The organism is Streptomyces sp. NPDC050211, from assembly GCF_040656035.1.
In the GTDB taxonomy this organism is placed as follows: Bacteria; Actinomycetota; Actinomycetes; order Streptomycetales; family Streptomycetaceae; genus Streptomyces.
The window spans coordinates 1-56,232 of the sequence record NZ_JBFALC010000045.1 but is presented as its reverse complement, the minus strand read 5'-3'; the positions used below and the strand labels follow the sequence as shown (position 1 = coordinate 56,232).

51 protein-coding genes and 4 pseudogenes (1 of these 55 only partly in view) are annotated in these 56,232 nt (G+C 70.0%); 21 read left to right on the top strand and 34 right to left on the bottom strand.

Features of this window, described 5'->3' with window-relative positions; all coding sequences use genetic code 11:
* Positions 1 to 325, bottom strand: partial view of a 3' terminal RNA ribose 2'-O-methyltransferase Hen1 gene (locus AB0I98_RS34040; protein ID WP_362948654.1) — the 5' portion only. 1,157 nt of this gene lie to the left of the window's left edge; the window shows 325 of its 1,482 coding nt (coding positions 1-325); the start codon lies at positions 323 to 325; the stop codon falls past the left edge of the window.
* Between the two features lie 218 nt (positions 326 to 543).
* On the opposite strand from AB0I98_RS34040, the gene AB0I98_RS34035 reads away from it, so the two are divergent.
* Positions 544 to 1,284 (top strand): SAM-dependent methyltransferase, encoded by a 741-nt coding sequence (locus AB0I98_RS34035; protein ID WP_362948702.1) that lies wholly within the window; start codon positions 544 to 546, stop codon positions 1,282 to 1,284.
* Positions 1,285 to 1,349: 65 nt separating this feature from the next.
* Here the strand turns inward: AB0I98_RS34035 and AB0I98_RS34030 are convergent, their stop codons facing one another.
* The 5 genes from AB0I98_RS34030 to AB0I98_RS34010 form a co-directional block, all read right to left on the bottom strand.
* Positions 1,350 to 2,273: an LLM class F420-dependent oxidoreductase gene (locus AB0I98_RS34030; protein WP_362948652.1), complete on the bottom strand. Its 924-nt coding sequence runs from the start codon at positions 2,271 to 2,273 to the stop codon at positions 1,350 to 1,352.
* A 146-nt stretch (positions 2,274 to 2,419) separates the two neighbouring features.
* Positions 2,420 to 2,896: a DUF6099 family protein gene (locus AB0I98_RS34025; RefSeq protein ID WP_362948650.1), complete on the bottom strand. Its 477-nt coding sequence runs from the start codon at positions 2,894 to 2,896 to the stop codon at positions 2,420 to 2,422.
* Between the two features lie 175 nt (positions 2,897 to 3,071).
* The gene (locus tag AB0I98_RS34020) at positions 3,072 to 3,413 is read right to left on the bottom strand and encodes a nucleotide pyrophosphohydrolase (protein ID WP_362948648.1); all 342 of its coding nucleotides are present in this window, start codon (positions 3,411 to 3,413) and stop codon (positions 3,072 to 3,074) included.
* A complete protein-coding gene (locus tag AB0I98_RS34015) occupies positions 3,410 to 4,615 on the bottom strand; it encodes an ATP-binding protein (RefSeq protein WP_362948646.1) in 1,206 nt (401 codons plus the stop codon). Before AB0I98_RS34015 ends, AB0I98_RS34020 begins: the two co-directional genes overlap by 4 nt.
* Positions 4,616 to 4,695: 80 nt before the next feature.
* Positions 4,696 to 5,079, bottom strand: coding sequence for a cell division protein SepF (locus AB0I98_RS34010; protein WP_362948644.1), 384 nt, complete (start codon positions 5,077 to 5,079; stop codon positions 4,696 to 4,698).
* A 235-nt stretch (positions 5,080 to 5,314) separates the two neighbouring features.
* Here AB0I98_RS34010 and AB0I98_RS34005 point away from each other — a divergent pair, with 235 nt between their 5' ends.
* Positions 5,315 to 7,009 (top strand): hypothetical protein, encoded by a 1,695-nt coding sequence (locus tag AB0I98_RS34005; protein WP_362948701.1) that lies wholly within the window; start codon positions 5,315 to 5,317, stop codon positions 7,007 to 7,009.
* A 7-nt stretch (positions 7,010 to 7,016) separates the two neighbouring features.
* Here AB0I98_RS34005 and AB0I98_RS34000 read toward each other — a convergent pair whose 3' ends face one another.
* Complete coding sequence (locus tag AB0I98_RS34000) at positions 7,017 to 7,532, bottom strand: YceI family protein (protein ID WP_362948642.1); 516 nt, start codon at positions 7,530 to 7,532, stop codon at positions 7,017 to 7,019.
* Positions 7,533 to 7,665: 133 nt separating this feature from the next.
* Between AB0I98_RS34000 and AB0I98_RS33995 the strand changes: the two genes are divergently transcribed.
* Complete coding sequence (locus AB0I98_RS33995) at positions 7,666 to 8,169, top strand: MarR family transcriptional regulator (RefSeq protein WP_362948641.1); 504 nt, start codon at positions 7,666 to 7,668, stop codon at positions 8,167 to 8,169.
* A gap of 63 nt (positions 8,170 to 8,232) precedes the next feature.
* Positions 8,233 to 11,205 carry an FAD-binding and (Fe-S)-binding domain-containing protein gene (locus AB0I98_RS33990; protein WP_362948637.1) on the top strand — a complete coding sequence of 991 codons (2,973 nt, stop codon included), beginning with the start codon at positions 8,233 to 8,235 and terminating at the stop codon, positions 11,203 to 11,205.
* Between the two features lie 50 nt (positions 11,206 to 11,255).
* Here AB0I98_RS33990 and AB0I98_RS33985 read toward each other — a convergent pair whose 3' ends face one another.
* The 3 genes from AB0I98_RS33985 to AB0I98_RS33975 form a co-directional block, all read right to left on the bottom strand.
* Positions 11,256 to 11,870, bottom strand: coding sequence for a sigma-70 family RNA polymerase sigma factor (locus AB0I98_RS33985; protein ID WP_362948699.1), 615 nt, complete (start codon positions 11,868 to 11,870; stop codon positions 11,256 to 11,258).
* Positions 11,871 to 12,079: 209 nt separating this feature from the next.
* Positions 12,080 to 12,709 (bottom strand): hypothetical protein, encoded by a 630-nt coding sequence (locus tag AB0I98_RS33980; RefSeq protein WP_362948636.1) that lies wholly within the window; start codon positions 12,707 to 12,709, stop codon positions 12,080 to 12,082.
* A gap of 66 nt (positions 12,710 to 12,775) precedes the next feature.
* Positions 12,776 to 13,171 carry a nuclear transport factor 2 family protein gene (locus AB0I98_RS33975; protein ID WP_362948635.1) on the bottom strand — a complete coding sequence of 132 codons (396 nt, stop codon included), beginning with the start codon at positions 13,169 to 13,171 and terminating at the stop codon, positions 12,776 to 12,778.
* 148 nt (positions 13,172 to 13,319) lie between these two features.
* On the opposite strand from AB0I98_RS33975, the gene AB0I98_RS33970 reads away from it, so the two are divergent.
* Positions 13,320 to 14,015 carry a type 1 glutamine amidotransferase domain-containing protein gene (locus tag AB0I98_RS33970; protein ID WP_362948633.1) on the top strand — a complete coding sequence of 232 codons (696 nt, stop codon included), beginning with the start codon at positions 13,320 to 13,322 and terminating at the stop codon, positions 14,013 to 14,015.
* Between the two features lie 47 nt (positions 14,016 to 14,062).
* Positions 14,063 to 15,049 carry a LysR family transcriptional regulator gene (locus tag AB0I98_RS33965; protein WP_362948697.1) on the top strand — a complete coding sequence of 329 codons (987 nt, stop codon included), beginning with the start codon at positions 14,063 to 14,065 and terminating at the stop codon, positions 15,047 to 15,049.
* A 10-nt stretch (positions 15,050 to 15,059) separates the two neighbouring features.
* Here the strand turns inward: AB0I98_RS33965 and AB0I98_RS33960 are convergent.
* Positions 15,060 to 15,402: pseudogene (locus AB0I98_RS33960) on the bottom strand (amidohydrolase family protein); the annotation flags it as partial.
* Between the two features lie 145 nt (positions 15,403 to 15,547).
* Positions 15,548 to 15,721, bottom strand: coding sequence for a hypothetical protein (locus AB0I98_RS33955; protein ID WP_362948632.1), 174 nt, complete (start codon positions 15,719 to 15,721; stop codon positions 15,548 to 15,550).
* A 77-nt stretch (positions 15,722 to 15,798) separates the two neighbouring features.
* On the opposite strand from AB0I98_RS33955, the gene AB0I98_RS33950 reads away from it, so the two are divergent.
* Positions 15,799 to 16,377 (top strand): MarR family transcriptional regulator, encoded by a 579-nt coding sequence (locus AB0I98_RS33950; protein ID WP_362948630.1) that lies wholly within the window; start codon positions 15,799 to 15,801, stop codon positions 16,375 to 16,377.
* Positions 16,378 to 16,474: 97 nt separating this feature from the next.
* Here the strand turns inward: AB0I98_RS33950 and AB0I98_RS33945 are convergent, their stop codons facing one another.
* The 10 genes from AB0I98_RS33945 to AB0I98_RS33900 form a co-directional block, all read right to left on the bottom strand.
* Entirely contained in the window at positions 16,475 to 17,185 is a 711-nt protein-coding gene (locus AB0I98_RS33945; protein ID WP_362948628.1) for a gamma-glutamyl-gamma-aminobutyrate hydrolase family protein, read from the bottom strand.
* A complete protein-coding gene (locus AB0I98_RS33940; protein WP_362948627.1) occupies positions 17,182 to 18,672 on the bottom strand; it encodes an aldehyde dehydrogenase in 1,491 nt (496 codons plus the stop codon). The genes AB0I98_RS33945 and AB0I98_RS33940 overlap by 4 nt, the downstream gene beginning before the upstream one ends.
* A gap of 66 nt (positions 18,673 to 18,738) precedes the next feature.
* Positions 18,739 to 20,199: an APC family permease gene (locus AB0I98_RS33935; RefSeq protein WP_362948626.1), complete on the bottom strand. Its 1,461-nt coding sequence runs from the start codon at positions 20,197 to 20,199 to the stop codon at positions 18,739 to 18,741.
* A 130-nt stretch (positions 20,200 to 20,329) separates the two neighbouring features.
* A complete protein-coding gene (locus tag AB0I98_RS33930) occupies positions 20,330 to 20,947 on the bottom strand; it encodes a TetR family transcriptional regulator (RefSeq protein WP_362948624.1) in 618 nt (205 codons plus the stop codon).
* A 26-nt stretch (positions 20,948 to 20,973) separates the two neighbouring features.
* Positions 20,974 to 21,819, bottom strand: a complete 846-nt coding sequence (locus AB0I98_RS33925) for a fumarylacetoacetate hydrolase family protein (RefSeq protein WP_362948623.1) — start codon at positions 21,817 to 21,819, stop codon at positions 20,974 to 20,976.
* The gene (locus AB0I98_RS33920; protein WP_362948621.1) at positions 21,812 to 22,732 is read right to left on the bottom strand and encodes a 3,4-dihydroxyphenylacetate 2,3-dioxygenase; all 921 of its coding nucleotides are present in this window, start codon (positions 22,730 to 22,732) and stop codon (positions 21,812 to 21,814) included. The genes AB0I98_RS33925 and AB0I98_RS33920 overlap by 8 nt, the downstream gene beginning before the upstream one ends.
* On the bottom strand, positions 22,725 to 24,188 hold the full coding sequence (locus AB0I98_RS33915) for an aldehyde dehydrogenase (protein WP_362948620.1): 1,464 nt from the start codon (positions 24,186 to 24,188) through the stop codon (positions 22,725 to 22,727). The genes AB0I98_RS33920 and AB0I98_RS33915 overlap by 8 nt, the downstream gene beginning before the upstream one ends.
* Positions 24,181 to 25,047: an acetoacetate decarboxylase family protein gene (locus AB0I98_RS33910; RefSeq protein WP_362948618.1), complete on the bottom strand. Its 867-nt coding sequence runs from the start codon at positions 25,045 to 25,047 to the stop codon at positions 24,181 to 24,183. The genes AB0I98_RS33915 and AB0I98_RS33910 overlap by 8 nt, the downstream gene beginning before the upstream one ends.
* The gene (locus tag AB0I98_RS33905; RefSeq protein ID WP_362948616.1) at positions 25,044 to 26,261 is read right to left on the bottom strand and encodes an FAD-dependent oxidoreductase; all 1,218 of its coding nucleotides are present in this window, start codon (positions 26,259 to 26,261) and stop codon (positions 25,044 to 25,046) included. Before AB0I98_RS33905 ends, AB0I98_RS33910 begins: the two co-directional genes overlap by 4 nt.
* A 1-nt stretch (position 26,262) precedes the next feature.
* Positions 26,263 to 26,451 (bottom strand): ferredoxin, encoded by a 189-nt coding sequence (locus AB0I98_RS33900; RefSeq protein WP_362948615.1) that lies wholly within the window; start codon positions 26,449 to 26,451, stop codon positions 26,263 to 26,265.
* A 338-nt stretch (positions 26,452 to 26,789) separates the two neighbouring features.
* Between AB0I98_RS33900 and AB0I98_RS33895 the strand changes: the two genes are divergently transcribed.
* Positions 26,790 to 28,139 carry a glutamine synthetase family protein gene (locus AB0I98_RS33895; protein ID WP_362948613.1) on the top strand — a complete coding sequence of 450 codons (1,350 nt, stop codon included), beginning with the start codon at positions 26,790 to 26,792 and terminating at the stop codon, positions 28,137 to 28,139.
* 16 nt (positions 28,140 to 28,155) lie between these two features.
* A complete protein-coding gene (locus AB0I98_RS33890; protein ID WP_362948611.1) occupies positions 28,156 to 29,424 on the top strand; it encodes a cytochrome P450 in 1,269 nt (422 codons plus the stop codon).
* Here AB0I98_RS33890 and AB0I98_RS33885 read toward each other — a convergent pair.
* Both AB0I98_RS33885 and AB0I98_RS33880 read right to left on the bottom strand, forming a co-directional pair.
* Positions 29,390 to 32,557 carry a family 78 glycoside hydrolase catalytic domain gene (locus AB0I98_RS33885; protein WP_362948609.1) on the bottom strand — a complete coding sequence of 1,056 codons (3,168 nt, stop codon included), beginning with the start codon at positions 32,555 to 32,557 and terminating at the stop codon, positions 29,390 to 29,392. The two genes, AB0I98_RS33890 and AB0I98_RS33885, sit on opposite strands and share 35 nt — an antisense overlap.
* A 153-nt stretch (positions 32,558 to 32,710) precedes the next feature.
* Positions 32,711 to 33,313, bottom strand: coding sequence for a DUF998 domain-containing protein (locus tag AB0I98_RS33880; RefSeq protein ID WP_362948608.1), 603 nt, complete (start codon positions 33,311 to 33,313; stop codon positions 32,711 to 32,713).
* A gap of 153 nt (positions 33,314 to 33,466) precedes the next feature.
* On the opposite strand from AB0I98_RS33880, the gene AB0I98_RS33875 reads away from it, so the two are divergent.
* Together AB0I98_RS33875 and AB0I98_RS33870 are read left to right on the top strand one after the other, a co-directional pair.
* On the top strand, positions 33,467 to 34,519 hold the full coding sequence (locus AB0I98_RS33875; protein WP_362948607.1) for a zinc-binding dehydrogenase: 1,053 nt from the start codon (positions 33,467 to 33,469) through the stop codon (positions 34,517 to 34,519).
* Between the two features lie 85 nt (positions 34,520 to 34,604).
* Positions 34,605 to 35,216 carry a glyoxalase gene (locus tag AB0I98_RS33870; RefSeq protein ID WP_362948605.1) on the top strand — a complete coding sequence of 204 codons (612 nt, stop codon included), beginning with the start codon at positions 34,605 to 34,607 and terminating at the stop codon, positions 35,214 to 35,216.
* Between the two features lie 70 nt (positions 35,217 to 35,286).
* Here the strand turns inward: AB0I98_RS33870 and AB0I98_RS33865 are convergent, their stop codons facing one another.
* A complete protein-coding gene (locus tag AB0I98_RS33865; protein ID WP_362948604.1) occupies positions 35,287 to 36,990 on the bottom strand; it encodes a VanW family protein in 1,704 nt (567 codons plus the stop codon).
* A 395-nt stretch (positions 36,991 to 37,385) separates the two neighbouring features.
* Here AB0I98_RS33865 and AB0I98_RS33860 point away from each other — a divergent pair, with 395 nt between their 5' ends.
* Positions 37,386 to 38,669, top strand: a complete 1,284-nt coding sequence (locus AB0I98_RS33860; protein WP_362948603.1) for a protein kinase — start codon at positions 37,386 to 37,388, stop codon at positions 38,667 to 38,669.
* Positions 38,670 to 38,693: 24 nt separating this feature from the next.
* On the opposite strand, the gene AB0I98_RS33855 is transcribed toward AB0I98_RS33860, so the two are convergent.
* Positions 38,694 to 39,131 (bottom strand): VOC family protein, encoded by a 438-nt coding sequence (locus tag AB0I98_RS33855; RefSeq protein WP_362948601.1) that lies wholly within the window; start codon positions 39,129 to 39,131, stop codon positions 38,694 to 38,696.
* Between the two features lie 33 nt (positions 39,132 to 39,164).
* Entirely contained in the window at positions 39,165 to 39,599 is a 435-nt protein-coding gene (locus tag AB0I98_RS33850) for an AraC family transcriptional regulator (RefSeq protein WP_362948599.1), read from the bottom strand.
* A 194-nt stretch (positions 39,600 to 39,793) separates the two neighbouring features.
* Between AB0I98_RS33850 and AB0I98_RS33845 the strand changes: the two genes are divergently transcribed.
* The 4 genes and pseudogenes from AB0I98_RS33845 to AB0I98_RS33830 all read left to right on the top strand — a co-directional run bounded on the left by AB0I98_RS33845 (position 39,794) and on the right by AB0I98_RS33830 (position 44,002).
* Positions 39,794 to 40,996, top strand: a complete 1,203-nt coding sequence (locus tag AB0I98_RS33845) for a DUF1611 domain-containing protein (RefSeq protein ID WP_362948598.1) — start codon at positions 39,794 to 39,796, stop codon at positions 40,994 to 40,996.
* The gene (locus AB0I98_RS33840) at positions 40,993 to 42,690 is read left to right on the top strand and encodes an ABC transporter ATP-binding protein (RefSeq protein ID WP_362948597.1); all 1,698 of its coding nucleotides are present in this window, start codon (positions 40,993 to 40,995) and stop codon (positions 42,688 to 42,690) included. The genes AB0I98_RS33845 and AB0I98_RS33840 overlap by 4 nt, the downstream gene beginning before the upstream one ends.
* A 266-nt stretch (positions 42,691 to 42,956) precedes the next feature.
* Positions 42,957 to 43,046: pseudogene (locus tag AB0I98_RS33835) on the top strand (cysteine hydrolase); the annotation flags it as partial.
* Positions 43,047 to 43,168: 122 nt separating this feature from the next.
* Positions 43,169 to 44,002, top strand: a complete 834-nt coding sequence (locus tag AB0I98_RS33830) for a PIG-L family deacetylase (protein WP_362948595.1) — start codon at positions 43,169 to 43,171, stop codon at positions 44,000 to 44,002.
* Positions 44,003 to 44,662: 660 nt separating this feature from the next.
* Here the strand turns inward: AB0I98_RS33830 and AB0I98_RS33825 are convergent.
* Positions 44,663 to 45,400: an NAD(P)-binding domain-containing protein gene (locus AB0I98_RS33825; protein WP_362948593.1), complete on the bottom strand. Its 738-nt coding sequence runs from the start codon at positions 45,398 to 45,400 to the stop codon at positions 44,663 to 44,665.
* Between the two features lie 121 nt (positions 45,401 to 45,521).
* Here AB0I98_RS33825 and AB0I98_RS33820 point away from each other — a divergent pair, with 121 nt between their 5' ends.
* The 3 genes and pseudogenes from AB0I98_RS33820 to AB0I98_RS33810 form a co-directional block, all read left to right on the top strand.
* Entirely contained in the window at positions 45,522 to 46,175 is a 654-nt protein-coding gene (locus AB0I98_RS33820) for a helix-turn-helix domain-containing protein (RefSeq protein WP_362948592.1), read from the top strand.
* Between the two features lie 274 nt (positions 46,176 to 46,449).
* Positions 46,450 to 46,842 (top strand): nuclear transport factor 2 family protein, encoded by a 393-nt coding sequence (locus tag AB0I98_RS33815; RefSeq protein ID WP_362948696.1) that lies wholly within the window; start codon positions 46,450 to 46,452, stop codon positions 46,840 to 46,842.
* Between the two features lie 363 nt (positions 46,843 to 47,205).
* Positions 47,206 to 47,445, top strand: a pseudogene (locus AB0I98_RS33810) (DUF4158 domain-containing protein); the annotation flags it as partial.
* A gap of 59 nt (positions 47,446 to 47,504) precedes the next feature.
* Here the strand turns inward: AB0I98_RS33810 and AB0I98_RS33805 are convergent.
* The 6 genes and pseudogenes from AB0I98_RS33805 to AB0I98_RS33780 form a co-directional block, all read right to left on the bottom strand.
* Positions 47,505 to 48,248, bottom strand: coding sequence for an NADPH-dependent F420 reductase (locus AB0I98_RS33805; RefSeq protein WP_362948591.1), 744 nt, complete (start codon positions 48,246 to 48,248; stop codon positions 47,505 to 47,507).
* A gap of 228 nt (positions 48,249 to 48,476) precedes the next feature.
* On the bottom strand, positions 48,477 to 49,217 hold the full coding sequence (locus tag AB0I98_RS33800; RefSeq protein ID WP_362948589.1) for an NAD(P)-binding domain-containing protein: 741 nt from the start codon (positions 49,215 to 49,217) through the stop codon (positions 48,477 to 48,479).
* A 104-nt stretch (positions 49,218 to 49,321) separates the two neighbouring features.
* A complete protein-coding gene (locus AB0I98_RS33795; protein WP_362948587.1) occupies positions 49,322 to 49,915 on the bottom strand; it encodes a TetR/AcrR family transcriptional regulator in 594 nt (197 codons plus the stop codon).
* 249 nt (positions 49,916 to 50,164) lie between these two features.
* Positions 50,165 to 50,434: pseudogene (locus tag AB0I98_RS33790) on the bottom strand (transcriptional regulator); the annotation flags it as partial.
* Between the two features lie 420 nt (positions 50,435 to 50,854).
* Positions 50,855 to 52,186 (bottom strand): TRAM domain-containing protein, encoded by a 1,332-nt coding sequence (locus tag AB0I98_RS33785; RefSeq protein ID WP_362948585.1) that lies wholly within the window; start codon positions 52,184 to 52,186, stop codon positions 50,855 to 50,857.
* Between the two features lie 104 nt (positions 52,187 to 52,290).
* Complete coding sequence (locus tag AB0I98_RS33780) at positions 52,291 to 54,354, bottom strand: APC family permease (protein ID WP_362948583.1); 2,064 nt, start codon at positions 54,352 to 54,354, stop codon at positions 52,291 to 52,293.
* A gap of 407 nt (positions 54,355 to 54,761) precedes the next feature.
* On the opposite strand from AB0I98_RS33780, the gene AB0I98_RS33775 reads away from it, so the two are divergent.
* Both AB0I98_RS33775 and AB0I98_RS33770 read left to right on the top strand, forming a co-directional pair.
* Complete coding sequence (locus AB0I98_RS33775; RefSeq protein WP_362948581.1) at positions 54,762 to 55,433, top strand: TrkA family potassium uptake protein; 672 nt, start codon at positions 54,762 to 54,764, stop codon at positions 55,431 to 55,433.
* Complete coding sequence (locus AB0I98_RS33770; protein WP_362948579.1) at positions 55,433 to 56,110, top strand: TrkA family potassium uptake protein; 678 nt, start codon at positions 55,433 to 55,435, stop codon at positions 56,108 to 56,110. The genes AB0I98_RS33775 and AB0I98_RS33770 overlap by 1 nt, the downstream gene beginning before the upstream one ends.
* Positions 56,111 to 56,232: the final 122 nt, after the last annotated feature.

Sequence of the window (56,232 nt, the reverse complement as noted above, 5' to 3'; positions counted from 1 at the left end):
TCATCGCGCTGGAGAACACGCCGCTCAGGGCCACCGCGAGCAGTGAGGAGGCCGCGTACGGGCGGTCGTTCACGTACTGCGCGAGCGCCGCGTCGGGGGCGCCGCCCCGTCCCTTGCCCTTGCCGCGCCGGACCAGCGCCACCGCGTCGACCTCCAGCAGCAGCGCCGCCGTGCAGCGCTCGGCGTCCGCCTCGGGGTAGAGGACGTGCGCCGTGCCGTAGGACGTGGAGAACGCCTGCGCCTTCTCGGGATGCTTGTGCAGCAGGAAACCGAGGTCGGTGGCGGGGCGTTCTTCGGTGCCGGTGGTACTGATCGTCAGGAACACAGGGGCTCAGCCTTGGAATAGTGGTCTGAACTGCGGATACGCCCACCGTACAGAGCGGGCGTCGGCAGCACCCGGCGTTTTTCGCTAACCTCCCAGTCGCCCGGGCGTTCGAGGGGGTACGACGATCGCCCACGCAGGTCCACAAGCGGAGGCATCACGTGACAGACGCCGGATTACGCGCGACCCCCATCGACACCAGCAAGCCCCACTCGGCCCGCATGTACGACTACTTCCTCGGCGGGAAGGACAACTACCCGGTCGACGCGGAGGCGGGCGAGCAGGTGATCTCCCTGTTCCCCGCCGTGCGGGAGATGGCGCGGACCAACCGCTGGTTCATGCACCGCGCCTCGCGGCTGCTGGCCGAGCGGGGTGTCCGCCAGTTCCTCGACATCGGGACCGGAATCCCGACCGAGCCGAACCTCCACCAGATCGTGCAGGGGATCGTTCCGGGCGCCCGTGTGGTGTACGCGGACAATGACCCGATCGTCCTGCGGCACGCCGAGGCCCTGCTGCACAGCACACCCGAGGGCAGGACCGCCTACGTCCACGGCGACGTACGGGAACCGGGAAGAATCCTCGCGGCGGCACGCGAGACCCTCGACTTCACGGAGCCGATCGCCCTGTCCCTCGTGGCGCTGCTGCACCTGGTGGTGGACGAGGACGAACCCGGCCGGATCGTGCGCGAGTTGCTCGAACCCCTCGCACCCGGAAGCTACTTGACGCTGTCGCACGCCACGGGGGACTTCGACCCGGAGACCTGGCAGCGTGTCGTCGAGGTCTACCGCAAGGGCGGCACCCCCGCGCAGGTGCGGTCGCGCGACGAATTCGCCGCCTTCTTCGCGGGCCTCGACCTGCTGGACCCCGGCCTGACGCTCGCCGCGCACTGGCACCCCGAACTCGGCGAGGAACACGGAGGCGAGGAGATACCCCTGTACGTGGGGGTGGCCCGCAAGCCATGAGGGCTCGTCCGGCGGATCGGGCTCCACACTCTCCGAACCGCCGGACGACCGTTGCCCGGGACGTCCTACGGCAGCTGCGACTGGACCTCGGAGGAGATCAGGTCCAGGTGGTCCAGGTCGCCGAGATCGAGGATCTGGAGGTAGAGGCGCTGGGAGCCGATCTCCGCGTAGCGGCCGATCTTGTCGACGATCTCGGCCGGGGAGCCGGCCAGGCCGTTGGTCTTCAGGTCGTCCACCTCACGGCCGATCGCGGCGGCGCGGCGGGCGACCTCCGCGTCGTCCTTGCCGGCGCAGACGACGAGCGCATTGGAGTAGACCAGGTCGTCGCCCTTGCGCCCGGCCTTCTCCGCCGCCGCCCGAACGCGGCCGAACTGACGCTCGGCGTCCTCGGCCGACGCCCACGGCATGTTGAACTCGTCGGCATACTGGCCGGCGAGACGCGGCGTACGGGTCGCGCCCTGGCCGCCGATGAGTACCGGGATCTTGGCCTGTGCAGGCTTGGGCAGCGCGGGCGAATCGGTCAGGTCGTAGTACGTGCCATGGTGGCTGAAGGTCTGGCCGACCTCCGTCGCCCACAGGCCCGTGACGATCGCCAGCTGTTCTTCCAGGCGGGCGAACTTCTCCTTCGGGAACGGAATGCCGTACGCCTTGTGCTCCTCCTCGAACCAGCCCGCGCCCAGGCCCAGTTCAACACGGCCACCCGACATCTGGTCGACCTGCGCGACCTGAATGGCGAGCACACCGGGCAGCCGGAAGGTACCGGCGGTCATCAACGTGCCGAGCCGGATACGCCGCGTCTCCCGTGCCAGACCGGCGAGCGTGATCCAGGCGTCCGTGGGGCCGGGGAGCCCGTCGCCGGAGCCCATCTTGAGGTAATGGTCGGAGCGGAAAAGGGCATCGAACCCAAGATCCTCCGTGGCCTTGGCAACGGCGAGGAGGGTGTCATAGGTGGCGCCCTGCTGGGGCTCGGTAAAGATACGCAGATCCATACACCCATCCTGCACGCTCCAAGCCGCGTCGCCTGCAGCGCCCCAAAGGGGCGCGGGGCTGCATCTATATGCGGCTCCGCCGCGTGGGCGCGACCAGCCACAACGAACCCGCAGACAACCGACGGCCATAGGCACGTTCCGTGGAACTACCCCGCCTCCCTCTCCGGTAAGGCCTCCCCCATATCCCGATCCGTCAGCCGCCGCAGCATCTCCAGTACCCGGTCACGGGATTCGTCCGCCGCGTCGATCGCCTCCATGCACTGCCAGTACGTCCCTTCGTCACCCGCGGAGGAGGCGATACCGACCAGCGCGATACCCACCTCGCCGAGCAGACCGCCGAGATACATCAACGCCTGCCGGGCGTCGCCCAGTTCGGTGAGCTGGGCGGCACGCAGGTCGGCGTCGGGGACGTCCGGGCGGTCCAGGACACCGCAGCCTCTGCCCGCGAGCTCGGTCAACCCCAGTGCCTCGCCCCGTAGTTCGGGTGGACCGGCGACCGCGAGGCGGCTGCCTATCGCCTGCGCGAGGGCCTGTGCCTGCCACGCTTCCGCCATGGTCTGTGGCGCCTCGCCGCTCCCCGCGAGCGCGCGCCTGCTCGTCACGATGAGCCGCACCGCGTCCATGCGCTGCCCCAGTCTGTCCCGACGCGCTCGTCGCGCGTTCGCCCGAACTCCGCTGTCCACTACCCAGAGTGAGGTCCGACGGGACGAAAAGCCAGAGGAAGACGGAAATCTTCGGACAACGAATCGGATTCGGGCGGGCTTTTGACTACGGACAGTAAAAATGGAGTCGGGTCTCCTACTCGTCCCGCTCCCCCGCCGCCGGAAACCTCCGCTCGTTCCGGTCGATCTTCGCGTCCAGCGCGGCCAGCGGGTCGATGCCGAGGACCTCGCAGAGCTGCAGGAGATAGGCGAGCACATCGGCGACCTCGTCGGTGACCCGGTGCGCGGTGTCGGGGTCGTCCATGACGCGGGCCGACTCCTCGGGCGTCAACCACTGGAAGATCTCGACGAGTTCGGAGGCCTCCACGCTGAGCGCGGCGACGAGGTTCTTGGGGGTGTGGTACGGCTGCCAGTTCCGCGCGGCGGCGAACTCGGCCAGCCTGCGCTGCAGTTTCGCCAGGTCCAGGTCGTCAGTCACGCGTCAAGGTGTACCACCGTGACGCCGTCCGTCTCCGCGGCCCAGTACGCGTCGCTCACCGCGCCGACGAGGCGGATGTGCCCGCGCTCGCACATCCGCGTCGCCAGCCGCAGCAGGCCGTCGCGCTGCCGTGGGTCCAGGCAGTGGTCGAGCCCGTCGGCGAGGACGGTGAGCGTCTGCAATGCCGCGGGCACCTCTCCGGCGGGGTCGACCTCGAGGACACCGGGCCCGGTGAGCAGGACCAGCGTCAGCGCGAGGTGCCTCAACTCGCCGTCGCCGAGCCGTTCGAGGGCCGTGCGCGGGCCGTCGCCCCGGTCGAGTACGGCGCGGACCGTGCCGTCGCCGAGGGGTTCGGCGAGGACGTCCGCGACGGGTCCCGCGCATCCGGCGCGCACGGCCGCGACGAGTTGCGCGTGCCGTCGGCCGCATTCGGTGCGGGTGCGCCACAGTACGTCGGCGAGGTTGTCGCAGCCGCCGAGGAGCCGGCCGGAGCCGAGCGGCACGGGCCCGCGCATACGGTCGGGCCGTGGGTCGCAGGCGAAGACGGAGCGCAGGGCGACGACCATCTGCTCGGCGGCGGCGAGGACGCGGCGCTGTCCGTCCGTCTTGCCGGCCACCCGCAGCGGCAGCAGCGCGGTGCCGAGCCGGTCGTCCGGCAGCGGGGCGCGGGTGACGGGCGCCGACCCGGCGGTGTGCCAGGCGGCCTGTACGGCACGGCGCCCGGGGTCGCGCAGGGCGGTCTCCAGGAGGACGAGTCCCTCGGCGCTCAACCGCTCGCCCACGATGCGCAGTTCGGGCTCGGCCTGGACGGCGACATCGAGCCGGACCGGTCCCTCGGGACCGTCGGCCGTGCAGCCGATCCGGAAGCCGCGGCGGCGCTGCGCGTCCGGCCGGGCCCGCTCGGGAACGCAGGCGACCGGATCCGGGAACACCTCACCGAGCTCGGCCCCTCCACCGAGCCGCGCCAGCGCCTCGTACGCCCTGAGCGCAGTCGTCTTCCCGCAGCCGCTCCGGCCGGCGAACAGGGTGAGCGGTCCGAGCGGAAACCCGGCCCGCCGGTGCCCGGCGAACGCCGACAGCCGCAACTCGGTGACACAGGGCCGGTCGGGTCGGTTCCCGCCGGTCGCGGGCGCACAGGAAGGCGAGGACGAAGAGGACGCCGAAGACCTGGGAGTCCCCGGCGACACGGATGACGCGGGCATATCCGGACCGTAGGGCTCCGTCCGTCAGCCGAACCGTTCCGCCCCGTCCCGCTTCCTACGATCGAGGGATTGGCGCGGCGTCACGGGCCCGCCACGCCTTCCATCAGGCCGCTCACCTCGGTGCCCGGCGGCGTCAGCAGGAACACATTGCGGTCGACGCGATGCATTCCGCTCGCCAGGCCGAAGACGACGCCGGTGCTGAAGTCCAGGACACGCTTGGCGACTTCGGTCTCCGCTCCGGTCAGGTCGAGCAGCACCGGGATGCCCGCCATCAGCGTCTCGGCGACCTCGCGGGCGTCGCCGAAGACACTCACCCTCAGGACGACGAACCGGCGCCGCGGTTCGGTGTCCACGTCCGGAAGAGCACGGTGGCCCACCGCCGACGGCCAGGCATCGCGACCACGCAGCGGTACGACCTGGGCGAGCCCTTCCCACTGCTCGTCGGTGACGTCATGACCGTTCACCGGTTCCCCCCGAAGTGACTCGCCTTCAATGCCTGCACCAGCCAATTCTTACGCCACGCCACCCGTTCGGCCCAATCGCGACACGGTCCGAGCCAGCACATGACGAGCGTCACCCTTGTCCGATCATGCCGGGGTCACGCCTCTCTTACAGCGCTCACACCCGACTCTTCATCACCATCGGCACCCCACTCACCTGGCACGCCTACGGTCCGGTGGCGTGTACGTGGCAGAACGTATGGCTCCCCCACGGCAGGCACGGTCCGCGGTGTCCGCCCCCGACTCCCCGGCCCAGTGGCACCGCGTCCTGACCCTGCTGGCCGACATCAGCCTGTTCATCGGCACACGCGGGGTATGGACGACGGCGGCCGATCACCGGCTGCTCGTGGCGGCGGTGATCTCCGTCTGCTACGTCTCGATCCTCGTCTGCGCAGTACTCGCGCTGGTGGTCCGGCGGGCCCGGTCGCTCGCGTGGGTGGACGCGTGTGTGCTGGTCACGGCCGTGACGCTGACGCTGAGCGCGTATGCCGTGGCGCACGGCGGCTCGGACGAGGCGCTCCTGACCACCCAGGCCGCGAAGGAACTCGTCGCGGGACACCCCGTCTACGGGCAGCCCTGGCCATGGCTCTTCCGCCACGGCGTCGCCCTCACCCCGACGGTCACCGGCGGCTACGACCTCACTTACGGCTATCCCCCGCTGGCCCCGCTGCTGACCGCGCCCCTGCTGTGGGTCGGGCACGGCGCCCTCGCGGCCACCCTCGTGAGCACGGGCGCGCTGGTCGTCGGCGCCGTGGTGCTGTGGTGGATGCTGCCCGTGCCGTGGCGGTCGGCGGCGACCATGGTGTGCCTCGGTTTCGGGCTGCTGCCGTCGTACGGCCGGCTCGGCTACCCGGCGATCGTGGCGCTGGCCCTGCTGATCCCGGTGGTGGTGCGCTGGCCGCGGATCGGGCGGGGCGGGCGGCTCGGGGCGGCCGGGGTGGCGCGGGCCGCGTGTCTGGGGGCGGCGTGCGCGGCGCAGCAACTGCCGTGGTTCCTGGCGCCGTTCCTGCTGGCCGGGATCTATGCGGTACGGCGCGGGGAGCTGGGGTCGCGGGCGGCGACGCTGGTGCTGCTCAAGGTCGTCGGGGCCGCCGCCACCGTATGGCTGCTGATCAACACGTACTTCGTGGTGAGCGAGCCCGGCGACTGGGTCCGGGGCATCGCACTGCCGTTGACGCAGGGGGCGGTGCTGCACGGGCAGGGTCTGGTGGATGTCTCGCTGTACTTCACGGACGGCAGCGACCGGCTCGACTGGTACTCCCACGCGAGCCTGCTGCTGGCGGTCGGCCTACTGGCGCTGTTCGTGCTGTTCGTACGGCGGTTGGGGCCGGCGGCGACCGTGCTGCCGTGGTGTGCGTTCTATCTGGCGACGCGTTCGCAGGACGGTTACTACCTGATATTGACGCCGCTGTGGCTGGCTGCGGCGGTGACCGCACCCGCCTCGGAGTTCGCCGGGGCGTGGCAGCCGCACGCGCTGTCCGGTGCCGGGCGCCGTCCGGCGCGGATCGCGGCGACGGTGCTGCTGCTCGCCCCGGCGCTCGGGAGCACGGTCTGGGCGGCGACGGGGACGCCGCCGCTGCGGATGCAGGTGACTTCGGTGCGGCGGGCCTCGGCCGACACGGTCTCCCTGCTGGACGTCCGTGTCAGCAACGCGGGCGGCGGCGCGCTGTCGCCGCACTTCATGCTCACCACGGGCCAGGGCACGCACCCGTACTGGTCGATCGTGCGGGGCCCGGCGTCCCTGCCCGCCCACGCCACCGCTTCGTACGAACTCCGGCCTCCCGGAGGGGAGTTCCCGCTCCCCGGGCCGCGGGTGCGGATCCGGCTGCGTGCCTTCACCGCCGTACCGCAGACGCTGTCGAGTGCGGATGTGCGCCTGCGGATGGAGGGTTGACGTCCCGTCAGGCGGCGGTGCGGACGAAGCGGAGGGTGGCGGCGACCGTCGTGAGGCCGCGGATCATGCCGAGCTGGTTCCAGCCCATGCCGAACTGGTCGCGGTTCACGGAGAACTCCGCGTCCAGGGTGAGCGAGGCGGCGTCCGAGCCGATCAGGCGGGCGGTGAAGGACTGGGGGCGGCTGATGCCGCGCACGGTCAGCTGACCGACGACGTGGACCTTGTCGCCGTCGCGGAGTTCGGCGCTGCGGACCGCGAAGGTGATCTCGGGGTGGTGGTCGGCGTCGAAGAAGTCGGCGGACCGCAGGTGCGTGTCGCGCTTGGCGTTGCCGGTGTCCAGGGTGGTGGCGTCCAGGGTCACGGTGCCGATGGCGGACCCGTCGGACCGCACCTCGCCCTGGCCGGTGACGGCGCCGAACGCGCCCTTCACGGTGACCATGCCCCACATCGTCTTGTGCCGGATGGCGACGGTGGAGGCGGTGGTGTCGAGCTGCCACAGTCCGGTTTCCACGGCGACGGTCATGATCGTTCCCTGCTTTCCTGATAACTGTCTGATGACTGCCTGGTGCTTCAAATTTGGATGACCTCACGCTAGCCGACTATCCAAATCTGAACAACCCCTCATCCAAAAATGGACAACAGGTACACTCGAATCCATGGCCGACTCCGACGCACACCCCGCCGACCTGCCCGAATGCCCCTCCGCGCAGAGTGGCGGACTGCTGCACCCGGAGCTGCGTGCCTGGATGGTGCTGCTGGCCGCGACGGGAGCCGTCGAGCAGCGACTGCGGGCCGTGGTCAAGGAGCGGCTGGACGTCTCGCACGACGAGTTCCTGGTCCTGTGCCTGCTGGCCGAGCAGCCCGAGACGGGTCTGCGCATGACCCGGATCGCCGAACTCCTGGGCCGCCCCAAGACCCGGCTCACCTACCAGATCGCCTGCCTCCAGCACGCGGGCCTGGTCTCCCGCAGGTCGGTCTGCGGCGACAAGCGCGGCATCGAGGTGACCCTCACGGAGAAGGCCCGCCGTCTGCTGGCGGAGGCCTCCGGTGGCCTCGCCGACACGGTCAAGGAGGCCCTCGCCCAGTTCATGGGAGCCGACCAGCGGGAAGCCATGTGCGGTCTGGTGCCCGACCTCGTCGAGGAGCCGGAGGGGCGCTGACGCCCCGGTTGTCCCGAGGAGCCCGGGGTACCCGGCTGCCGACCGCAGCCGAAGGAGCGCTCCATGGCCGTGTCCGACCTGCCCGCACCCGTCACCCGCCGAGGGACCGCGCCGCCGGTCGACGGCGGTGGCCTTGAGGAGGCGCTGCGCGCACGCGTCGACGGGGAGGTGCGGTTCGACGCCGGGAGCCGGGCCGCGTACTCGACCGACGCCTCCAACTTCCGGCAGACCCCGATCGGCGTGGTCGTCCCCCGTACCCCCGAAGCGGCCGTGGAAGCCGTCGCCGTCGCGCGCGAGTACGACGCACCCGTGCTGTCCCGGGGCGGCGGGACGAGCCTGGCCGGGCAGTGCACCAACACGGCCGTGGTGATCGACTGGTCGAAATACTGCAACCGCCTGGAGTCCGTGGACACCGACGCCCGCACCTGCGTCGTCCAGCCCGGCATTGTGCTCGACGACCTCAACCGGCAACTCGCGGACACCGGGCTGCGCTTCGGACCCGAACCCGCGACCCACATGAACTGCACGATCGGCGGCATGATCGGCAACAACTCCTGCGGCGCCACCGCCCAGGCCACCGGCAAGGTGGTCGACAACGTCGCCGGCCTGGACGTGCTCCTCTACGACGGCACCCGCTTCTGGTGCGGCCCGACCGACGACGAGGAGTACGCCGAGATCGAGCGGCACGGCGACCTCCGCTCGGCGGTCTACCGGCGGTTGCGCGCCCTGCGCGACACCTACGCCGACGAGATCCGGCACCGTTTCCCCGATATCCCGCGCCGTGTCTCCGGCTACAACCTCGACTCACTGCTGCCGGAACACGGTTTCGATGTCGCCGGACTGCTGGTCGGCAGCGAGTCCACGCTCGTCACCGTGGTGCGTGCGGAGTTGAAGCTGGTGCCGGTGGTGAAGGAACGGACGCTGGTCGTGCTGGGTTTCCCGAGCGTCGAGCGGGCCGCCGACTCGGTGCCGGAGATCCTGCCGTACGAGCCGATGGCGCTGGAGGGCGTCGACTCCAGGCTCATCCGCGACGAGCAGCTCAAGCATCTCAATCCCCAGGCGATCTCCGAACTCCCCGAAGGCAAGGCCTACTTGATGGCCGAGTTCGGCGGCGACACGCTCGAGGAGTCGGACCGGCGGGCGCACCGCATGCTGGCCGCGCTGGACGAGAGCGAGCACGACCCCGAGGTCGCGTTCGTGGACGACCCGGACCGCGAGGAGGAGCTGTGGCAGGTCCGCGAGGCCGGGCTCGGCGCCACCGCGCACGTCCCGCACCGGCCCGACACCTTCGAGGGCTGGGAGGACTCCGCCGTACCGCCCGAACGGCTCGGTGACTATCTGCGCCGGCTGCAGGACCTGTTCGAGGAGTTCGGCTACCGCAGCGACACCGGGCCCAGCCTCTACGGCCACTTCGGGCAGGGCTGTGTGCACACCCGGATCCCCTTCGACCTGTACTCCGCCGACGGTGTGGCCGCCTACCGGCGGTTCATGGAACGGGCGGCCGATCTGGTCGCCGAGTTCGGCGGGTCCTTCTCCGGTGAGCACGGGGACGGACAGAGCCGGGGCGAGCTGCTGGCGCGGATGTTCGGGGAGGAGCTGGTCGAGGCGTTCGGCCGGCTCAAGGCGATCTTCGATCCGCGGGACCGGATGAACCCCGGCAAGGTCGTGGCGCCGTACCGGCTCGACGAGCATCTGCGGCTGGGCGGCGACTGGGCACCGTACGACCCGCGCGATCTGCACTTCCGTTTCCCGGACGACGGCGGGTCGTTCGCCGAGGCCGCGAACCGGTGCGTGGGCGTCGGCAAGTGCCGCCAACTCACCAACAAGGGTGGCGCGGTGATGTGCCCCTCCTACCAAGTCACCCTGGAGGAGGAGCACTCCACGCGCGGACGGGCCCGGCTGCTGTTCGAGATGCTCGACGGGCACGGCGACGGCGCGATCCGGGACGGCTGGCGGTCGGAGGCGGTGAAGGACGCCCTCGACCTGTGTCTGGCGTGCAAGGGCTGCAAGCACGACTGCCCGGCCGACGTCGACATGGCCACGTACAAGGCGGAGTTCCTCGCCCACCACTACGCGCGCCGGCCATGGCGCAGGCCACGCTCCGACCTGACCATGGGCTGGCTGCCGGTCGCCGCACAGGCGGTGGGCCGCGCGCGGCTGGGGAGGCTGGTCAACGCCTTCACGCACCTGCCGCCGCTGTCGAAGGCGGCCGTGGCGCTCGCGGGGATCGAGGAGCGGGAACTGCCACGGTTCGCCGGTCGCACACTGCAGCAGTGGTTCACCCGGCACAGGCCGTACGGCGACGGGGCGCGCGGGACGGTCCTGCTGTGGCCGGACACCTTCACCAACTTCTTCCACCCGCACGTCGGTCGGGCCGCCGTCCGGCTGCTGGAACACGCGGGCTGGCGGGTCGAGCTGCCCCGCGAACCGCTGTGCTGCGGGCTGACATGGATCTCCACCGGGCAGCTCGGCATCGCCGAACGGGTACTCGCGCGGACCGTCCGCCACCTCGCCGGGCACATCCGCGACGGCGGTCTCGTCGTCGGTCTCGAACCGAGCTGTACGGCCGTGTTTCGGTCGGACGCGGCAGAGCTGTTCCCCGGTGACCGGGATGTACGCAGGCTGCGCGAGCAGACCGTGACGCTGGCCGAACTGCTCACCGAGCACTCCCCCGGCTACGAGCCCCCGCGACTGCCCGGCCGGGAGGCGCTGGTCCAGGTGCACTGCCATCAGCATGCGGTGCTGGGGTGGGACGCCGACCGGGAGTTGCTCGGGCGGGCGGGGGTCGAGGCCGAGCGGCTGGAGTCCGGATGCTGCGGACTGGCCGGCAACTTCGGGTTCGAGCGGGGACATTTGGAGGTGAGCAAGGCCTGCGCGGAGCGGGTGTTGTTGCCGCGGTTGCGGGAGACGGATGCGGGTGTGGCTGTTCTGGCGGACGGGTTCAGTTGCCGTACGCAGATTCATGAGCTGGACAGTGGGGGGCATGAGGGCGTGCACCTGGCGGAGTTGCTGGCGTCGGGGCTGCCCCGTAGGTGAGGGGGCGGCGGCGAAACCTCGCCACCGCCCCCCCCTCCCCGCCCCCGTGCTTACGCCGCCACCAACGCGGCGTGCTCCGCCCGCGGCAACGGCTCCTCCGCCTCCGCCAGCAGATCCATCAGCGTCGCCCGCGCACGAGCGACCCGCGAACGGACCGTCCCCACGGGGCAGTCGCTCACCTCGGCCGCCTCCGCGTACGGCAGTCCGAGCAGCTGGGTGAGGACGAAGGCCTCCCGGCGCTCGTCCGGCAGCCCCGCCAGCAGGTCGAGCAGCGCGATGCCGTCGTCGAACCCGGGCAGATCCCGCGGCTGGGCCAGCTCGATCGCCAGCTGCCAGTCCGGTACGTCGGACAGGCGGGGCCGCGCGCCGGCGTACCGGTAGCGGTCGATCACCGCGCGCCGGGCGATGGACAGCAGCCAGGAGCGGGCCGAGGAACGGCCCTCGAACCGGTGCAGGCTGCCGAGCGCCCGCAGAAACGTGTCCTGCGCCAGGTCGTCGACGGCCTGGGGATCGGCGCAGAGATGGGCGACGTACCGCAGGACATCGCGGTGCAACGCACGGACGAACTGCTCGACGGCGTCCGGGTCCCCGCCGCGGGCGGCGAGCGCCCAGGCGGTTATCGAGTCGTCGAGGGTTGCCTGGTCGATGACTTCCGTCTGGCCAATTGCTTCTACTTCCCTTCTGCCGGTTTTGTCGCACGAGGGAGGCAGGGCAGGAGTGATCACCTGGTGTCCTTCTCGGTCATCCAGAATCGGACCGACGGCGCACCTGGGTGCGGCGGTCCGGTCAGTGGGGATACGGCCGTACGACGCCTTCACGGACGTACGACCGAGGCCCGAGGCGCACATGGGCGGCCTCGGGTTACCGGCTGTCCTCAGATGACAGCGGTCCCCAGGGGTGGACCCCGAGAGGTGATCGCGTGGACGAGGAGGAGAAGCCGCGGCGCCCGCTCGGAGCGCCGACGGCGCACGACGAGGCGTGGGCGGTGCGGCGGGGTCGGCAGGGCGAGCAGCAGCCGCAGGGGTGCGGCCAGCCAACCGGCGACGGTGCGCAGGATGCCGAAGACGGCCCGTTCGCCGTATGCCAGCCACAGTCCGCTCAGGAGCGCGGCGAGCAGGTGGGCGGCGAGCATCCCGAAAGACATGGAGGGCATGGAGTGCGAAGCCGTATGCCCCATGTGATCCATGTGGCTCATGTCCATATGGGCCGCGCCCATGTCCATGTCCGAGTTCATGGAGGTCGAGCCGCTCACCGACTGCGCGTACGAGAACGCCTGGTGCAGTGCGGTCTGGGCGACGACCACGACCGTCACGACGAGGGCGAGCCCGCGTTCACGGCCCGCCAGGCCCCAGCCGACGACGCCGGTTCCGGCGACGCCCGCGGCCAGCGTCCAGGTGGGCACATGGGCGCCGGACATCAGGACGTGGCCCAGCGCGGCGAGCAGCACACAGACGGCCGCGAACACCGCGGCCCGTACTGCGCGAGAACACCACCCTGCCGTCATGGCGCCTCATCCTCGCATCCTGACGTCCACCGTCACGTCTGGGTACGGATTTGCGGCGCGCGTCACTCACTGCGCCCCGGCCGCCTCCCGCTCGATCTGCTCGAACTGCGCGCCCATCGCCTGGGCCAGCGCGTTGGCGGCGGACAGGGGACGGACCATGACGGTGAGCTCGTCGATGCGCCCGTCCTCGTCGAAGTGCAGGAAGTCGCAGCCCTGGAGCTGCTTTCCGGCCACGGTGGCGGTGAAGACGAACGCGTGGTCGCGGCCGTCGGGGTTGGCGATCTCACGGACGTAGGCGAAGTCCTCGAAGACGCGCATGACGCCGCGCAGGATCGCGGCGGTGATCGCCTTGCCCGGGTAGGGCTTGAAGACGACGGGGCTGGTGAACACGACGTCGTCGGCGAGCAGCGCCTCCACGGCTGCGATGTCACGGTTCTCGACGGCCTTGCGGAAGGGGTGCACGAGATCACCTCACTGTGGATTACTCAACAAGTTGAATAAGCATATCGGCTGGTGGATATCGAGTACCGGTCCAGACCTATTGGATTTCCTATGGCATGCATTGGATTCCTCATTGGATCCCTATGGCGGGCCCGCCTAGGGTGGACGCATGTCAAAAATCCTCTTCGTAGTAACCGGTGTCGACCACTGGACGCTCGCCGACGGCACCCTGCACCCGACCGGCTTCTGGGCCGAGGAGGCCGTCGCCCCGTACGAGGCGTTCAAGGCCGCCGGTCACGAGATCGTGGTCGCCACGCCCGGCGGGATCGTGCCGACCGTGGACCGGGCCAGCCTGGCGCCGGAGTTCAACGGCGGCCAGGAGGGCGCCGACCGGGTCGCGGCGGCGCTCGACTCGATCACCGAGCTTCAGCAGCCGGTCAAGCTGGAGGACGTCCGGCTCGACGATTACGACGCCGTCTTCTACCCGGGCGGTCACGGCCCGATGGAGGACCTCTCCGTCGACGCCGGCTCCGGCAGGCTGCTCATCGACACTCTGGACTCCGGCAAGCCGCTCGGCGTCGTCTGCCACGGTCCGGCCGCGCTGCTGGCCGCTGTCCGGGACGGCGGCGACAACGCTTTCGCGGGTTACCGGGTCGCGGCCTTCACCAACGCCGAGGAGACGCAGTCCGGTTTCGCCGACAAGGCGAAGTGGCTGCTGGAGACGCGTCTCGTGGAGGCCGGCGTGGACGTCCGGGTCGGCGAGCCCTGGGCGCCGCACGTGGTGGTCGACCGCAACCTGGTCACCGGCCAGAACCCGGCCTCCGCCGCCCCGGTCGCCACCGAGCTGCTGAAGAAGCTGGCCTGACCGGGCAGGACCGCAAGCCATAGCGGAGAGCTAGGCTCATCGCTGTGATGCATAAGGATTCCAATGGCCCCGACGGGTCCCGCGAACCCCGGGACCCGGACGGGGCGCCGCACTCCCCCGCGCCGCACTCCCCGCCCGCGCCCCTGGACCTGAACCTCGTCCGCACGTTCCTCGCCGTCTACCGCTCCGGCTCCTTCACCGCCGCCGCCCAGCTGCTCGGCATCTCACAGCCCACGGTGACCACGCAGGTCAGGGCCCTGGAACGGCAGTCGCGGCGCGAGCTGTTCGCCCGGCTGCCGCGCGGGGTCACGCCGACGCCGTACGCCCATGACCTGGCGACCCGGATCGCGGGCCCGCTCGACGCCCTGCTGGCCGCCGCCGGACACGACCCGGCGGAGGCGCCGGCCACCGCTCCGGTCCATCTGGCCGGTCCCGCCGAACTCCTCTGCGTCCGGGTGCTGCCCGCGCTGGCGCCGCTCGTCGCGGACGGCGTGCAGCTGCGGATCACGCCCGGTCTGACCGACCCGCTCCTCGACGAACTGCGGTCCGGCCGCCACGACCTGGTCATCGCGACCACGCGCCCGCGCGGCCGGACGCTGGCCGCGATGCCGCTGCTGGACGAGGAGTTCGTCCTCGTCGCCGCACCGAAGTGGGCCGAGCACCTCGCCGGCCGCCTCACCGCGGAGGGCCCCGGCGTCCTGCACACGGTCCCGCTGATCACGTACGCCGAGGACCTCCCCATCGTCCGCCGCTACTGGCGTCACGCCTTCGAGCAGCGCCTCAACTGCCGCGCCGCCGTCACCATGCCCGACCTGCGCGGCGTCCTGGCGGCGGTCACGGCGGGCGCGGGCTTCACGGTCCTGCCCCGCTATCTCTGCGCGGCCGAACTCGCCGACGGCGTACTGGCCCTGCTGCACGAGACGGACGATCCGCCGATCAACACCGCGTATCTCGTCCAGCGTCCGGGGACACCGGAGAATCCGGACGTCGTACGGGTACGGGAGCGGTTGCTGGCGCTGGGGCCTACGTGGTGACGGCGCGGACTCACCCTTCGAAGACCACCCGGCCGTCGAACACCGTGAGGTCCACCTCCGCACCGGTGATGTCGTGCGGGTCGAGGCCGAGCAGCGGCCGGTCCAGGACACACAGGTCGGCCACCTTGCCCGGCTCGACCGTGCCCTTGAAGTCGTCGGCGAAGTCCTGCCGGGCGGGCGTGGCGGTGTAGGCGCGCAGGCGTCGGCGAGCGGTACACACTGCTCGGGGCCGCTCGGCCGGCCGCCGGCCTTGGACTCGCGCAGCATCATCGAGACGACGCCCTGCCGCCAGTCGGGCTCGGTGATCGGCGCGTCCGAGCCGGCGCAGACCTGACGCCGGCCTCGACGGCCGCGTCGATTCCGCAGCGGCGCAGTGCGGCGGCCGGGCACTCCGCGAGGTAACCGGTGTCCCAGCCGAGACCGCTGATCCACTCACCGGGAGCGGCGGCCCGGACCGCTCCGGCCACCGCCGCGGCGACCGGACCGTCCTGCCCGGCATCAACGACTCGCATCTGCACGGGGCGGCGTACGGCCTGACGCGCATGGCGGCGTCAGTGCCGGTGGCGACGATGTCGGACCGCAGACGGCCACGCCTTCGGTGACCGTGAAGTCGCCGTCGACGGTGAGGACCTGGCCGCCGGTCAGGACGAGGGTGGGAGGCGCTGCGCTCACGCTCTGGCCTCTTTCCGTGGGAGAGTGCAAGGATTCGTACAATTTGAGCCCGAACGACCTGATCGAAGGAGTTCTCCTTGTCCGGCGACCGATCCATCACCCAAGCCGAGAAGCTCGCCGCGGCCCGGCTCGGCGGCCTGCCGATCCACCGGGACCAGATGGCGGCCGTGGCGAACATCCACCGGGCGGCGGCCGCGGTGCGCCAGCACCTGGAGAACTCGGTGCTGCGCGGCTCGGACCTGACCTGGACGGGCTTCGTGGTGCTGTGGGTGGTGTGGGTGTGGGGCGAGTCGGAGACCCGGCACGTCGCAGAGGAGGCCGGGATCTCCAAGGGGACGCTGACGGGGGTGACGCGCACGCTGGAGTCCCGCGGGCTGCTGCGCCGCACCGGCCACCCGACCGACGGACGGCTGGTGCTGATCGGCCTCACCGACAAGGGCGAGGAGTTCATGGAGCGCGTGTTCCCGGCCTTCAACGAGGAGGAGGCCTTCGTCACGGCCCGCCTCGGAGACGCCGAGTGCCGCACCCTCGCCGAATCGCTGCGCAGCGTCGTCCTCCAGGTGGAGGAGGCGGGCGAGGAGCGCCGCCGCACACTGCTGGCCGGCGCGGAGCCGGCACCCCGGCGCAGCGGACGGCGCCCCAACTCCAAGGCTTGAGCGGCCTGGCGAAGTCGGCTGCGGTTCGGCCGCGCCCCGAAGGAGCGCGGGGAACTGCGCGACCAGCCACAACGGACCCGCAGACGACCACCACCTGTCACGGCATCGCACCACACCTGGCCGCCGCCCGCACAAGCGCGTCGAACAGGCCCTGCTGGCGCGGGTCTTCGGCTGCCGTGTCCTCCGGGTGCCATTGGACGGCCACGAACCAGCCCCGCCCGCCGGGGAGTTCGAGCGCCTCGATCGTCCCGTCGCCCGCGCGTGAGGTGATCTCCAGGCCCGCGCCCAGGCGGTCGACGCGCTGGTGGTGGTAGCAGGAGACGTCGGCCTTCTCCGCGCGTGCGGCCCCGGCGACGAGCGACCCCGGTTCCAGGCGGACCGGGTGGACGAGGTGCCGGTGCTCGCGCTCCGGCCCGCCCATGTCCTGCTCCAGGGTGCCGCCGACGGCGACGTTCACGACTTGCAGTCCGCGGCAGATCGCCAGCAGCGGAGTCCCCGACTCCAGTGCGCTGTGGGCGACTTGGAGGTCGAAGCCGTCCTGTGTCTCGTCGACGTCGTACACACGGGCGTGGGTCTCTTCCTGGCCGTAGCGGTAAGGCGCCAGGTCACCGCCGCCCGGCAGTAGGACGCCGTCGAAGCGGGCGAGCCGGGCGGCGACGTCGGTGTCCGCGGGGTGAATGCTCGCCGGTTCGCCGCCCGCCCGCCAGACGGCCTCGACGAGGGCACGGGCGTTGACCTCGGCGGCGTAGCGCAACGCCGAGGTCCTGGCGGAGAAGCGGGCCGGGATGGCGATGAGAGGACGGTTCACAGCTGAATCCAGGTCGTCTTGAGCTCGGTGTACTTCTCCAGGGCGTGGGCCGACTTGTCGCGGCCGTTGCCCGACTGCTTCATGCCGCCGAACGGCACGGTCAGGTCGCCCTCCTCGTAGCAGTTGACCCAGACCGTGCCGGCCTTCAGCGCCCGAGAGACCCGATGGGCGGTGGACAGGTCGGAGGTCCACAGGCCGGCGGCGAGGCCGTACTCGGTGGCATTGGCCAGCCGGACCGCCTGGTCCAGGTCGTCGAAGGTCAGCACGGACAGCACCGGGCCGAAGATCTCCTCGCGGGCCAGCCGGGAATCGGCGGCGACCCGGTCGAAGACGGTCGGTTGGAGGTACGTCCCACCGATCGCGGACGGCAGCCGCGCGCCGCCGGTGCGCAGCCGGGCGCCCTCCTCCCGGCCGGTGCCGATGTGGTCGAGTACGCGCGTCAGATGGCTCTCGCCCACCAGCGCGCCCATCTCGGTCGCCGGGTCGAGGGGATCCCCGACCCGCAGCTCCCGCGCCCGCCGGACGACGGCCTCGGTGACCTGCTCGGCGATCGAGGAGTGCACCAGCAGCCGGGACGGAGCCGTGCACATCTCGCCCTGGTTGAAGAAGATGCCCCACGCGGCGGTCGCGGCGGCCTTTTCCAGGTCAGGGGCGTCGGGCAGGACGATGTTCGGGGACTTGCCGCCGAGTTCGAGCCAGACGCGCTTGAGGTTGGAGTCGGCGGCGTAGCGCAGGAACTGACGGCCGACGGCGGTGGAGCCGGTGAAGGCCAGGACGTCGACATCGGGGTGCATGCCGAGCGCCCGCCCCGCCACCGGCCCGTTGCCGCCCACGACGTTGAGGACGCCGGGCGGCAGCCCGGCCTCGGTCGCCAGGCGGCCGAGGAGCAGGGCGGACAGCGGGGAGTTCTCCGATGGCTTCAGTACGACCGTGCAGCCCGCGGCCAGCGCCGGCGCGACCTTCCAGCCGGCCAGCGTCAGCGGGAAGTTCCACGGCACGACCGCGCCGACCACTCCGGCCGGCTCACGCGTGACGAGCGCGAGGGCGTCGGGCGGGGTGTGCGGGGACTCGTCGGTGAGTTTGTCGGCGAGCTGGCCGTACCAGCGGAAGGTGTTGACGGCGGCGCGCAGTTCGATGGCGTAGGCGTCCGTGATGGGCTTGCCCATCTCCACGCTGACCATGAGGGCCAGCAACTCCCGCTGTTCTTCGAGGAGTTCGGCGAGGCGGAGCAGGACGCGGCCGCGCTCGGCGGGGGCCAGGCGAGGCCACGGTCCGCTGTCGAAGGCCCGCCGTGCCGCCGCGACGGCGGCGTCCACCTCTGCGTCCCCCGCGTCGGCGGCCTCGGCGACGACCCGGCCGTCACGCGGGGAGACGACCGGGAAGACGGCGCCGCCGCCCGGCTCCTCGGCGCCGTCGATGTGGTGCGCGCCGGACACCTTCAGCGCCTTGGCGCGGCTGAGCCACTCGTCGTAGGTGACGGCCGGCATGGAACCTCCAGAACAGGTATTTCTTTGGGCTCAAACGATATGGTGGTGGAAATGGTCTCGACGTGATCAGTCGCCGGGCGCCGCGACACCGCGGCCGGTCACCCGCGCCACCACGACGCCCACCGCCATGACCGCCGGCACCGACGCCACGAGCCAGACGACCGTGGACCCCTGTCCCCCGCTGAGCGCGGTGAAGTTGTCCAGGATCAGCCAGATGGTGGCCGCGAGACCGAGGGCGCCGAGGGAGGGGGCGATCAGGGTGTTCCAGAGGCGGGGGTCGAGACGCTCACGGCGGAAGAAGACGATGACCGAGACCGAGGTCAGCAGGTACAGCAGCATCATCGCCAGGACGGCCACCCCGCTGAACCAGGAGAAGAGCTTCAGCACCGGGTCCAGATCCGCCAGCGCGAACGGCACGACCAGCAGGACGGCGACGACGGTCTGGACACAGCCCGCAGTCCAGGGTGCGCGGCGGCGATTGAGGGTGCACAGCCCACGGGGCAGCAGACCGTCCCGGCCGAGCGAGAACAGGTAGCGGTTGGCGGAGTTGTGGAAGGTGAGGATGCCGGCGAAGAGGGAGGTGGCCAGCAGGATCGGCAGGACGTCGGTCACCCAGCCGCCGAACTCGGCCGCGATCGGCGCGAAGACGAACCCGCTCGAGTCCCCGCTCTCCAGCGCCGCGCCCGCCGCCGCGCCGGCCCTGGAGGCGCCGTACGAGGAGATCAGCATCCAGGACGTCACCGCGAAGAAGACGGTTACCACGACGACCGCGAGATAGGTGGCCCGCGGGACGGTCCTGCGCGGCTCGCGGGCCTCCTCGCCGTAGATCGCGGTGGACTCGAAGCCGAACATGGACGCCACGGCGAACATCACGGCCACGCCCGGCGCGCCCTGCAGCGCGGCACCGGGCGAGAAGGAGTCGGAGATGCCGAGCCCCTCGGGTCCGCCGCCCTTCACGAGGGCGACCAGCGCGAAGACGGTCAGGATGCTGAACTCCGCGAGCACGAAGACGGCCAGCACCTTGGCACCCATCTCGATGCCCATCGCCCCCAGCGCCTGCACCACCGCCATGGTGGCCAGCGACCAGACCCACCACGGCAGGTCGAGCCCGGCGTGCTCGGCGACCAGGCCGCTCACCACGGCGCCGTACAGCCCGTACATGGCGGCCTGGATGGTGCAGTACGCGAACAGCGCGACGAACGCGCTGCCGGTGCCGGTGGTCCGCCCCAGCCCTGTGCCGATGTACGCCGAGAAGGCACCGGCGGCCACGAGATGGCGGCCCATCGCGACGAAGCCGACCGAGAACAGCAGGATCACCGCGCCCGCCAGCACATAGGCGGCGGGGGTGCCGGGGCCGTTGCCGGTCGCGACGGAGATGGGGACCGTGCCGGCGATGCCGGTGAGCGGCGCCTGGGCGGAGAGCACCAGGAAGAGGATGCCCAGGACGCCCAGGGCATTGGGCTTGAGTTGGGTGGCTGGGGCCGTGTCTTTCGGGTTCTGCGCCCTGGAGACCGTCTGACTGTCCACTCGGATCACCTGCCGGGAGGGAGGAGGGTCGTTTAGGGCCAAACGAGTTGCCTCATCGTCGGGTGGAACTATCCGTTTGACAAGGGGGTGGCGGAGAGAAACCGGTTCCGCCGTGGATTTCCGGGACCGGTCAGTCCTCGCCGGCCCGGCGCTCCGCCAGCAGGCGCAGCACCGAGCGCAGTTCCTCGAGGGCGTCCTCGATGACGTCCCGCTCGCCGAAGACGAGCTGGTGCAGGACGAGTCCCTCCAGGGTGGCGAAGACCATCCGGGACAGCCCCTGGCCGACCGGGCCGGGCAGCATCCGGGACAGTTCTCGGTGGGTGGCCTCGAAGTACTCGTCGTACAGCGCACGCAGATGGGCGTGAAGCTCCGGCCTGCGGCGGGCCTCCAGCAGCAGCTCGTACTGGAAGGCCTGGAGGTCGGGGCCGGACGCCACCATCTCCGTCAGCCCGGCCGAGAAGTCGTCGGGCGTACCGCCGCCCTCGCCGAGCGTGCTGCTGCTCAGCGAGGAGCGGATGGCGTGGGTGAGTGCCTCCTCGATCAGCGCGTCGCGCGAGCCGAAGTGGTGCACGACCAGACCGTGGGTGACGCCCGCCTCCTCGGCGACGGCCCGGTAGGTGAGCTTGCGCAGCCCGCCCTGCGCCACCACGCGCACGGCGGCGTCGAGCAGGGCGGTCCGGCCGGCCCCGTAGTTGCGCACGCGCTTGCGGGGACGGGCCTCACCTGCGGGCTCGGCGGCGTCGGTCATGCCCCCGACCCTACCGACGCCGCCGCTCAACGCTTCGGCGGCCTGATGCCACGGAATTCCCAGTCGCCGCCGAGCGCGGTCGACAGCACTTCCTCGGACTCGGTGGGCTGGGCGCCGACGTCGGTGCGGACGGGGGTCGGCCCGGTCACGATGTGGTTCGTGAGCCGGCCGAGGCCCTCGACCTCGACCTCGACGACGTCGCCGGGGTGGACGGGACGGGAGTTGGCGGGCGTGCCCGAGAGCAGCACGTCACCGGGGTACAGCGTGATGGTGCGGGCGATGTCGGCGACGAGGTAGTGCATGTCCCACTTCATCTCGTCGGTCGAACCGTCCTGCACGACCTCGCCGTTGACGTACGTACGAAGCCGTTTGCCGTGGAAGTCCCAGTCGGTGACCAGGGCGGGCCCGAGCGGGCAGAGGGTGTCCGAGCCCTTGACCCGCAGCATCGAACCGGCGTCGGTGTCGCGGAAGTCGTGCAGGCCGTAATCGTTTGCGACGGTGTAGCCCGCGATGTACTCCCCCGCCTCCTCGGGCGAGATGTTCCGCGCGGTCTTCCCGATGACGATGGCGACCTCACCCTCGTAGTTGAGCCACTTGCAGCCCTCGGGACGGACGATCGCGCCCCGGTGGGAGTTGAGGGAGGAGGTCGGCTTGTGGAAGTACGTCGGGGTGTCGGGAAGTCCGATCCGGAACTCCTCCACCCGGCTGCTGTGGTTGAGATGGACGGCGATCACCTTCGACGGTATGACCGGCGGAAGGTGCTGCGCGTCCTCGATCTTGACGCGGCGGCCGTCACCGGCAGTCAGTTCTTCGCCCTCGACGGTGACCTGGACGGCGGCACCGTCCAGGAGGATGCGGCGGTACTCAGGCATGTGAGGTCTCCAGAGAAGTGGTGCGGTTCCCGGTCCAGCCCTCGGACGGGCGGTCGAACCAGAGGTGGACCTGACCCGTGCCGATCGAGTTCTCGTACTCGCCGTACTGGCGGGCCCCGGCCACACAGGCCTGCTCGCCGAGGGCACCGGCCATCATCAGGTAGTGGAAGAACTTCGCCTCCGGCTTGAACTTCCAGAACTCGTCCATCGTGTCGAGGACCTTGTCGTGCCGGCCCTCCTTGAACCACGCGATGCGCTCGGAGTCGGCCTCGCGCGCCTCGGGAGTGAAGATGTGGACCGGGTCGCTGGCCTCGTGGTCGCGCAGCTCGCGCAGCGGCCAGAAGGTGTGCGAGAGCGCGCCGGAGGCGATCAGCAGCACCCGGCGCCCGGGCGTTGCGGCGATACCGTCGGCGAGCGCCCGCCCGAGCCGCAGATGATCCTCCATGTCACCGGTCTGGCAGACGCCTACGGTCACCCACCGCTTGTCCGGCAGCCCCTCGCCGAGGAACTTCCAGAGGTTGACGGTGGCGTAGTAGATCGGCAGGTACTCGTCCTCGATCGCGGTGATCCAGGTGCCGTGCTGATCCGCGAACTTCGCTACGTTGTGGGCGAGTTCGGGGTCGCCGGGAAAGTCGTACGGCATCCGGCACATCCCGCGCGGCAGCTCCTCGGACGTGAACAGCCCGGCCCGGCGCTGCTGGGCCGTGACGACGAACTCGACCGTCGTCGCCCAGTGCGAGTCGAGGACGACGACGGTGTCGTAGTCGTCCCGCTCGAAGACCTCCTGGCGGAGCTGCTGGAGCCCGGTAACAAGGGTGATCTCCTTGCCCCCGTTGAGCTCCAGCCGGTCGGCCTCCGGCAGCACGATGGTGGGGACGTGGGCGAGCAGCCCGGCCCCGACGATCTCACCCATGGTTCTGGTTCCATCCCTTCGGGGCGGTGACGGTGTTCTTCAGATCGCAGTAGAAGTCGAAGCTCCAGGTGCCGCCCTCGCGGCCGACCCCGGAGAGCCGCGAACCGCCGAAGGGCGCCTGAAGGTCGCGCACGAAGAAGCAGTTGACCCAGACGGTGCCCGCGACAAGCTGCCCGGTGACACGCTCGGCACGCTCCGGGTCGCCGGTCGCGACGGTGGCGGCGAGCCCGAAACGGGTTCCGTTGGCGAGCCGCACAGCCACTTCTTCGCCACTGAAGGTCTGGAGGGTGAGGACGGGCCCGAAGACCTCCTCCTGCACGATCTCCGAGTCCTGGGCGACATCGGTGAGCAGCGTCGGCTCGTAGTAGAGGCCCTGGCCACGCCTGCCACCGATGACCGCGCGGCCCCCGGCGGCGATCGCCCGCTGCACGAAACCGTCGATCTTCTCCAGCTGGCGGGCGTGAATGTTGGGCCCGATGTCGGTGGCCTCGTCCCGCGGATCGCCTTGCGTGAGCCGTGACACCTTGTCGACAAAACGTCGTACGAACTCCTCGGCCACCGGCTCCTCCACGAGCAGCCGGGTCCCCGCGAGACACACCTGCCCCGCGTTGTCGTACTGCTCCACAGCGAGATCGACGGCCAGCTCCAGATCCGCGTCCGCGAACACCAACAGCGGCGATTTACCGCCGAGTTCAAGACTCAGCGGGGTGAGGTTGGCCGCGGCGGAGGCGGCGATGCGCTGTGCGGTCGGCACGGAACCGGTGAAGCTGATCCGGCGTACGTCCGGGTGCGAGGTGAGCGGGTCACCGACGTCGGCGCCATACCCCTGCACGACGTTCAGGACCCCGGCCGGCAGCCCCGCCTCCGCGGCGATGTCGGCCAGCAGGGACGCGGTGAGCGGCGTCCACTCGGCAGGCTTGAGAATGACGGTGTTGCCGGCGGCAAGGGCAGGGGCGACCTTCCAGGTCGCCAGCATCAGCGGCGCGTTCCAGGGCGTGATGAGGACGCAGGGGCCCGCCGGGTCCCAGCTGACGTGGTTGGTGTGTCCCCTGGTCTCGAAGTCCTCATGGTCTAGCTTCAACAACCAGTCCGCGAAGAAACGGAAGTTGTGAGCGACCCGCGGCATCACGCCGCGACGGTGGGACCGCAGCAGCGCACCGTTGTCATGCGTCTCTACGATCGCCAGCTCCTCGATCCGCTTCTCCACACCGTCGGCGATGGCATGCAGGATGCGGGCGCGCTCGGCGCGGGAGGTGGCGGCCCAGGTGGGGAAGGCATCGCGGGCGGCGGCGACAGCAGCGGCGGCTTCGGTGGCGGTGCCGCGGGCGATCTCGCCGAGAACGCTGCCGTCAATGGGGGACACGTCGGTGAACGTTTCGGCGGAGGCGACACGTTGGCCGCCGATCCAGTGCCGGGTGTCGATGGTGACGCCGGCGACGGTGATCTTGTCAGTCATGAGAAGGGCTCCTGTTCGGACGAGGGGCAGGTGATTCCCCAGGGGCGCGGAAACTGCACGCTTCCGACATCCCGGACTCCAGCAACCGACCCCCGTCCCAGACCACGCCCACCTGCCGGTAATACGCGGCAATGGGCTCACGCACCTCCAACCGGGCCAACTCCTCCGTAGGCGCCTCGAACAGCTCCAACTCGGCTTCGCCGACCCACGGTTGGCCGCCCTCAAAGGAGTCGGCCCCGGACTCGATCAGCTCATCGAGCGCAAGCCCCTTGCCCCTCTCGATCGACGGCAGCCAGCGATGGTGGGCCATGGGATGTCCGTTGACGAACCCGTTGGTGTCCGACGGCTCCCGCAGGGTGACCACGGCCTGGGCGAGCCGCCGGTCCGCAGCCGCGAGCGTCGCCCCGAACCGAGCCCCCGCCTCGATGCGAGGAGCAGGCCCATAAGGATGCGGACGCGTCTGATGAATGGATCCCAGCTTCTTCGGATAGCCCTGGTGCAGCCCGCGGGCGATGGCGAAGTCCTTGTCGACCCAGATGTAGACACATCGCGAGTACGTCCGCCCCTGGTACCGGCACCGGACGACCGCGAACGCCTCCTTGTACTGCGACCGCACGGGATCCAGCAGTTCCTCCCCCGCGGCCGAGCACGACTGCCAGTCGGCCCAGATGAGCGCGACCGCGCCGGGGTCATCATCTGCCAACTCCAGTGGCTCGGGCAGAAGTTCACGCACCCGCGCCGGGTCCGTCCGGTACTCGACGGTCAGCAGATCACCGGAGTACCGCCACGGCGGCGAGGGAATCAACGACGACGCACCCGACGCCGACTTGGGGTGGAAGAAACCACGAACACTGCTCATGACGCTCCTTGCACGGTCAGGGCGGGCTGCTTCAGCAGCCCGGCGCGGTAACGGGCAGCACCCATGGCAGCGGCCTTGCCGCCGAGCGCGACGACACCGACCAGACGACCGTCGCGGTGGTGACCGACGAGGACGTCCCCCTCGGGATCCTCGGGATCGCCCTCCAGAACCCGCACATCGTCGAGACCCAGCGCAGGCGCCCCGAAGGACTGCAACCGGAACTCGTGCTGATCACTCCAGAAGGTGGGCAGCGGAGCGAAGGGCGTCGCCGGCTCCACGTCGTCACCCGCGACCAGCACCTTCGCCGCATGCTTGGCCGTGTCCGTAGGGATCGACCAGTGCTCGACGCGACGCGGTACGCCGTCATAGCGGGCGTTGGGGAAACGGGCCACGTCACCGACCGCGACGACCCCGGGGAACACCCGCAGCTGCTCGTCGGTCAGGACGCCGTCGGTCAGATCGAGCCCGTTGCCGTCCAGCCACTCGGTGTTGGCGACCGAGCCGACGGACTCGACGACCACGTCGGCGGGCAGGACGGTGCCGTCGCTCAGCACGACGCCGGTGACCCGGTCCTCGCCCTCGAAACCCGCTACACCGGTTTCGAGCACGAAGCGCACCCCGCGCTCCTCGTGCCGCTTCAGCAGCACCCGCGCGAGCAGTTCACCCAGCGGTCCCACCATCGGCAGCGGCAATGGATCGACAACGGTCACCTCGGCGACCCCGAGCCCGACGGCGGTGGCCGCCACCTCGCAGCCGATGAAACCGGCGCCGACCACGACCACCCGTGCGCCGGGCCGGGTCAGCTCGTCCCGCAGGCCCTGCGCGTCGGCGATCGTGCGGACGGTGTGCCGCCCGGCGAGAGGGCCGGGGCAGTGCAGCCGACGGGGCCGCATTCCGGTGGCGACGACCAGACCGTCGTACGACAGTGTCGAGCCGTCGTCGAGTGCGACGGTCCGTTCGGCGAGCCGGGCCGCGATGACGCGCGTGCCCAGCCGCCACTCGACGTCGGCCGCCCACGGCTTCGGCGTGAAGGCGAGCGACTCGAAGGGCACCTTTCCCGCCAGGACCTCCTTCGACAGCGGAGGCCGGTTGTACGGCATGTGCGGCTCGTCGCCGATCACGGTGACGCGGCCGGTCCAGCCCGCGGCACGCAGGTGCTCGGCGGCGCGCAGGCCGCCCATGGAGGCGCCCGCCACGAGGATGCGGGGGCTCATGTCAGTCCTCGATCCGGATGGCCTGCAGCGGGCACACGTCCACCGCTTCCTCGACCTCGTCGCGCAGCGCGTCGTCCGGGTCGGGGACGTGGGCCAGGTGTCCGCCGTCGTCCATCCGGAAGACGTCGGGGGCCGCGAAGACGCACTGGCCGTGGTCCTGGCACTTGTTCATGTCGACGACGACCTTCATGGCCGGCCTCCAGGAAAGGGGCGAAGGGGGATGAAGGGGCCCGGCCGCCAGGCGGGCGGGCCCCGGCCAACGGGAGCGAAGACCGCACCCGGACTCGTTTGGCTCCAAACAAGATAGGAAGCGGGCGGGGGCTGGTCAATACCTATCCACATGGATAAATTCTTGGGGGCAAACCCTTGCGGGGCACCTGGAGCACGCCTACCGTTTGGCATCAAACGAGAACGGGGCGCCGCCCTCCGACATCGCATCCGGCGCCCTCTCCCCCTCCCTCACCCCGCCTTCCGGCCCGCGTGTACGCCACCCCGGAAGCGCCCCGACATCCGCCCGAGGAGACAACGGTGAGCGCTCACGATCCCCAAGAAGTCCGCCGCCACATGGACCGCCTCACCGCCGACGGCATCGACGTGGTCCGAGTGACGTACCCCGATCTCCTCGGCACCGACCGGGGGCGGGACGTACTGGTCGAGGAGCTGGACCGGGCCTGTGCGCACGGGCTGGCCTTCTGCCGGGCCGTCTACCACACCAGCCCGCAGGGCGATGTGGTCCCGGTCAGCGGCGGCCTGGACGCGGGGCTGCCGGACATCTGCGTACGCCCGGACCTCGACACGCTGGTGGCCCTTCCCTGGGAGCCGGGAGTCGCCGGCTGTCTCGCCGAGGTCGTCGACCCGGCGACCGGAGGGCCGGCCGCCGAATCGCCCCGCGACCTGCTGCGCGCGGTCCTGGAGCGGTGCGCCGGGCACGGGCTGCGGCCGGTCGTCGGACCCGAGCTGGAGTACTTCCTCTGCGAATCGACGCAGACGGGTGGCTGGCGCCGGTACTCCACCGAGGCGGGCGTCGTCTACACCACCGGCCTGCGCGCCGACCCCGACAACCATCTGCTGCGCACGCTGCGAGCGGTGCGCGGGCTGGGCATCGGCGTGCTGAGCGGGAACCACGAGTTCGACGGCGGGCAGTTCGAGATCAATCTCGCCCACGCCGACGCGATGACCGCCGCCGACCATGCCTTCCGTTTCAAGGCCGCGGTCAAGGAGCTGGCCCGCAAGGAGGGCCGGCTTGCGACCTTCATGGCCAAGCCGTTCAACGACGCGGGCGGCTCCGGCTTCCATCTGCATCTGTCCTGCGAGGACGACCGGTCGGGAAACGTTTTCGACGACCCGACGGCTCCGTACGGCCTCTCGGCCACCGCCCGGCACGCGGTCGCCGGCGTCCTGGCGCACGCACCCGCCCTCGCCGCACTGCTCAACCCGACGGTGAACTCGTACAAACGCTTCGGCCCCGACACCCTCGCGCCCTGGCTGATCGACTGGGGCCTGGACAACCGCAGCGCGATGGTCCGTATCCCGCCCGAGCGCGGCGCGGGGGCCCGTCTGGAGCTGCGGCTCGGCGACGCCGGCGCCAACCCCTACTTGGCGATCGCCGCCACCGTGGCCGCCGCCCTCCTCGGTGTCCTCGCCGGTGAGGAGCCCCCGGCGCCACTGGAGGGCTACGGCTACGACACCACACGATCCGCTGTGCTGCCCACCTCCCTGTCCTCCGCGCTCGACGCTCTGGAGGCGGACACCGACCTGGCCGAGCTGCTCGGCAAGGGCTTCACCACGTCCTACCTCTCCTATAAGCGCAACGAGGTCGAACGCTTCCAACGGCACGTCACCGACTGGGAGTTCACCGAGTACGCCTACCACCTGTAACACCTGGGAGTCACCGATGACCTCTGCGATCGAGCCCATGCCGCTGGGCGAGGTGAACCTCGCCGACCTCGACAATTTCACCGACGGAGTGACGCCCTGGCGGATGTTCCACACGCTGCGCCACGAGGACCCGGTGCACTGGCAGCCCGAGGAGAAGCCCAACTCCGGTTTCTGGGCGGTCACCCGGCACGCCGACATCGCCACCGTCGACCGCGACCCCGAGACCTTCACCTCGACGAGGTTCGTCAACCTCGAAGAGGTCGACGACGACCAGATCAAGAAACGCGCTTCCATCCTGGAGCTGGACGGCGTCCGCCACCGTGCGCTGCGCAGCGTGATCCAGCGTCAGTTCGGCGCGAGCGTCATCAACAGCTACACCGATTTCCTGCGCGGCCTCACCGCACAGACCCTCGACGCCGCCCTCGCCAAGGGCACCTTCGACTTCGTCTCCGACGTCTCCGCCGACTTCCCGATCAACGTCCTCGCCCGGCTCCTCGATGTGCCGCCGGAGGACAACCAGCAGCTCATCGACTGGGGAAACCGCATCATCGGCAACACCGACCCCGACTACGCCGATGTGCTCCTGAACAGCGAGGAGAGCGAGAAGTACCGCGATCTGCCGTTCCGCTCCCCCGCCTCGATCGAAGTCTTCGAGTACGGACGGGAGTTGGCCCGGCAGCGGCGCGGCGGCGAGGGCACGGACCTGGTCTCCAAGCTGGTCAACACCACCCCGCGCGACGGCGTCCCGCTCTCCGCGCAGGACTTCGACAACTACTTCCTGCTGCTGGTGGTGGCGGGCAACGAGACCACCCGCCACACCATCTCCCACTCGATGCTCGCCCTCCTCCAGCACCCCGAGCAACTCGCCCGGCTCAAGGACGACCCCTCTCTCATTCCCACGGCGGTGGAGGAGTTTCTGCGTTGGGCCTCACCCGTCTACCACTTCCGCCGCACCGCGACCCGCGATGTCGAACTCGGCGGCAAGCAGGTCAAGGAGGGCGACAAGGTCGTGATGTGGTACGCCTCCGGCAACCGCGACGAATCCGTCTTCGAAAACCCCTACGACTTCGACGTCACCCGGCAGAACAACGACCACGTCACCTTCGGCAAGGGCAGCCCTCATCTGTGCCTGGGCAATCTGCTCGCCCGCACCGAGATCCGCATCATGTTCGAGGAGCTGATCCCCCGCCTCGCCGACATCAGGCCGGCGGGGGACGTACCGCGCGTGCGCTCCAACTTCGTCAACGGCATCAAGAAGCTGCCGGTGACAGTGACGCTCGCCTGATCTCGGAGGTCACCCGGTAACTGCCGGACGGCACCCGGTAGTCGGCAGTCCCGTCCACGTGGCCCAGGTACTTCACCCCGGGCACACGAGCCAGCGGTGTCCGTCCCTCCCGCACCGTGTCCGGATCGACCGTCGGGACGCGCAGAGTCGCGGTCGTGTTGGGCGGGACCACGCACCGGTGCGTGAACGTCGCCCCGTCGACGACCCACTCGCTGACGATCTCCCCGTACGGGGAGACATACGAACCCGCCACCCGCGTGACCTTCCCGGTGGGGTCGATGTGCGGCCGCAGGAAGAAGTGCCGGAAGCCGGGGTGGGCCGGGTCCTTGGCGATGCCGGCCATGTCCTCGTACATCCACTCCGCGATGGCGCCGTAGGAGTAGTGGTTGAACGAGTTCATCTCGACCGGGCCGAAACCGTCCTCCTCGGAGTAGGAGTTCCAGCGCTCCCACACGGTGGTGGCGCCGTTCTTCACCGAGTACAGCCAGGACGGCATGGCGTCCTGGTGGAGCAGTGCGTACGCCAGGTCCGCGCGGCCTGCAGCGGTGAGCACGGGGGCGAGGACGTTGACGCCCAGGAAGCCCACGGACAGCGTGTTCTCGGCGTAATCCACCCGGGCGCTGTCCGGGTGGGCCTGCTTGTACTCCTCCGAGTTCCCGATGTTCTCGGCGAGCAGGGCCACCAGTTCGCGGCGCTGCGCGTCCGTGTCGTACAGGCCGAGCTTGAGCGCCCACACCAGCGCGGTCTGGGAGTTGTCCTCCGCCGGGGCCGGTTCGCCCCAGTCCTGCGGCTTGCCGAGACTGGAGCGGAGCACGAGCCTGCCGGAGGCGTCGGTGGCGAGGTACTTCGCGGTGAACGCCTTCTTGATCCGCGCATACAGCTCGTCGTAGGCGGAAGCCTCGGCCGTACGGCCGGTGGCGCGGCCCATGTCCGCCAACAGCCGGGTGGAGTACGCGTAGTAGGCGTCGCTCATCAGCTGGGCGCTGGTGTTCTGGAACGCCAGCCAGTCGCCGAAGATCGCGCCCTGACCGGCGTACGCGTCACCGGACTTGGCGCGGATCCAGTCGACGTACTTGGTCATGGCCGCCCAACTGCGGTCGATCACCGCGGTGTCGCCGGACATCTGCCAGACGGTCCACGGCACGATGACACCCGCGTCGGCCCAGCCGCTCGCGGGGGCCGGGAAGGCGTACCGGGAGCCGGGCGCGATACACGGGAACTGGGCGCCGTCGAGACCGTAGGCGGTCTGCGAGGCGATGAGGGTGTCCTGGAAGTGGCTGAGGAAGTTCACCGCGTCGCCGTTGTAGAGGGCGGTGTTGCAGAACACCTGGGTGTCGCCGGTCCAGCCCTGGCGCTCGTCGCGCTGCGGGCAGTCGGTGGGGACCCAGAGGTAGTTGCCGCGCTGGCCCCAACGGACGTTGCTGAACAGCTGGTTGACGAGGTCGTTGTCGGTGGTGACCGTGCCGGTGTCGCGGACGGCGGAGGTGGCGACCCTGCCGGTCACGCTGGAGACGGTGACGGTGGTGCCGGGGGTGGCGACGCGCACCTGGACGTAGCGGAAGCCGTAGAAGGTGAGCGAGTCCTGGTGGGTCTCGCCGTCCTCGGCGCCCTTCAGGACGTAGGTGCTGGTCGCCTTGGCCGCGCGCAGGTTGGCCAGATAGACCGAGCCCTCGGGGCCGTCGGCGCCCGCGCTGTCGTCGTTGAGCATCTCGCCGAAGCGGAACACGACTTCGGCGCCGGCCGGACCCTTGAGGGTGTAACGAGGAACACCGACCATGTTCTGGCCCAGGTCGAAGATGGCGGTGTCCCCGGTGCTCAGGGTGACCCGGGCGCGCGCGGCCTCGGCCGGATCGGTGGTCGAGCGGTCCGGGTCGACGACGATACGGCCCTTGCCGTTGGGGCTGTCCGACGCGCCGGTGACCTTGTCGTAGACGGTCACCGACTGCGGCCGGCGGTCCCACTGCGGCATCAGGCGTGCCGTCTCGCCGGGGTAGGCGATCAGCTTCGAGTCGGGGAACTTCGCGGCGAAACCGTGTACGTCGACGTCCGCCCAGGTGCTGTCGTCGAAACCGTTCGCCGTCCAGCCGTCCAGTGCCTTGCGGGCGTCGTAGGTCTGCCCGTCGTAGATGTCGTCCGCGCGGTACGGGCCGGTGTCGGTGGCCTTCCAGCCGGTGCCGGGCGCGGTGACCACCGTCTGCGTCGTGCCGTCGGTGTACCGGATCAGCAGCTTCGCCTTCAGGGCGAGCGGGTTGCCGTCCTTGCTGTAGTACTTGCTCGCGGGCGCACCGTCGACCGGTTCGCTGACGCGCGAGTTGTACCAGCCGTTGCCGAGGACCGCGGCGAGCGTGACGCGCCGCTCGCCCGCGAGCAGGTCGGTCACGTCGTACGTCATGTAGTTGACGCTGGTGTCGTAGTTGGTCCAGCCCGGCGTGAGCAGTTCATATGTGCGCCCGCCGTCCTGCGGCACGGAGACGCGGCGGCCGTTGAGGTGCGCCTCGTAGACGCCGAGGGCCGAGATGTAGAGGCGGGCCTGTGCGACGCGGGCCTTGCGGAGAGCGGTTTCATGGCGGAGCAGCGGCGCTCCGGGGGTGTTCGGACGCTTGCCCGCCATGCTGATCCACTGGGCGCCGTTCCAGCCGGTCACGCCGTCCGTGCTGAGGAGACCGGTTTCGAAAACGGCGGTGGGGGTCGGGGTGGAGACCTTGCGGCCGTGCTCGTCCCAGACTCGGACGGTCCAGAAGTAGCGGGTGGAGGGCTGGAGTTCGGGGCCCGCGTACCGCACCGCCACGGAGTCCGCCGAGTCGATCCGGCCGCTGTTCCACACGTCCGAGCGGCCGGGCCCGGTCCCGACCAGGATCTGGTACGCCGTCTGGCATCGGCCCCGAGCCGGCGAGCGCAGGTGCCAGCCGAAGCGAGGGGTGGGCTCATCTAGGCCCAGGGGGTTCGTCCGGTGCTCCACGGTCAGGTGCTCCACGGTCAGGGCGGAGCCGGAGGTCTCGGCTGAGGCGGGCGGCGCGGCATACGCCGTACCTCTCCCCGTCGTCACCGCCGCCGCGACCGCCGTACCCACGCTCACGGCGAGCACGGTTCTGCGGGGCACCCCGTTCGGTTCGCTGTCGATTCCGTTGTCCATGCCGTCATCCCTTCGGCTTTCGACTCACGGGTTGTATCGATTCACTGCGATCGGCCGGGAAACTAGTGACGTCTGGGATGGCTGTCCATGGCTTCGACCGAAGAAGCCTCAGCGAAAATTGAACGGGTTTTGAAACTTTTCAAAACCGGAATGTCAGCCCCGCGGCCGATCTCCGTAGGGGCGCCGGACGCAGGACGCGACGACCACGAAGGGCCACAGGGCCTGCATCGCCGTCACCAGACGCTCGGCGGCCCCGATGGCACCGTCGTCCTGCTGCATCTCGATCAGAAACCAGAGTGCGGCGAGACCCATCAGCGCGGTCGCCGCGAGGGAGGGCCCCGGGCGCAGGGGCCAGGGTGCGGCCGCGCCGCGCACGGCGGCCAGCATCGGCCACACCGCCAGGAGCGTGAAGCCGACCACGGCGACCGAACCGTGCCGCAGCGAACCACCGCTGCTCGGCGGCGGCACCAGCGCGACGACCAGCGCCGCGAATCCGCCCGCGCCCAGCGCCACTCGCCCGGCGAACGCGGCCGGCCGCAGGCCCCAGGCGGTGAGCAGATGACAGACGCCCAGCGCGAACAGGGCCGTGGTCATCACCCAGTACCCCGACGCCCCGTAGGCCGCCAGCACGCTGATCGTCTGGGTGGCGGGGTCATAGGCGGGCCCCTCGAGCAGTGCCGCGACCGACCAGCCGCCGATCAGCACGAGAGGCGCACACGCCGATGAAAGCAAGGCCCACCACGGCACAAGTCGCATCAGAACACCGTAAAACGCCCCTTCCTTCCCGCATCGCACACACGCAGACGACGACGGCGGGCCCGTGGGTCCGAAACCAGTTGATTGACTTAGGCAAGATAATCTGCTTGCCTAAGTCAAGGAAGCCCGCATCCCCAGAAAGCGATTCACTCCATGACCACGAAGATGAAGTCCGTCCGGACCGGCGAGCAGAACAAGATCGATGTGGTGAAGGTCGAGCGGCCCGTCCCGGGACCGAAGGACGCCCTGCTCCGGATCCGGGCGTGCGGTATCTGCGGTACGGACACCGCCTTTCTGCACATGGGCGGCATGCCGTCCCGAGGGCACGCGGGCGGTGAGATGGTCGCCATCCCGCTCGGCCACGAGCCGGCGGGCGAGATCGTGGAGGTCGGTGCCGAAGTGGCCGGCCTCAAGGTCGGTGACCGCGTCGTCGTCAACCCTCAGGCCGCACCCTCGGGCATCATCGGCTGCGGCGGCGTACACGGGGGCATGACCGAGTACCTGCTCATCGAGGACTGTGTCGTCGGCAGGAGCGTCGCCGTCTTCCCCGACACCGTCCCCTTCGACGTCGCCTCACTCAACGAGCCCATGGCCGTCGCCCGGCACTGCGTCAACCGCTCCGAGGCGAAGCCGGGCGACAAGGTCGTCATCTTCGGGGCCGGGCCCATCGGGCTGGGTGCCGCGATCTGGCTCAAGCTGCGCGGCGTCGAGCACGTGGTCGTCGCGGACCTGATACCCGCACGGCTCGAGACCGCGCTGGCCGTCGGTGCGGACGCCGTCATCAACTCCGGCACCGAAGACGTCACCGCCAGACTGACGGAACTGCACGGACAGGCGGCCAACGCCCTCGGCCAGCCACGGGCCGGCACCGACATCTACATCGACGCCGCCGGCGCGCCCGCCGTCTTCAACGCCACCGTCGCAGCCGCCAAGTGGGGCGCGAAGCTGGTCATGGTCGCCGTACAGAAGAAGTCCGACGCCATCGACCTCGGCGGCATGCTCCGCAGCGAGCTCACCCTCATCGCCTCCCAGGGCTACCCCACCGAGATCTTCGAGGTCACCGCCGAACTCGCCGAGCACCACGAGCGGTTCGCCAAGCTGATCAGCCACCGCGTCCCCTTCTCCGAGGCCGAGCACGCCTTCGAGCTCGCGCTGACCCCCGGAGCGGCCGAGAAGGTCGTGGTCACGTTCGGTGATCAGCCGTAAGCGCCCCCCGTCGGTCGGGGTGACGTCGAGGACCGGTCAGGATTCGAGAAGCGCCGGTCACCGAGCCGCGCTTAGCGTGAGTGCCATGACCTCCATCGCTTGCATCACCCTCGAGGTGGCCGACCCCACGGCCGCCGAGCGCTTCTACGCCGATGCCTTCGGCCTCGACAAACAGGTACGTCTGCGGGGCTCGGAGGAGCCGACGTCCGGCTTCCGCGGGTTCACGGTGTCGCTCGTGGTCTCCCAGCCGTCGATCGTCAACGGCCTCTTCGGTGCCGCCCTGGCCGCCGGCGCCACCGAGCTGAAGCCCGCCAAGAAGTCGTTGTGGGGTTACGGCGGTGTCGTACAGGCCCCCGACGGGACGATCTGGCAGCTCGCAAGCTCGTCGAAGAAGGACACCGGGCCGGACAGCCGTGAGATCGATGAGATCGTTCTCCTCCTCGGCGTCTCGGACATGGCCGCGACCAAGCGGTTCTACGTCGACCGCGGCCTCAAGGTCGCGAAGAGCTTCGGCAGCAAGTACGTCGAGTTCGACGCCGCGTCGAGTCCCGTCAAGTTGGCGCTGTACGGACGTCGCGGCCTGGCCAAGGTCGCCGGAGTCCCGCCGGAGGGCAGCGGGGCCCACCGGCTCACGATCGGCGGCGACGCCGGGACCTTCACCGACCCGGACGGGTTCGTGTGGGAGCCCGCGGCATGAAAGAACGCCCTGGCGGAGCTGCGGGACGGAGCGGGCCGGTAGCCACCCCCCGCCAGGTCGACCCGCTGCCCTACTCGCAGATGATCTCGTTGCGCGGCGTGTAGTGGGTGCGGAACGGCTCCCGCTTCACCTCTTGGCCACCGTCGCGGAAGACCCGCTCCACGGTGACGTCGAAGCCCTCCAGCGGAGTCTGCGGCACGCACTCCTTGTCGGTGCTGACCTTCTTCTCCGGCTGCTTCACCTTCGTACGCGGACCCGTGACCGACTCGATCTCGTCGTACTTCTTGGTGCCGAGGAAGGTGACGGTCACCGAGGTGTCCGTGGACTCGGCCTGGATGTAGATGGCGTTGCCGGAGTCGTTGGCGAACCTCAGGTCCAGGCTGCCCCAGGCGACCGTGGCCTCGCGGCCCTCCGGGTAGCGCTCTATGTAGAACGAGTGGGCGCCGTACTCCATGGGCTTGACCCCGGCGAAGAACATCGCGTTGAACATGGTCGTGGCCACGGCGGACACCCCGCCACCGGGCGCCTTGGTGAACTGGTCGTCGAGGATCATGACGCCCTCGACGAAGCCGTTGGCCTCGGTGCGCTCACCGACGGTCCGGTTGAAGCTCCAGGTCTCGTCCGGCATGACGACGGAGCCGTTGATCAGTTCCACGGCCCGGCCGATGTTCTTCGTGCGGTAGGGCGCCGGTTCGAAGTTGACGGTGAAGGAGGACATCTTCTCCGTCAGCCCCAGCCGCGCGGCGTTCTCGCGGGTCACCTGTGGCTGGGTCACCCGCGTGGCCACCTCGCCGGTCCGTGCGGTACCCGACTTGGTGAGCAGCGGCAGTACGGCCTTGCTCAGCGCCTTGTCGGTGACCTCCTGGCCGGGGCGGGCGTCCTCGGCCACCGCGACCTTGTCGCCGTCGAGGCGCAGCGTGGCGTTCTCGGCCTTGGCGGGCAGGTCGGCGAGGGACTGGGCTACCGCGGGGGCGGCGCGCAGGCCCTTGCCGTCCAGCTTCGGGGTCAGGCTGCCGGTGCTGTCGGGTCGCATCGTCAGGTGTGCGCCCAGGACCTTCTGGTCGATCGTGATCCGCTCGCCGCCCGCGGTGAGCGTGACGGGCGCCGACATGGCCGGCCGCGCGAACTCGCGCACCGCCCGCCTTACCTCCTCCGCCGTGACCTTCGGTTTCGTCTCGCGGGTGGGCAGCGCGGTGGTGGAGCCGGCCTCGCCGCGCAGGAAGGCGGTGCGCAGGGGGTCGACCGCGGCGTCCACCTCCAGCGCGTGGCCGCCCCGCGCGGCGACCTGCCGGACCTGGCCGTCCGCGAAGGTGACAGCGCCGTTCCGGACCTTTTGGTCGAGGGACTTCGCGAGCTTTCCGAGGGCGGAGTGGGCCTTGTCCTTGTCGACGCGTACGACCGGCTCGACGGCACCGCCGGAGCTGAAGAGACCGCCGATCACGCTGAACGGATCGGCGTCGCCGGTGCGCGCCGCCCGGTCGACGGTCTCCTCGATGTCGAAGGTGATTCCGGCCTGCTGCGGATCGACCGTACCCTTGCGGTCACCGACCGTCACGGCCAGGTCCTGCGACGCGGCCTCCCCCAGGCGCTCCTCCAGCTTCCGGGTGGCCTCCGCGCGGGTCAGGCCCCCGATGTCCACACCGCGCACCGTCGTACCGGTGTCGATGTCCCCGCCCGCGAGGAGCAGCCCGGCGAGATACAGGCCACCCACACCGACGGTCAGGGCGCCGCCGGCCAGGGCGAGGGGCGGAACGGAGGGTATTCGGGGGCGCATGGGTCTCCTGGACGAGGGATGGGGGACGGTGCACCGGAGGACGCGACACTGCGCACAGGGCAAGCGTCCCAAGGTAGCCACAATCGGACCGAAAAGGCATATGTCCCACGTCACGCGGGGTTCCGGAGCAGCCGCACAGTGCCGTCGCCACTGTGGTTTCCACGGTCGAATCGCCGCGATGGTTCAATCCGCGCATACGGAGATCGATTCGACCCCGGCACCGGCTCCGAACCGTCGCCCCCAGGGCCGGTCAGGACCGGCGGCAGGAAGAACAGGCCGTGCCGAGCCGCCGGTATGCTGAGGCGGCTGCGGCACCCCCCACCATCACCCGTTCCCACGTGGTGAGTTATGGCCTGCGGCGACCGCGACGTCTCACGGCAAGAGGATGACAACAGGTGCTGATGGCGGGCCGCTACCGGCTGAACGAGTCGATCGGACGCGGGGGGATGGGGGAGGTCTGGCGGGCGTACGACGAGACCCTCGCCCGGCCGGTGGCCGTCAAGCTCCTGCTGCCCCAGGACACCGACCCCACCGCCACCTCCCGTTTCCGCCTGGAGGCGCAGACCGCGGCCCGGATCGACCATCCGAACGTGGTCGGCGTCCTGGACTTCGGCGAGTACGACAACCGGCTCTTCCTCGTGATGGAACTCATCGAGGGCGCCAGCCTCGCCCGGGCGCTGGCCCAGTCCGGCGCGCTGCCCGCCGACCGCGTGGCCTCGATCGCCGCGCAGGCAGCCGCCGGGCTCGCCGCCGCGCACCGGCAGGGCATCGTCCACCGGGACATCAAGCCCGCCAACCTGCTCCTGGACGCCGACGGCACCCTCAAGATCGGCGACTTCGGCATCGCCCGCTTCCTCGACGACCCCGGCGCCGCGCTGACGGCGACCGGGCAGATCGTCGGCACGAGTCTCTATCTCGCCCCCGAGCGCGCCCTCGGACAGCCGGCGGGCCCGGCCTCCGACGTCTACGCGCTGGGCTGTGTGCTCTACCAACTCCTCACCGGCCGCCCGCCGTTCCAGGCCGACACCGCCATCGCCATCCTGCACCAGCACCTCGACGCCGCCCCCGTACCACCCCGCGAACTGGGCATCCCCGGTCTCCCGCCCGCCTTCGAGAACTACCTCCTCGGCCTGCTCGCCAAGGACCCCGAGCACCGGCCCACCGCCCAGCAGGCCGCCGAATGGTTCGCCGACGGCGCCTGGCTCGGGCGCCCCGAACCGCTCCCCGACGCGACGCCGACTGCCCGGCCGCGGTCACATCAGCTGGGCGAGACCAGTGCCCCGACCACGTACGCACTGCCCTCCGTACCGGGCAGCGCCGCCACCGGCCGGTCCCGGGCACGCCGTCCAGAACGACCGGCGCTTCTCACCCGCCTCACCCGTCGGCCGCGTGTGGCGGCCACGGCAGCCGGAGCCGTGCTCTTCGTGGCCGCGATGCTCCTCGGCGTGCTGTGGTTCGCCCCCGACAACACCACGGCGAAGGGCACGGACTCCGAGCCGTCGCCCCGTACGAGCGCTCCCGCCTCCGCCTCTCCCCTGGCATCGAGCCCGGCTTCCACCGCCGCCCCGAGCCCGACGGCGGAGCCGAGCGGCAGCCGGGAACAGCGGGACGACGAGAAGCCGGAGCGGGAGAAGCGACACGACGGGCGTCAGGACGAGGAGGGGGACGAGGACGACTGACGGCGGCCTGATCGGCGGCACGGGTCAGTGTCGCTCCGGATCGAACTCCATCACCTGCGTCAGCCGGATGTTGTTGCCCGACTGGTCCCGGAACGATGTGTCGATCCCATACGGCTGGACCGTCGGCGGATCGTTGAACTCGACGCCACGGGCGGACAGTTCGTCATACGCGGCCTTGCAGTCGTCGGTCTCCAGGAACAGCGTGCCGCCCGCGCCCTTGGCCACCAGATCCGACAGCTGCGCACTGCTCGCCTCGTCCAGCATCGGCTGCCCCGGTATCGGCATCAGCACCAGCGCCGGACCGTCCCCGCCAGGCGGGCCGACGCACAGCCAGCGGAAGCTCCACGCCTCCATCAGCACGTCCGCCCGGACCTCCCAGCCGAGTTTGCCGGTGTAGAAGGCCAGCGCCTCGTCCTGGTCGTGCACCCAGAACTGCGCATTGGCGATCTTGATCGTCGTCATGGTCGCTCCTCGGTCGGTTGCCTGGATCCGACGCTAGGCAGCGGGCGACGCCGTGTCTTCTCGAAACGTGCGGTTCTGGGGACGTCCGTACGCCATCGCCACACAGCGCGGGATCCGCACATGCCGTGCGGCGGGCGGATGGGCCGCACGGTAGGCCTGCGGAGTCATCCCGTACATCCTGCGGAAACTCGTCGTGAACGAACCGATGCTCCGCACCCCCACAGCGACGCCGACGGCGGCCACCGTCCAGTCGGTCGCCAGCAGCAGGGCGGCCGCCCGCTCCAGACGACGGGTCAGCAGGTACTGGTGCGGCGACTCGCCGAACGCGGCCTTGAAGCAGCGGCTGAAGTGGGCCGGGGACAGCGCCGCGGCCGCGGCCATGTCGGCCACAGTGAGCGCCTCGGAGTAGCGGGCGTCCACGAGATCCCTGGCGCGGAGCAGATGACGAGCGATCGGAACTTGGGCCACGGGACCATTGTGGTACGGCCACGAATGGCTGTCGGCATGTTGCCGACGACGATCACCGCTGGGCATATTGAGACCCCGCCCTCCCGGGTGATCTCCCCTAAGTTTCTCTTCTGGTCGCCGCGGATTTGAGTGATGAAGAATCCCTAAGGTGCTCCACGGGGCGATTTTCAGCTCGTGCGGATAAGGAGAAATCCATGCAGAGCGCGCGGTTCAATGCTTCCGGTAATGCGGCGGCGAAAGTTTCCTATACGGCCCGCCGCCTTGTCGAGCTGGGCCACGGAAGCACCGGCACACTGGGCCTGAGCAGGCAGGATGCCTGCCCACGGGCAGGTGACCTGGTGCTGTGCCGGGTGACCGAAATAGGCCAGCACAAATCCCTCGGACAAGCACTCGGAAAGCGCAATCGGCTGTTCGTCGGCGACACGATAGTGGTCGCCTATGGCGCACGCTACGCCCCCGATCAATTCGAGGCGGAAGTGCCCGGCGACCTCGGCCCCTGTGACCTGGCGGCCGGAGGCGGCATAGCCGGGCGGGTCGTCTCCTCACACGCCAGAATGAACCCTCCCACCCGGCTGCAGCCCCTTGGTCTGGTCACCGACGAGCACGGCGCGGTCATCAACCTCGCCCGCCTGGCCCGTCCCGTCGTGCCGGCCCTCGCACCGCGCCCGCGCACCATCGCCGTACTCGGCACCTCGATGAACGCGGGCAAGACGACCGTGGCCGCCGCTCTCATACGCGGCCTCAGCCTGGCCGGCCGCCGGGTCGGCGCAGCAAAGGTGACCGGCACCGGTGCGCCCGGGGATCCGACGCTGATGGCCGACGCGGGCGCGTCACGGGTCATCGACTTCACCGACCTGGGTTTTCCCACCACCTACCAGCTGCCGATGCCGCAGGTGATCCGCATTCTGCGCAGCGCGATCACGGATCTGACGAGCCACCAGGCAGACGCCATAGTGCTGGAAGTCGCGGACGGGATCCTGCAACGGGAGACGGCAGCGCTGATGCGGACGCCGGAATTCCGCGCCGATGTGGACGGCATCGTGTTCGCGGCCGGTGACTCGGTCAGCGCGGTGGCGGGGGTACGGCTGCTGCGTGAGGAGGGGCTTCCCGTCATGGCCCTCAGCGGAGTGCTGACGGCCTCCCCGCTGGCCATGGCCGAAGCGGTGGCCGGCGTGGACATCCCCGTGTTCGAACCGGCTGTCCTGGCCGACCCGTTGGTCGCCGGCCAGATTCTCGCGGGCGCCATCGCGGGCGGGAGCCCCGTAACGGACGAGAGCGGCCGGACGGAGGACGGCACCCGACTGACGGACCGCACGGCGGACTACACCGCACTGTCGCAGGACCACAGTCGGCTGACGGACCGCAGCGGCCCTCTGACGGCCGAATCAGTGGCTTGACCACGGCAGGACGGCAGCGCGTCCGGATGCCGCACACGCTCGGCGGTGTGCGGCGCCGGCTCATGCTCCTCTTGGTCCTCGCGGGGTTCGGGCAGGCGGTCTGCGTGGTCGCCTTCGCCCTCCTGGTGCATGGCGCGGCCTACCGCATCACGCACGGCGGGGAGATCGCGTACGGCCACGACCGCAGCGCCATCTACACGCACGTCGCCGGTTACCCGCCCGGCACACTCGCCGCCGGACTCCTCACCTCGGCCTGCGCGACCGTACTTCTCAGGGCGGCAGGCGAACCGCTCGCCGAACGGCTGGCCCAGAGCTACGTACACAGCGTCAGAATGCGTCTCTTCGACCACGTCGCCGGAAGCGAGGCATGGGCCCCGGACCGGCGCACGGTCGGCGTCACCGTACTCCGGTTCACCGGCGACGCATCCGCCCTCCGGCTGTGGATCAGCAAGGGCGTGGCACCGCTGCTGGTGGACGGGGTGTTCCTGGCGTGCGCGCTCGTCGCCCTGGCCGTCATCGCGCCGAGGATCGGTGCGCTCTCGGCGGCGATGATCCTCCTTGCCGCGGCCACCGTCGCGCTGTTCGGGCGACGGTTGCGCGACCGCGTGCGCGAGACCAGACGGCACAACGGCCGGCTCGCCGCCTTCGTCAACGAACGGGTCACGCACACGGCCGTCATCCAGTCCCTCGGACGGATCGAGCAGGAGCGCCGGGTGATGCGGCGGCGCAGCCGTGAGTACGGTCGCGCCATGGTGCGCCAGGCCCGGCTCACCGGAGTGATGTCGGCGACGGCCGAGGCGTGCGGCATCGGGATCCTGCTGATCGTGGTCACCGCGGGCCTGGTGGCGGGCACCAGCTGGGAGGTCCTCGCCTCGCTGCTGACGGTGGCGAACTTCCTCGGCGCGCCCCTGGCCTCGCTGGTCCGTGTGCAGGAGCACTGGCAGCAGTCGCGCGTCGCACGCCGTCGCATAGCCGAGATCCTCGCGGCACCGGCCCCGCTGCGCAGACCCCGCCGCGCCGAGCCCCTCGCGGAAGGGCCCGGGCGCCTGGAACTCGTAGGACTGCGCGTGTACGGCGTCCTGGACGCGTCGGCCGTCGCCACGCCGGGGCAGCGGATCGTACTGCAGGGCCCTCCGGGCGCGGGAAAGTCGCTGCTGCTCCGCCTCATCGCGCGACTGCAGGAGCCGGACGCCGGCACGGTCCTCCTCGACGGCCAGGACCTCGCCCGGCACGACCCCGAATCCGTACGGCGCATGATCAGGCTGACCAGCCCCGAACTGCCGCTGCTCCGCGGCAGCGTGGGCAAGAACCTGCGGCACGGCGAATCACCGGACGCGACCTCGGAGCCGGACGAGGACCACATCGAGGCCCTCGCCGACCTGCTTCCCGAAGGCCTGCGCACCCGCGTGGGTGAAGGCGGACACGGCCTCTCCACGACCGCGCGCTACCAGGTGGCGATGGTACGGGCCCTGCGCAGCGGCCCCCGGGTCCTCCTACTGGACGAGGCCAAGCCGCACAAGACGCTCGGTTCCGACCTGCTGGAACGCCTGCTCGACCGATACCCGGGCACCGTCATCTACGTCACCGACGAACCCAGACTCGCCGCACGCGCGGACGCCCTGTGGCAAATCGACGACGGCAGACTCACGGTCCATGAGCCGGAGGGCACGGGCACGAGGTCAGGACGGGAGTGAGGCGGTGTCGTCCCGCCGGGCTCCACCGATGACTTCTTGTGAGCTGCGGGGTCAGTAGGTCTATGACTGATGTGAACTGGAACCCCGTATCCGCCACTCCCCGCCCGCTTGGCCGCAGCGGTACGAGACGCTCGGCCGGCCGTTCCGCTCGTGAACTCAATCCCAACGGCCGTCGCGGCGGGGCGACTTGATACCAGACTTGCTCTTGTTTCATCCGGAAGTCAGCCCTCGCAACAGGGTGATGACCAACGCCGTACAGGCCGGCCTTCTGCCTCACCGTCCTGGCGGATGCCTGCCTCGACACCGACCCCGAGGTGCACACGATGCTCACCGAAAAGCTGTTCCCGCAGCGGGCGGTGTCACCGCGACCCTTCGACAGCCGAAGTCGGATCAGGCCAAGCGGCCCGCCGGGAACAGCCGGGCGGGCCGGCAGGTTGCCTCGACCAAGACATACATATATCCGCAGGAGGACTGTTTCATGACTGACCGCCCCTTGACTCTCATGGCAGTACACGCCCACCCCGACGACGAGGCCACCGGAACCGGAGGTGTCCTCGCGCGGTACGCGGCGGAAGGCATACGCACGGTCCTCGTGACGTGTACCGACGGCGGTTGCGGTGACGGACCGGGGGGTGTCAAGCCGGGCGATCCCGGACATGATCCGGCGTCCGTCGCCTTGATGCGCCGTCAAGAACTCAAGGCGAGCTGTGACGCCCTGAAGATCAGCGATCTGGAGATGCTGGACTATGCCGACTCCGGGATGATGGGCTGGCCGACCAACGACGCCCCCGGATCCTTCTGGCAGACCCCCGTCGAGGAAGGCGCCGCCCGACTCGCGGAACTCATGCGGCACTACCGACCCGATGTGGTCGTCACCTACGACGAGAACGGCTTCTACGGCCACCCCGACCACATCCAGGCCCACCGCATCACGATGGCGGCGCTGGAGATGACCGCGCTGACACCGAAGGTGTACTGGACGACGATGCCCCACTCGATGATGCGGCGGTTCGGCGAGATCATGCGCGAGTTTCATGAGGACATGCCGGAGCCGGATCCTGCGGAGGCCGCCGCGCTGGCCGAGATCGGCCTCCCCGACGATGAGATCAGCACGTGGGTGGACACCACCGCATTCAGCGATCAGAAGTTCGACGCCCTGGCCGCGCACGCCAGTCAGGGCGAGAACATCTTCTTCCTCAAGATGGGCAAGGAGAGGTTCGGCGAGCTGATGGGCATGGAGACCTTCGTACGCGTCAAGGACACCACCGGCGCACCCCTCCCCGAGAACGATCTCTTCGCCGGCCTGCGCTGATCCCAACCCCGGCGGTCTGCTCCGATCAGGACAGACCGCCGGGGAAGCGACACGAAGCTGAGGCCCCGATGACCCGATCAGTTGTCGTGCTGCCCGTTCTCGTGGTGCCCGTTGTCGTGGTACCCACTGTCGTGGTAGCCGCTGTCATGGAAGCCATCGGTGCCACCACTGTCAGACACACCGCCCTGTGAAACCGCAGGCGTCCTGTGCGAGTCCCACGGCATGGGAGCGGCCATGGCACCCGGGCCGAGGACGCTGCACGCTGCTGCGACCAGGATTACGGCGGCGACTGAACGCTTACGCAAACGCATCTGCTCTCCCTCATGGACTGACAGGATCGAGAGGCCTACGGTGTCGCGTGCACGTGGGCAGAAACCTTGCGTAAACCTTGCTCCGCTGGTCAGCGAGAGGGGGGTCGTGAAGTTGGGCGTCAGGAGCCCGCCGACGGCGGTTGCGGTCGGTGGGGACCACCGCTGTGGCCGGACTGCACGGTGCGGGGGTTTCGGGAAGACCACGCTCGCGGAGATGGTCTGGGCCGAAGAGGACCCCGGCCGTGTGGCGGCCGGGGTCCCTCTGCCTCGTGCAGGTGTCGGCTCAGCCGCAGCAGTCGCAGCCGGGGCGGCGGCCGCAGGCGTCTACCTCTTCCGCGATGCTCTCCACTCACCTCCAGTCGGCGATCGAGAAGCTGCCGCCCGCGGGTCGGACAACCGTGGCGGTCAGTTCCCTCACGCGGTCGGCAGGTGTCGGAACGCCCGGGGCCTGGAAGATCCATTCCATCGTCTTGTCCAAGCTCACGTCCTTGGGCACTTCCCCGAAGTAGGGCTTGCAGTAGACGGGCGTGCCTGGTTCGCTGCGCCAGCTGTCGGCGAGCGTGCCGATGTCCACCGCGTCGTAGCCGAGGAGGTCGAGCAACTCCACGACCTCCGCCTTGGCGGCGGCATCGTCGCCGGCGATCGGCATGGCACTGTGGTCCGGCGCACCCGAGGGGCGGGCAAGGCTGAACAGCTGGCTGGAGACGATGTTGTTGGCCGCCTTGACCACACGGGAGTCGGCCAGGTGGCGCTGCACCAGCTCGCTGGACGTCAGCTCGTTCGCGTCCAGCTCGGCGATGCGGCCGTCGCGCTCCGGGTAGTAGTTCAGCGTGTCGATCACGATCTTGCCCGCCAGCGGCTGGGCCGGGATCTTCTCGTAGGCGCTCAGCGGGATGGACACCACCACCAGGTCCCCGGCCTCGGCGGCCTCGGCGGGAGTGGCCGCCCGGGCGCGGGGGCCGAGATCGGCGAGGGACTCGGGGCCGCGGGAGTTGCTCAGGACGACGTCCAGGCCTGCGGCGACAGCAAGGCGGGCCAAGATGCCGCCGACGTTGCCACTGCCGATGAAGCCGAGTGTCTTGCTCATGGTGCTCTGTTCTCCAATGGGATGAGGAAACGCCGGACCGGCCACAGCCACGAACCGTAACCGGACCGGCTGGTCACTTTAACTAAACGGACCGCCCGGTCATGTTGCGTAGAGTGGACCCATGAGCACTGAAGAAGAAGCTGTTGCAGCGCCGCCCGCGCGACGGATGAGAGCCGACGCGGTGCGGACGCGCAAGGCGCTGTTGAAGGCTGCCGCGGAGGTGTTCGCCGAGCACGGCGCGGAAGGGTCCATTGCACAGATCGCGGCACGGGCGGGGATCGGAAAGGGAACCGTCTTCCGGCATTTCCCCACCAAGGAGGACCTGTTCGCCGCGATCATCAGCGAGGAAATCGACGGGCTGGTGGCAGTGGGCCGCCAGCAGGCCGAGCAGGCCGACGCCGACGCCGCCCTGCTGCAGTTCATGAGCGCGGGCGTCGATCTCTACGCAAACAACCGGGCGCTCGCGGAGGCGCTACGTATGGTGGCGGATGTTCGGCATCCGGAGATACAGGCCGGACAGGAGCAGCTGATCGCAACAGCCGAGTCACTGGCGCGGCGGGCACAACGCGACGGCTCACTCCGTGCGGACCTGAACGGGCAGGACGTGATGCTGCTGATCTGCGGCGTGTACTACACCGCCGCACCCTTGCTGGCTGCCGATCCCTCGGCTTGGCGACGCTACCTGCGGCTCACCTTCGACGGCATGTGCGCCACCGGCACCGGGCCTCTACCCCCGGCGCTCTTCCACGACTCCTTGCTGCCGACGATCCGGTAAGGCCGACCGGCATGCGCCAGAAGTTCACCGACGCGCGGGCTGCCGCGGCTCCTACAGGCCTCCGCTCTGCGGTCTTCGGTCGGCACCCAGCCGACCGACGCTCCAGCTCGGGCCTCGTGGGCTCCTCGGCGAACGTTCCGTACGCCGAGGGCCCACGCGTCCGGAGCTGGGGAGGATTGTCGGTCCATGGATATGTGATCCTCTCCCGCCCCCGCCGATACACCCCCATAGTCGAGACTGCCGGGCGCGCCCGGCCCCTGCGGCGAGGGAGGGAATCGCCGCGGTCAACGGCGCCTACGACCAGATCAGCACGGTCGTGGCGCTGTGGGCGCACATCATGGACGACCATGAACTGGACCGTCTCGGCGAATGCCTCACCGAAGACGCGGTGTGGGACGGCAGCGTCTTCGGCGGCGACCCGGTTGTCGGGCTGGACGCGATCGCGGCCTTCATGAACACTCCCGGACACGCGAAAGCCCACCACACGACGAACATCGTCGTGTCGGAAGGCCCGGGCGACGAGGCGCGGGCCCGCTCCAAAGGTCTGAGCCTGCTGGAGGGCGGCACTGTCGCCAGCGTCGTCTACGCCGACGACCTGCGACGCACCGATGACGGCTGGCGCATTTCCCGGCGGGTCATCCATCTCACGTGGCCACAGCGCTTCTAGGAGGCCGCTGATATCGCCGTTTCCTGGTCGCGTTGGGGTGCCTGAAGGGCCAGCTGTGGGGCTGGCCCCCGCATGCGGGGGTGTGGCGCCTCGGGACCTCAGGCGGTGGTGAGGGGCCATCCTTCGGCGTAGTCCAGGCCGCGGTTGGTGAGGTTGCGCAGGTTGAGGGTGGCGGTGCGGCGTTTGAGCCAGGCGTTGTTGCGGTCTGTGCCGCGGTAGCGCAGTTTGAGGCGGTGTCGCCTCGGCTGGCGACCTGGGAGACGACGCGTTCGATGTCGGGCCGGTGCCGACGGTAGTCCGCGCGGAGGTCTGGGTTGTTCTTCCAGTGAGGTGTCTGTTGCATAGCGTCACCACCTGTGGCAGTTGACTGACTTTCAGGAGAGCAGAAGGCCGGTACGCGCGGTTCGCCGGCGAGCCGTCCGTTCAGGAGCTGGGGGTTTTCCGCCTGGACGTGGTGGCCTTGGAACAGGCCCGGCCAAGCGCCGGTCTCATAACCTGCTGGGCTGGGCGGTGCAGTGGGCCACCGCCCAGATGCTGGGCACCTTCTTGTCGGCGCCGGCCGACGTGCCGCCGGGGGTGGCGGCGCTCGTCGCGGAGCAGCTGGAGACGGGGGCGAGACACGAGGGCCTCCGACGGGTCACCGCGTCAGCCCCCGTCCCTGCTCACAGGCAAATTGCGCGGTTCAGGCGGACAAGGTATTCCGCGTCTGGTTGCACGCCTGCCCCGAAGCGTTCCTGGACCACGGCGAACCCGAGGTCGCGCCGCTTCGGTGATCGTGCCGCGTCGGCCGTCGCCAGTGCGTCCGGCAGCTCCTGACGGGTGAGATCCGTGCAGTAGGCGGGTGTGCCGGGCTGTTGCCGCCAGGATTGCGCGAGCGGCCCCGCATCAAAGGCGTCGAACCCGGTGTCCTCAACAAGTGCCATTGCCAGGTCACGCTCTCGCGGACTGTCGGCCGCGACGGGGAGCGAGATGCGGTCCGCACTTCCCGCTGGCTTGTTCCTGTGCGCGAACGACTCGGCTCCGATCGAGTTCCACGCCTTGACGATGGGTCGGCCCAGCTGCTTGGCGGCCCACACGCTCTCGGCCTGGCCGGCCTCGATCGCCGCGATTCCGTTGTCCCGGTGCGGGATGTAGTTCGACGTGTCAATGACAACCGTGTCAGTCGGCACCTTGGTAATCAGTGGTGCGACCTGCGGAATGCGGGTGAAGGGAATGGAGAGGATCACGGCGTCGACGTCCGCTACGGCTTCCGGCGCGGTCACCGCGCGTCCGCCCGAGGCCAGTACGTCCGCCTCGATCGTCTCCGGGCCGCGCGAATTGGCCACCTTCACCTCGTGCCCGGCCGCGCTCAACCGCCTGGTCAACGTCTTGCCGATGTTCCCGGTGCCGAGAATGCCGATCTTCATGGTGAAACTCCTTGTCCGGAACGGAACCCCGGTTTCGGTGACCGGGGTTCCGGGCCTTGGTCCTGCGGCGCGACCGGGGCTGCGGCGGACCGCGGACGCGGTGGTGTAGGTGGGTGATGGCGGCCTTGCCGAAGTGAGCGCCGTTCTTCGTGTTCGTCGTGTGTGCTCGTGGCGTGCCGGCGCTGCCGCTCTCGTGCCGTTGCGTGCACGAGAGCCGCGTCGGGTGACTCAGCGGTGGGCGGCGCGGTTCATCTCGACGACGTCGTCGACGGTGGGATTGGCACCGAGGGCGGCGAAGCGTTCCGGGAGGCTGTCGCGGACGCGCGCGTCCTTGGCGCGGTCGGCCGCGGCCAGGGCCGCCGGCAGCTCGTCGAGGGTCAGTTCGGTGCAGTAGGCGGGGCCGTTGGGCTGCTGGCGCCAGGAGTCGGCCAGGGTGCCGGCGTCGTAGGGGTCGAAGCCGGTGTCGTCCACGAGCTGCATGGCCACCTTCCGCGCCTCGTCGGAGTCGCCGGCGACGGGGATGGCGAGGCGGCCGGGTGTTCCGGCCGGAACACCCTTGGTCCGCTGGGTCTCGGCCAGGGCAGCGTTCCACGCCTTGACCACGGGGCGGCCGAGCAGCTCGGCGGTGTACACGCTCTCCACCTGGCCGTTGTCCACCGCCTCGATCGGCTCGCTGAGCATGCCGGGGTAGTAGTTCGAGGTGTCGATGACCACCGTCTCGTCGGGCACCGACGCGAACAGGTCCGCCAGCTGGCCCGCCACCCCGAACGGGATCGACAGGATGATGACGTCCCGGCCCTGGACGGCGGCGTCGGAGAGGTCCGTCGCACGGGCCCCGGACTCCAGCACCTCCGCCCGGACGGCCTCGGGGCCGCGGGCGTCGGCCACCTGGACGTCGTGACCGGCCGTGCTGAGCTTGGCAGCGAGGTTCCCGCCGATGGCACCGGCACCTATGACAGTAATTTTCATGATTTGTTCCTTGAGGGGTTGTGCCGCCTTTGAGGGCAGCACGATGTGACGGCCGGGTGGTGGTGCCACCCGGCATTGCGGGGGCGGCGGGGGTGTCTGGCGTTTTACGCCTGGGTGTCCCGCTGGCGGTAGCCGCTCGCGATGAGCGTGCGGAGCCGGTCGAGCGACTCCTCCTCGGTGCCGGTGCCCTTGATCCAGGCGATGGAGCAGGCCGCGAGGAACAGGTCGTGCCCGCGCACCGACGCGCGCACGCGCCCCGCGAGCTGCGCGGCTTGCACGTACTGATCGGTGGCGGAGATGAGGATGTCGCAGGGGATGGTGAGCGGGTTGTCCGGCTCCTGCGCCCTGGCCGCAGCCATGAGCGGGTCCGGCAGCCCGCTGAAGGCGCTGAAGTACTCCTCCATCGCGCGCAGCCACTGCGCCAGCGCCTCGGCAGGGTCGCCGAGCTGATCGATGTCCGCCTGGCGGGCTACCAGCTCCTGCGAGCGGGTCTGCAGCACGGCCGCCAGCAGCGCCTCCCGGGTGGGGAAGTGCCGGTACAGGGTGCCGGGCCCGACGCCCGCCTCCTTGGCCACCGCCTCGAGGGAGGTGCCGACCCCGTGCCGCAGGAAGTGACGCTGCGCGGTCTCCAGGAGCGCGGCGCGGTTGCGCTGGACGTCCGCGCGCGGCTTGCGTCCTCGCTGTTCAACGGCGCTCATGCGCCCTCCTGCCTGCCGTAATCCTGCGGCCACATCAAAAAACGGATGCTGCCTCCGTACTCTTTCGAGAGTAAAGCGGAGGCAGCGTCCGGTCAAATGGAACGGCCTGAGCGCGGAGCCCGGACCTCGCAGGGGGCCGACATGTCTGGCCGTGGAACGCAGGGCAAAAGCCGTGCGGCTGCACCATTCCAGAGTGCCCTTGTCCGACTCCTCCCGTGCCGAGCCCGGCCCGGTCCCGGGTCCAGGACGTCAGGGGGTGAGCTGTTGGTGTCCGATGACGGAGAGGAGTTCGAGTTTGCTGTGGCTCTCGGTGCCGGGGCGGGTGGTCAGCACCACCAGGGTCTGGGCGCGGTTCTCGGTGTACAGGAGCTGGGCGTCGACGTCGATGCGGCCGAGTTCGGGATGGAGGATGGTCTTGCAGTCGCCGTAGCGGGCGACCTCCTGCAGTTCCCACATGCGGACGAACTCGGGGCTGTGTTCCTGGAGTTCGGCGAGGATCCGGGCGGCTCGGGGGGTGTCGCTGCCGGCGTCAGCGCGGCCCGCAGGCGTGCCGCCTGGGCGCGGCCGTGGCGTTCGTGGGTCTCACACTGCGGCGCCACCTTGGCGTGCCGGATCAGTACGGACTCGACCCGCGCCTGGCGTCCAACTCCTGAGCCCGCGTGCAGTCTGCGTTTGATCATTAACCTCGCTGCTGTTTCAGGCGCACGAGCCTCGTGACGCCCCATCAGAAGCAGCGTCGAACGAGCGTCAAGACACGTCCCCCACCGCCCCCTCACGAAGCCGAGGCAGAGCGTTCATCGCCCGCACCCCGCTGTTCGAAGCAGCAGGTGAGAGGCATGTGACACGAGCCTGCGGCGCACTCCACGCGATGGACTGAAGGGAAAGGGGAACAGGTCGGGCACACCTCGACGCACCTGAGCAGTCCAAGAAAACCGCAGGTCAGAGCGCCTTTGAAGCCGGTTCGAGAATCGCCACACACTCCACATGCGAAGTCATCGGAAACAGATCAAACGCCCGCAACATCCGCACCCGATACCCCCCCTCCCGGAAGTACCCCAAGTCCCGCGCCAGCGCCGCCGGATCGCACGCCACGTAGGCGATACGACGCGCGCCGAGCGAGGACAGGTGCTCGACCGTCTTCCGGCCCGCTCCTGCCCGAGGCGGGTCGAGGACGATCAGGTCGACCTCGGTGATACCCGTGCGTGGCAGGACAGACTCGACCTTGCCCTGCTCGATGCGGACGCGGGGGAAGTCGGCGAGGTTGTGGCGGGCGTCTTCGACGGCCCGCTTGCCGGATTCGATGCCGAGCACCGCGCCCTTCTCGCCGAGCCGGTCGGCGAGCGCGCCGGCGAAGAGGCCGACGCCGCAGTAGAGGTCGAGCGCCATCTCGCCCTTGCGCGGGAGCAGCCCCTGCATGACCGCCGTCACGAGCGTGTCCGCGGCCTTCGGGTGGACCTGCCAGAAGCCGCCGTTGCCGACGCGGTACGTGCGGCCGTCGGCGCGTTCGCGGACGAAGGGGCGGCCGTGGACGCGGTGGACGCCGCCGTCCTTCTCCTCCACGCGCAGCACTGACACCGGCTTGTCCAGCTCGACGAGCGGCAGCCGCGCGCCCGGCCTCGGCGTCAGGATGACCTGGCGGTCCTGCGACCCCGTCGCAGCGATCGCCTCGACGGACTCCATGCCCGTCCAGTCACGCTTCTCGATGCCCAGCTCGCTGACACCCTCGGCCGCGATCATGCAGTGGTCGATCGGCTCCACCTCGTGCGAGCGGTGCCGGCGCAGACCGGCCCGTCCCGTCTCGGCGTCCACGGCGTACTGCACCCGCGTCCGCCACGCCGGGACCTGACCGGCGGGCAGCTTGTCGCCCTCGGCCGGCATGACCGTGCCGTCCCAGCCGGCCTCCTCGGGCGTCAGCCCCGCAAGCCGCTGCAACTGCTCGGCGATGACCTCGCCCTTCATCCGCCGCTGGGCGCCGGGCTTGGCGTGCTGCCAGTCGCAGCCGCCGCAGCGCCCCGGACCTGCGTAGGGACAGGGCGCCTCGACCCGGTCCTTGGAGGCGGACAGCACCTCCACCGCGTCCGCGCGCAGGAAACGGGAGCCTTCCTCGCCCTCGGTCACCCGCGCCACGACCCGCTCACCGGGCAGCGTGTGCCGGACGAACAGCACCTGCCCCGACTCCGTACGGGCGATGCAGTGCCCGCCGTGTGCGACGGGCCCGATCTCGACCTCGTACTCCTCCCCGACCAGCGACTTCTTCGGTTCTGCCTGCATGGCGGGGTGACTCCACAACGTCAAAGGAAAAGGGAAAAGGGAAAACGGGCGATCGAGGGGAACAGCGGGACAACAGCCCACCAGTCTACGTGCTCAGCCGCACGTCACTCCTTCCCGCTCGGCTCCTTCGCGCTCGGCTCCTTCGCCCGCTGCTCCGCCGGACCACGCCGCACCGACCCCGGCGCGTTCCACTCCTGCCGCTTCCGTGCCCGCTTCCTCGCGAGCTCGGACGACTCCAGCTGGTAGGGCACCGAGGTCACCATGACACCCGGCGTGAACAGCAGCCGGCCCTTCAGCCGCAGCGCGCTCTGGTTGTGGAGCAGATGCTCGTACCAGTGGCCGACGACGTACTCGGGGATGATCACCGACACGGCGTCGCGCGGCGACTCCCGGCGCACGTTCTTGACGTACTCGATGATCGGCCGGGTGATCTCCCGGTACGGCGAGTCCAGCACCTTCAGCGGTACGTCGATCCCACGCCGTTCCCACTCCGCGCGCAGCGCCTTGGTCTCGGCCGGGTCGACGTTGACGCTGAGCGCCTCGAGGGTGTCCGAGCGCATCAGCTTGGCGTAGGCCAGGGCCCGCAGGGTGGGGCGGTGGATCTTGGAGATCAGGACGACGGAGTGCACGCGGGACGGTCGTACGCTGTCGTCGCTCGGGCCCTCGGGGGCGGCGAGTTCCTCGGAGACGTGGTCGTAGTGGCGGCGGATGGCCGTCATCGTGACGTAGAAGATCACCATGCCGAGCAGCGCGACCCAGGCGCCGTGGGTGAACTTGGTGACCAGGACGACCACCAGCACCAGTCCGGTGAAGAAGGCGCCGAAGGTGTTGATCGCGCGGGAGCGGATCATGTGGCGGCGCTTGGCAGGGTCCTTCTCGGTGGCCAGGTGGCGGTTCCAGTGGCGGACCATGCCGGTCTGGCTGAGCGTGAAGGAGACGAACACGCCGACGATGTAGAGCTGGATCAGCCGGGTCGAGTCGGCGCCGTACATCCACACCAGCAGCATGGCCGCGCCCGCCAGCAGCACGATGCCGTTCGAGAAGGCGAGCCGGTCGCCGCGGGTGTGCAGCTGGCGGGGCAGATAGCGGTCCTGGGCGAGGATCGAGCCGAGCACCGGGAAGCCGTTGTACGCGGTGTTGGCCGCGAGGAACAGCACCAGCGCCGTGGCCGTGGCAAGGATCACGAACAGGAAGCTGCCCTTGCCGAAGACGGCCTCGGCGACCTGGGTGATCACCGGGTTCTGCACGTAGTCGGCGCCGAGCGCGACACCGTTGTTGAGCAGGTCGACGGCCGGGTTCTCGGCCATGCGGACCTTGGTCGCCATGGCCAGACCGATGATCCCGCAGAACATGGTGACCGCGAGCAGGCCCATCATCGCCAGCGTGGTCGCCGCGTTCTTCGACTTGGGCTTGCGGAAGGCCGGGACACCGTTGGAGATCGCCTCGACACCGGTGAGCGCGGCACAGCCGGAGGAGAAGGCGCGCAGGAGCAGGAAGACCAGGGCGAAACCCGCCAGGCCCTGGTGCTCCGCCTTGATCTCGTACGACGCCGTCGGCGCCCGCATGGGGTCGTCCAGTACCAGCCCGCGGAACGCGCCCCACGCGATCATGATGAACACGCCCGCGACGAAGACGTACGTCGGGATCGCGAAGAGCTTGCCGGACTCCTTCACTCCGCGCAGGTTCATCAGTGTCAGCAGCACGATCACGGCGATCGCGCAGACCACCTTGTGCTCGACGACGAAGGGGATCGCGGAGCCGAGGTTCTCGATGCCGGACGAGATCGACACGGCGACGGTGAGGACGTAGTCGACGAGCAGCGCGCTCGCGACGGTCAGGCCCGCCTTGTTGCCGAGGTTGGTGTTGGCCACCTCGTAGTCGCCGCCGCCGCTCGGGTAGGCGTGCACGTTCTGCCGGTAGGAGGCGACCACGGTGAACATCAGCACGACGACCGCGACCGCGATCCAGGGGCTGAAGTGGTACGCCGACACGCCCGCGATCGAGAGGACCAGCAGCACCTCTCCGGGCGCGTACGCCACGGAGGACAGCGGGTCGGAGGCGAAGACGGGTAGGGCGATGCGCTTCGGCAGGAGTGTTTCCCCCAGCCGATCACTGCGCAGTGCGCGCCCGATCAGAATCCGTTTGGGCACGTCGGTCAGTTTGGACACAACAGAGGATCGTAGGCGTTCGAACGGGGGGCCGCCCACCTGCCACCCCACATCTGCTCACCGGGTGAAAACAGGGACCGGTGCGGGGGCGGTTTCCGCGGGCCGCCTGGCAGCTATGCCTATATGACAAAACGCGACTGATTCCCGCCCGATTCGCGTCTGTCTCCCGGCCGTTGCCGACCTCTGGAGGATCCATGCACAGCACCGCCCAGCTGATCGGCGCCGCGGCCGCTCTCGTCGGCCTCGGCATCCTGACCCTGGTCAGCGTCCGCAGCATCAGCCGCCGCTGACCCGCAGCGACCCGTGCACGGGGGTCCCCTCCGCCGACCGCGCGTGTGTAGCTTGGGCGGCGGTCTGAGACCCTGTTCAGACCAAGTCAACGACTCTTTGACAGCGGAAGGACGGTCGTGCACATCGTCATCATGGGCTGCGGCAGAGTGGGCTCCGCTCTCGCCCAGACCTTGGAGCAACAGGGGCACACGGTCGCCGTGATCGACCAGGACCCCACCGCCTTCCGACGGCTCGGCTCCTCGTTCGGTGGCCGCCGGGTCACCGGCGTCGGCTTCGACCAGGACACCCTGCGCGAGGCCGGCATCGAGGAGGCCGGCGCCTTCGCCGCCGTCTCCAGTGGCGACAACTCGAACATCATCGCCGCCCGCGTCGCGCGCGAGATGTTCGGCATCGAGAACGTCGCGGCCCGTATCTACGACCCCCGCCGCGCCGAGGTCTACCAGCGCCTCGGCATCCCGACTGTCGCGACCGTCCGCTGGACCGCCGACCAGATGCTGCGCCGTCTGCTCCCCTCGGGTGCCGAGCCGCTGTGGCGCGACCCCACCGGCGGTGTCCAGCTGGCCGAGGTGCACGCCTCGACCGCCTGGGTCGGTCACAAGATCAGCAAGCTGCAGGAGGAGACGGGCGTCCGCGTGGCGTTCCTGACCCGCCTCGGTGAGGCGATGCTGCCCTCCTCGCAGACGGTGCTGCAGGAGGGCGACCTGGTGCACGTGATGATGCGTGCCGACGAGGTCGACAAGGTCGAGGCGGCGTTCGCCAAGGGTCCCGAAGAGGAGGGCGGTCACTGATGAGGGTCGCCATTGCCGGTGCCGGTGCGGTGGGCCGCTCGATCGCGGGCGAACTGCTGGAGAACGGCCACGAGGTCCTGCTCATCGACAAGGCGCCGACCGCCATCTCGGTCGAGCGCGTCCCCCAGGCGGAGTGGCTGCTCGCCGACGCCTGCGAGATCACGTCCCTCGACGAGGCCGCGCTCCAGCGCTGCAACGTCGTGATCGCCGCGACCGGCGACGACAAGGTGAACCTGGTCGTCTCCCTGCTGGCGAAGACGGAGTACGGCGTCCCGCGCGTCGTCGCCCGGGTGAACAACCCGAAGAACGAGTGGCTCTTCAACGAGTCCTGGGGAGTCGACGTCGCCGTCTCCACGCCCCGCCTCATGTCCGCCCTCGTCGAGGAGGCGGTCAGCGTCGGCGACCTGGTCCGGCTGCTGCGCTTCAGCCACGGCGACGCCAACCTCGTCGAGCTGACCCTGCCGGAGGAGTCGGCCCTGGCCGGCACCCGGGTCGGCGATGTCGAGTGGCCCCAGGACACGTCCCTGGTCACCATCATCCGCGGCAACCGCGTCCTCACCCCGTCCCAGGAGGACTCCCTGGAAGCGGGCGACGAACTGCTCTTCGTGGCGGCCCAGGCCCGCGAGGAACAGCTGGAGGATCTGCTGTCGGTGCGGCGCGAGGACACGGTGAGCTGAGCCGTTCCAGGGTTACGACGACGGAGGGCGCCCCGCGATTCGCGGGGCGCCCAGCGGCGGCGTAGAAAACCCGGGGACGCGGGCCCGCGGAGGCCGCCCGCCCGGGGCACGGGGGGCGCCAG

Coding starts and splice junctions, on each gene's coding strand:
- AB0I98_RS33980 (WP_362948636.1), bottom strand. CDS start 12,709: ATGACGGCAGGGTGGTGTTCTCGCGCAGTACGGGCCGCGGTGTTCGCG.
- AB0I98_RS33940 (WP_362948627.1), bottom strand. CDS start 18,672: ATGCCGGCCGTCACCTACGACGAGTGGCTCAGCCGCGCCAAGGCGCTG.
- AB0I98_RS33995 (WP_362948641.1), top strand. CDS start 7,666: ATGGCCGACTCCGACGCACACCCCGCCGACCTGCCCGAATGCCCCTCC.
- AB0I98_RS33915 (WP_362948620.1), bottom strand. CDS start 24,188: ATGACTGACAAGATCACCGTCGCCGGCGTCACCATCGACACCCGGCAC.
- AB0I98_RS33900 (WP_362948615.1), bottom strand. CDS start 26,451: ATGAAGGTCGTCGTCGACATGAACAAGTGCCAGGACCACGGCCAGTGC.
- AB0I98_RS33990 (WP_362948637.1), top strand. CDS start 8,233: ATGGCCGTGTCCGACCTGCCCGCACCCGTCACCCGCCGAGGGACCGCG.
- AB0I98_RS33925 (WP_362948623.1), bottom strand. CDS start 21,819: ATGCCTGAGTACCGCCGCATCCTCCTGGACGGTGCCGCCGTCCAGGTC.
- AB0I98_RS34005 (WP_362948701.1), top strand. CDS start 5,315: ATGGCTCCCCCACGGCAGGCACGGTCCGCGGTGTCCGCCCCCGACTCC.
- AB0I98_RS33800 (WP_362948589.1), bottom strand. CDS start 49,217: ATGAAAATTACTGTCATAGGTGCCGGTGCCATCGGCGGGAACCTCGCT.
- AB0I98_RS33805 (WP_362948591.1), bottom strand. CDS start 48,248: ATGAAGATCGGCATTCTCGGCACCGGGAACATCGGCAAGACGTTGACC.
- AB0I98_RS33795 (WP_362948587.1), bottom strand. CDS start 49,915: ATGAGCGCCGTTGAACAGCGAGGACGCAAGCCGCGCGCGGACGTCCAG.
- AB0I98_RS33875 (WP_362948607.1), top strand. CDS start 33,467: ATGACCACGAAGATGAAGTCCGTCCGGACCGGCGAGCAGAACAAGATC.
- AB0I98_RS33880 (WP_362948608.1), bottom strand. CDS start 33,313: ATGCGACTTGTGCCGTGGTGGGCCTTGCTTTCATCGGCGTGTGCGCCT.
- AB0I98_RS34030 (WP_362948652.1), bottom strand. CDS start 2,273: ATGGATCTGCGTATCTTTACCGAGCCCCAGCAGGGCGCCACCTATGAC.
- AB0I98_RS33770 (WP_362948579.1), top strand. CDS start 55,433: ATGAGGGTCGCCATTGCCGGTGCCGGTGCGGTGGGCCGCTCGATCGCG.
- AB0I98_RS33885 (WP_362948609.1), bottom strand. CDS start 32,557: ATGGACAACGGAATCGACAGCGAACCGAACGGGGTGCCCCGCAGAACC.
- AB0I98_RS33855 (WP_362948601.1), bottom strand. CDS start 39,131: ATGACGACGATCAAGATCGCCAATGCGCAGTTCTGGGTGCACGACCAG.
- AB0I98_RS34025 (WP_362948650.1), bottom strand. CDS start 2,896: ATGGACGCGGTGCGGCTCATCGTGACGAGCAGGCGCGCGCTCGCGGGG.
- AB0I98_RS33830 (WP_362948595.1), top strand. CDS start 43,169: ATGACTGACCGCCCCTTGACTCTCATGGCAGTACACGCCCACCCCGAC.
- AB0I98_RS33930 (WP_362948624.1), bottom strand. CDS start 20,947: ATGACCGACGCCGCCGAGCCCGCAGGTGAGGCCCGTCCCCGCAAGCGC.
- AB0I98_RS33965 (WP_362948697.1), top strand. CDS start 14,063: ATGCATAAGGATTCCAATGGCCCCGACGGGTCCCGCGAACCCCGGGAC.
- AB0I98_RS33970 (WP_362948633.1), top strand. CDS start 13,320: ATGTCAAAAATCCTCTTCGTAGTAACCGGTGTCGACCACTGGACGCTC.
- AB0I98_RS33785 (WP_362948585.1), bottom strand. CDS start 52,186: ATGCAGGCAGAACCGAAGAAGTCGCTGGTCGGGGAGGAGTACGAGGTC.
- AB0I98_RS33825 (WP_362948593.1), bottom strand. CDS start 45,400: ATGAGCAAGACACTCGGCTTCATCGGCAGTGGCAACGTCGGCGGCATC.
- AB0I98_RS33890 (WP_362948611.1), top strand. CDS start 28,156: ATGACCTCTGCGATCGAGCCCATGCCGCTGGGCGAGGTGAACCTCGCC.
- AB0I98_RS33920 (WP_362948621.1), bottom strand. CDS start 22,732: ATGGGTGAGATCGTCGGGGCCGGGCTGCTCGCCCACGTCCCCACCATC.
- AB0I98_RS33820 (WP_362948592.1), top strand. CDS start 45,522: ATGAGCACTGAAGAAGAAGCTGTTGCAGCGCCGCCCGCGCGACGGATG.
- AB0I98_RS33910 (WP_362948618.1), bottom strand. CDS start 25,047: ATGAGCAGTGTTCGTGGTTTCTTCCACCCCAAGTCGGCGTCGGGTGCG.
- AB0I98_RS34015 (WP_362948646.1), bottom strand. CDS start 4,615: ATGCCCGCGTCATCCGTGTCGCCGGGGACTCCCAGGTCTTCGGCGTCC.
- AB0I98_RS33870 (WP_362948605.1), top strand. CDS start 34,605: ATGACCTCCATCGCTTGCATCACCCTCGAGGTGGCCGACCCCACGGCC.
- AB0I98_RS33865 (WP_362948604.1), bottom strand. CDS start 36,990: ATGCGCCCCCGAATACCCTCCGTTCCGCCCCTCGCCCTGGCCGGCGGC.
- AB0I98_RS33845 (WP_362948598.1), top strand. CDS start 39,794: ATGCAGAGCGCGCGGTTCAATGCTTCCGGTAATGCGGCGGCGAAAGTT.
- AB0I98_RS33905 (WP_362948616.1), bottom strand. CDS start 26,261: ATGAGCCCCCGCATCCTCGTGGCGGGCGCCTCCATGGGCGGCCTGCGC.
- AB0I98_RS34000 (WP_362948642.1), bottom strand. CDS start 7,532: ATGACCGTCGCCGTGGAAACCGGACTGTGGCAGCTCGACACCACCGCC.
- AB0I98_RS34035 (WP_362948702.1), top strand. CDS start 544: ATGTACGACTACTTCCTCGGCGGGAAGGACAACTACCCGGTCGACGCG.